Source organism: Shewanella sp. KT0246 (assembly GCF_019654955.1).
In the GTDB taxonomy this organism is placed as follows: domain Bacteria; phylum Pseudomonadota; class Gammaproteobacteria; order Enterobacterales; family Shewanellaceae; genus Shewanella; species Shewanella goraebulensis.
The window spans coordinates 1-57,671 of record NZ_BPEV01000029.1 but is presented as its reverse complement, the minus strand read 5'-3'; the positions used below and the strand labels follow the sequence as shown (position 1 = coordinate 57,671).

54 protein-coding genes (1 of these 54 running past the window's edge) are annotated in these 57,671 nt (G+C 40.1%); 19 read left to right on the top strand and 35 right to left on the bottom strand.

Annotation, left to right across the window (positions count from 1 at the left end; all coding sequences use genetic code 11):
* From prc to K5Q58_RS14850, 4 genes are all read right to left on the bottom strand, one after another.
* Positions 1-1,730, bottom strand: partial view of a carboxy terminal-processing peptidase gene (gene prc / locus K5Q58_RS14865; protein WP_220754700.1) — the 5' portion only. The gene continues 385 nt to the left of window position 1, outside the view; 1,730 of the gene's 2,115 nt are visible here — the first part of the coding sequence; the start codon lies at positions 1,728-1,730; the stop codon falls past the left edge of the window.
* A 22-nt stretch (positions 1,731-1,752) separates the two neighbouring features.
* On the bottom strand, positions 1,753-2,388 hold the full coding sequence (proQ, locus tag K5Q58_RS14860) for an RNA chaperone ProQ (RefSeq protein WP_220754699.1): 636 nt from the start codon (positions 2,386-2,388) through the stop codon (positions 1,753-1,755).
* Positions 2,389-2,657: 269 nt separating this feature from the next.
* Positions 2,658-3,116 carry a GAF domain-containing protein gene (locus K5Q58_RS14855; protein ID WP_220754698.1) on the bottom strand — a complete coding sequence of 153 codons (459 nt, stop codon included), beginning with the start codon at positions 3,114-3,116 and terminating at the stop codon, positions 2,658-2,660.
* A gap of 20 nt (positions 3,117-3,136) precedes the next feature.
* Positions 3,137-3,430, bottom strand: coding sequence for a YebG family protein (locus K5Q58_RS14850; protein ID WP_220754697.1), 294 nt, complete (start codon positions 3,428-3,430; stop codon positions 3,137-3,139).
* A 229-nt stretch (positions 3,431-3,659) separates the two neighbouring features.
* Here K5Q58_RS14850 and K5Q58_RS14845 point away from each other — a divergent pair, with 229 nt between their 5' ends.
* From K5Q58_RS14845 to K5Q58_RS14835, 3 genes are all read left to right on the top strand, one after another.
* Positions 3,660-4,289: a paraquat-inducible protein A gene (locus K5Q58_RS14845; protein ID WP_220754696.1), complete on the top strand. Its 630-nt coding sequence runs from the start codon at positions 3,660-3,662 to the stop codon at positions 4,287-4,289.
* A 106-nt stretch (positions 4,290-4,395) separates the two neighbouring features.
* Complete coding sequence (locus tag K5Q58_RS14840; RefSeq protein WP_259651353.1) at positions 4,396-4,986, top strand: paraquat-inducible protein A; 591 nt, start codon at positions 4,396-4,398, stop codon at positions 4,984-4,986.
* Complete coding sequence (locus K5Q58_RS14835; protein WP_220754694.1) at positions 4,973-7,612, top strand: MlaD family protein; 2,640 nt, start codon at positions 4,973-4,975, stop codon at positions 7,610-7,612. Before K5Q58_RS14840 ends, K5Q58_RS14835 begins: the two co-directional genes overlap by 14 nt.
* 104 nt (positions 7,613-7,716) lie before the next feature.
* Here the strand turns inward: K5Q58_RS14835 and K5Q58_RS14830 are convergent, their stop codons facing one another.
* Positions 7,717-8,943: a nucleoside recognition domain-containing protein gene (locus tag K5Q58_RS14830; protein ID WP_220754693.1), complete on the bottom strand. Its 1,227-nt coding sequence runs from the start codon at positions 8,941-8,943 to the stop codon at positions 7,717-7,719.
* Positions 8,944-9,078: 135 nt separating this feature from the next.
* On the opposite strand from K5Q58_RS14830, the gene rsmF reads away from it, so the two are divergent.
* Entirely contained in the window at positions 9,079-10,530 is a 1,452-nt protein-coding gene (gene rsmF / locus K5Q58_RS14825) for a 16S rRNA (cytosine(1407)-C(5))-methyltransferase RsmF (protein ID WP_220754692.1), read from the top strand.
* A 375-nt stretch (positions 10,531-10,905) separates the two neighbouring features.
* Here rsmF and K5Q58_RS14820 read toward each other — a convergent pair whose 3' ends face one another.
* From K5Q58_RS14820 to apbC, 8 genes are all read right to left on the bottom strand, one after another.
* The gene (locus K5Q58_RS14820; protein ID WP_220754691.1) at positions 10,906-11,694 is read right to left on the bottom strand and encodes a TatD family hydrolase; all 789 of its coding nucleotides are present in this window, start codon (positions 11,692-11,694) and stop codon (positions 10,906-10,908) included.
* 44 nt (positions 11,695-11,738) lie between these two features.
* Positions 11,739-12,065 carry a PilZ domain-containing protein gene (locus K5Q58_RS14815; RefSeq protein WP_220754690.1) on the bottom strand — a complete coding sequence of 109 codons (327 nt, stop codon included), beginning with the start codon at positions 12,063-12,065 and terminating at the stop codon, positions 11,739-11,741.
* 12 nt (positions 12,066-12,077) lie between these two features.
* A complete protein-coding gene (holB, locus tag K5Q58_RS14810) occupies positions 12,078-13,037 on the bottom strand; it encodes a DNA polymerase III subunit delta' (RefSeq protein ID WP_220754689.1) in 960 nt (319 codons plus the stop codon).
* A gap of 35 nt (positions 13,038-13,072) precedes the next feature.
* Positions 13,073-13,702 carry a dTMP kinase gene (tmk, locus tag K5Q58_RS14805; RefSeq protein WP_220754688.1) on the bottom strand — a complete coding sequence of 210 codons (630 nt, stop codon included), beginning with the start codon at positions 13,700-13,702 and terminating at the stop codon, positions 13,073-13,075.
* Positions 13,699-14,709, bottom strand: coding sequence for an endolytic transglycosylase MltG (mltG, locus tag K5Q58_RS14800; RefSeq protein WP_220754687.1), 1,011 nt, complete (start codon positions 14,707-14,709; stop codon positions 13,699-13,701). Before mltG ends, tmk begins: the two co-directional genes overlap by 4 nt.
* Before the next feature lie 18 nt (positions 14,710-14,727).
* Positions 14,728-15,573 carry an aminodeoxychorismate lyase gene (gene pabC / locus K5Q58_RS14795; protein ID WP_220754686.1) on the bottom strand — a complete coding sequence of 282 codons (846 nt, stop codon included), beginning with the start codon at positions 15,571-15,573 and terminating at the stop codon, positions 14,728-14,730.
* Between the two features lie 265 nt (positions 15,574-15,838).
* The gene (udk, locus tag K5Q58_RS14790; protein ID WP_055024449.1) at positions 15,839-16,477 is read right to left on the bottom strand and encodes a uridine kinase; all 639 of its coding nucleotides are present in this window, start codon (positions 16,475-16,477) and stop codon (positions 15,839-15,841) included.
* 9 nt (positions 16,478-16,486) lie between these two features.
* Entirely contained in the window at positions 16,487-17,602 is a 1,116-nt protein-coding gene (gene apbC / locus K5Q58_RS14785) for an iron-sulfur cluster carrier protein ApbC (RefSeq protein WP_055024448.1), read from the bottom strand.
* A 155-nt stretch (positions 17,603-17,757) separates the two neighbouring features.
* Here apbC and metG point away from each other — a divergent pair, with 155 nt between their 5' ends.
* Positions 17,758-19,800, top strand: coding sequence for a methionine--tRNA ligase (gene metG, locus K5Q58_RS14780; RefSeq protein WP_220754685.1), 2,043 nt, complete (start codon positions 17,758-17,760; stop codon positions 19,798-19,800).
* A gap of 76 nt (positions 19,801-19,876) precedes the next feature.
* Here the strand turns inward: metG and K5Q58_RS14775 are convergent, their stop codons facing one another.
* Both K5Q58_RS14775 and K5Q58_RS14770 read right to left on the bottom strand, forming a co-directional pair.
* Positions 19,877-21,835, bottom strand: a complete 1,959-nt coding sequence (locus tag K5Q58_RS14775) for a monovalent cation:proton antiporter-2 (CPA2) family protein (protein ID WP_220754684.1) — start codon at positions 21,833-21,835, stop codon at positions 19,877-19,879.
* Positions 21,836-21,947: 112 nt separating this feature from the next.
* Complete coding sequence (locus K5Q58_RS14770; protein WP_220754683.1) at positions 21,948-22,715, bottom strand: Nif3-like dinuclear metal center hexameric protein; 768 nt, start codon at positions 22,713-22,715, stop codon at positions 21,948-21,950.
* 197 nt (positions 22,716-22,912) lie between these two features.
* Between K5Q58_RS14770 and K5Q58_RS14765 the strand changes: the two genes are divergently transcribed.
* On the top strand, positions 22,913-23,293 hold the full coding sequence (locus K5Q58_RS14765) for a hypothetical protein (RefSeq protein ID WP_220754682.1): 381 nt from the start codon (positions 22,913-22,915) through the stop codon (positions 23,291-23,293).
* Between the two features lie 95 nt (positions 23,294-23,388).
* On the opposite strand, the gene K5Q58_RS14760 is transcribed toward K5Q58_RS14765, so the two are convergent.
* Positions 23,389-23,880 carry a glycine zipper 2TM domain-containing protein gene (locus K5Q58_RS14760; protein ID WP_220754681.1) on the bottom strand — a complete coding sequence of 164 codons (492 nt, stop codon included), beginning with the start codon at positions 23,878-23,880 and terminating at the stop codon, positions 23,389-23,391.
* A 53-nt stretch (positions 23,881-23,933) separates the two neighbouring features.
* On the opposite strand from K5Q58_RS14760, the gene aat reads away from it, so the two are divergent.
* The 3 genes from aat (at position 23,934) to infA (ending at position 25,646) form a co-directional block, all read left to right on the top strand.
* Positions 23,934-24,641 (top strand): leucyl/phenylalanyl-tRNA--protein transferase, encoded by a 708-nt coding sequence (gene aat / locus K5Q58_RS14755; RefSeq protein ID WP_220754680.1) that lies wholly within the window; start codon positions 23,934-23,936, stop codon positions 24,639-24,641.
* Positions 24,631-25,344: an arginyltransferase gene (locus K5Q58_RS14750; protein WP_220754679.1), complete on the top strand. Its 714-nt coding sequence runs from the start codon at positions 24,631-24,633 to the stop codon at positions 25,342-25,344. Before aat ends, K5Q58_RS14750 begins: the two co-directional genes overlap by 11 nt.
* An 83-nt stretch (positions 25,345-25,427) precedes the next feature.
* The gene (gene infA / locus K5Q58_RS14745) at positions 25,428-25,646 is read left to right on the top strand and encodes a translation initiation factor IF-1 (protein WP_011496276.1); all 219 of its coding nucleotides are present in this window, start codon (positions 25,428-25,430) and stop codon (positions 25,644-25,646) included.
* A 145-nt stretch (positions 25,647-25,791) separates the two neighbouring features.
* Here the strand turns inward: infA and clpA are convergent, their stop codons facing one another.
* Together clpA and clpS are read right to left on the bottom strand one after the other, a co-directional pair.
* Positions 25,792-28,050, bottom strand: a complete 2,259-nt coding sequence (clpA, locus tag K5Q58_RS14740) for an ATP-dependent Clp protease ATP-binding subunit ClpA (protein WP_220754678.1) — start codon at positions 28,048-28,050, stop codon at positions 25,792-25,794.
* 60 nt (positions 28,051-28,110) lie between these two features.
* On the bottom strand, positions 28,111-28,419 hold the full coding sequence (clpS, locus tag K5Q58_RS14735) for an ATP-dependent Clp protease adapter ClpS (protein ID WP_102528713.1): 309 nt from the start codon (positions 28,417-28,419) through the stop codon (positions 28,111-28,113).
* A 195-nt stretch (positions 28,420-28,614) separates the two neighbouring features.
* On the opposite strand from clpS, the gene cspD reads away from it, so the two are divergent.
* Positions 28,615-28,821 (top strand): cold shock domain-containing protein CspD, encoded by a 207-nt coding sequence (cspD, locus tag K5Q58_RS14730; RefSeq protein WP_055024439.1) that lies wholly within the window; start codon positions 28,615-28,617, stop codon positions 28,819-28,821.
* Positions 28,822-29,058: 237 nt separating this feature from the next.
* Here the strand turns inward: cspD and K5Q58_RS14725 are convergent, their stop codons facing one another.
* Positions 29,059-31,284, bottom strand: coding sequence for an NADP-dependent isocitrate dehydrogenase (locus K5Q58_RS14725; protein WP_220754677.1), 2,226 nt, complete (start codon positions 31,282-31,284; stop codon positions 29,059-29,061).
* A 284-nt stretch (positions 31,285-31,568) separates the two neighbouring features.
* Here K5Q58_RS14725 and K5Q58_RS14720 point away from each other — a divergent pair, with 284 nt between their 5' ends.
* The 6 genes from K5Q58_RS14720 (at position 31,569) to K5Q58_RS14695 (ending at position 37,347) form a co-directional block, all read left to right on the top strand.
* Complete coding sequence (locus K5Q58_RS14720) at positions 31,569-32,228, top strand: rRNA large subunit pseudouridine synthase E (RefSeq protein ID WP_220754676.1); 660 nt, start codon at positions 31,569-31,571, stop codon at positions 32,226-32,228.
* 91 nt (positions 32,229-32,319) lie between these two features.
* The gene (locus K5Q58_RS14715) at positions 32,320-32,799 is read left to right on the top strand and encodes an NUDIX hydrolase (protein ID WP_220754675.1); all 480 of its coding nucleotides are present in this window, start codon (positions 32,320-32,322) and stop codon (positions 32,797-32,799) included.
* A gap of 180 nt (positions 32,800-32,979) precedes the next feature.
* The gene (gene mnmA, locus K5Q58_RS14710) at positions 32,980-34,098 is read left to right on the top strand and encodes a tRNA 2-thiouridine(34) synthase MnmA (protein ID WP_220754674.1); all 1,119 of its coding nucleotides are present in this window, start codon (positions 32,980-32,982) and stop codon (positions 34,096-34,098) included.
* A 3-nt stretch (positions 34,099-34,101) separates the two neighbouring features.
* Positions 34,102-34,722 (top strand): high frequency lysogenization protein HflD, encoded by a 621-nt coding sequence (hflD, locus tag K5Q58_RS14705; RefSeq protein WP_220754673.1) that lies wholly within the window; start codon positions 34,102-34,104, stop codon positions 34,720-34,722.
* A gap of 40 nt (positions 34,723-34,762) precedes the next feature.
* A complete protein-coding gene (purB, locus tag K5Q58_RS14700) occupies positions 34,763-36,133 on the top strand; it encodes an adenylosuccinate lyase (protein WP_220754672.1) in 1,371 nt (456 codons plus the stop codon).
* An 83-nt stretch (positions 36,134-36,216) separates the two neighbouring features.
* Positions 36,217-37,347, top strand: coding sequence for a cupin domain-containing protein (locus K5Q58_RS14695; protein ID WP_220754702.1), 1,131 nt, complete (start codon positions 36,217-36,219; stop codon positions 37,345-37,347).
* 146 nt (positions 37,348-37,493) lie between these two features.
* Here the strand turns inward: K5Q58_RS14695 and lpxM are convergent, their stop codons facing one another.
* The 4 genes from lpxM to pheS all read right to left on the bottom strand — a co-directional run bounded on the left by lpxM (position 37,494) and on the right by pheS (position 42,304).
* Positions 37,494-38,429, bottom strand: coding sequence for a lauroyl-Kdo(2)-lipid IV(A) myristoyltransferase (lpxM, locus tag K5Q58_RS14690; RefSeq protein WP_220754671.1), 936 nt, complete (start codon positions 38,427-38,429; stop codon positions 37,494-37,496).
* A 184-nt stretch (positions 38,430-38,613) separates the two neighbouring features.
* Entirely contained in the window at positions 38,614-38,913 is a 300-nt protein-coding gene (ihfA, locus tag K5Q58_RS14685) for an integration host factor subunit alpha (protein WP_055024430.1), read from the bottom strand.
* Between the two features lie 4 nt (positions 38,914-38,917).
* Complete coding sequence (gene pheT, locus K5Q58_RS14680; protein ID WP_220754670.1) at positions 38,918-41,305, bottom strand: phenylalanine--tRNA ligase subunit beta; 2,388 nt, start codon at positions 41,303-41,305, stop codon at positions 38,918-38,920.
* Between the two features lie 15 nt (positions 41,306-41,320).
* A complete protein-coding gene (gene pheS, locus K5Q58_RS14675; protein ID WP_220754669.1) occupies positions 41,321-42,304 on the bottom strand; it encodes a phenylalanine--tRNA ligase subunit alpha in 984 nt (327 codons plus the stop codon).
* Between the two features lie 391 nt (positions 42,305-42,695).
* On the opposite strand from pheS, the gene K5Q58_RS14670 reads away from it, so the two are divergent.
* Positions 42,696-44,204, top strand: coding sequence for a methyl-accepting chemotaxis protein (locus K5Q58_RS14670; protein WP_220754668.1), 1,509 nt, complete (start codon positions 42,696-42,698; stop codon positions 44,202-44,204).
* 118 nt (positions 44,205-44,322) lie between these two features.
* Here K5Q58_RS14670 and K5Q58_RS14665 read toward each other — a convergent pair whose 3' ends face one another.
* The 10 genes from K5Q58_RS14665 to yceD form a co-directional block, all read right to left on the bottom strand.
* Positions 44,323-45,195: an NAD(P)-dependent oxidoreductase gene (locus K5Q58_RS14665; protein WP_220754667.1), complete on the bottom strand. Its 873-nt coding sequence runs from the start codon at positions 45,193-45,195 to the stop codon at positions 44,323-44,325.
* A 65-nt stretch (positions 45,196-45,260) separates the two neighbouring features.
* Positions 45,261-45,746, bottom strand: coding sequence for an acyl-CoA thioesterase (locus tag K5Q58_RS14660; protein WP_220754666.1), 486 nt, complete (start codon positions 45,744-45,746; stop codon positions 45,261-45,263).
* Between the two features lie 249 nt (positions 45,747-45,995).
* Complete coding sequence (gene fabF, locus K5Q58_RS14655; RefSeq protein ID WP_220754665.1) at positions 45,996-47,240, bottom strand: beta-ketoacyl-ACP synthase II; 1,245 nt, start codon at positions 47,238-47,240, stop codon at positions 45,996-45,998.
* A 212-nt stretch (positions 47,241-47,452) separates the two neighbouring features.
* A complete protein-coding gene (gene acpP / locus K5Q58_RS14650) occupies positions 47,453-47,686 on the bottom strand; it encodes an acyl carrier protein (RefSeq protein ID WP_011496723.1) in 234 nt (77 codons plus the stop codon).
* Positions 47,687-47,846: 160 nt separating this feature from the next.
* Positions 47,847-48,593 carry a 3-oxoacyl-ACP reductase FabG gene (gene fabG, locus K5Q58_RS14645; RefSeq protein WP_220754664.1) on the bottom strand — a complete coding sequence of 249 codons (747 nt, stop codon included), beginning with the start codon at positions 48,591-48,593 and terminating at the stop codon, positions 47,847-47,849.
* 9 nt (positions 48,594-48,602) lie between these two features.
* Positions 48,603-49,529 (bottom strand): ACP S-malonyltransferase, encoded by a 927-nt coding sequence (gene fabD / locus K5Q58_RS14640; RefSeq protein WP_220754663.1) that lies wholly within the window; start codon positions 49,527-49,529, stop codon positions 48,603-48,605.
* A 201-nt stretch (positions 49,530-49,730) separates the two neighbouring features.
* Positions 49,731-50,690 carry a beta-ketoacyl-ACP synthase III gene (locus K5Q58_RS14635; RefSeq protein ID WP_220754662.1) on the bottom strand — a complete coding sequence of 320 codons (960 nt, stop codon included), beginning with the start codon at positions 50,688-50,690 and terminating at the stop codon, positions 49,731-49,733.
* Between the two features lie 9 nt (positions 50,691-50,699).
* Positions 50,700-51,728 (bottom strand): phosphate acyltransferase PlsX, encoded by a 1,029-nt coding sequence (gene plsX, locus K5Q58_RS14630; protein WP_220754661.1) that lies wholly within the window; start codon positions 51,726-51,728, stop codon positions 50,700-50,702.
* Positions 51,729-51,743: 15 nt separating this feature from the next.
* Positions 51,744-51,914, bottom strand: coding sequence for a 50S ribosomal protein L32 (gene rpmF / locus K5Q58_RS14625; RefSeq protein WP_011496728.1), 171 nt, complete (start codon positions 51,912-51,914; stop codon positions 51,744-51,746).
* Between the two features lie 17 nt (positions 51,915-51,931).
* The gene (gene yceD, locus K5Q58_RS14620) at positions 51,932-52,456 is read right to left on the bottom strand and encodes a 23S rRNA accumulation protein YceD (protein ID WP_220754660.1); all 525 of its coding nucleotides are present in this window, start codon (positions 52,454-52,456) and stop codon (positions 51,932-51,934) included.
* Between the two features lie 240 nt (positions 52,457-52,696).
* Here yceD and K5Q58_RS14615 point away from each other — a divergent pair, with 240 nt between their 5' ends.
* Positions 52,697-53,311: a nucleoside triphosphate pyrophosphatase gene (locus K5Q58_RS14615; protein ID WP_220754659.1), complete on the top strand. Its 615-nt coding sequence runs from the start codon at positions 52,697-52,699 to the stop codon at positions 53,309-53,311.
* Between the two features lie 1,116 nt (positions 53,312-54,427).
* On the top strand, positions 54,428-55,651 hold the full coding sequence (locus tag K5Q58_RS14610) for a hypothetical protein (RefSeq protein ID WP_220754658.1): 1,224 nt from the start codon (positions 54,428-54,430) through the stop codon (positions 55,649-55,651).
* A gap of 108 nt (positions 55,652-55,759) precedes the next feature.
* Here the strand turns inward: K5Q58_RS14610 and K5Q58_RS14605 are convergent, their stop codons facing one another.
* Both K5Q58_RS14605 and rluC read right to left on the bottom strand, forming a co-directional pair.
* Positions 55,760-56,416 (bottom strand): HAD family hydrolase, encoded by a 657-nt coding sequence (locus tag K5Q58_RS14605; protein WP_220754657.1) that lies wholly within the window; start codon positions 56,414-56,416, stop codon positions 55,760-55,762.
* The gene (rluC, locus tag K5Q58_RS14600) at positions 56,413-57,369 is read right to left on the bottom strand and encodes a 23S rRNA pseudouridine(955/2504/2580) synthase RluC (protein WP_220754656.1); all 957 of its coding nucleotides are present in this window, start codon (positions 57,367-57,369) and stop codon (positions 56,413-56,415) included. Before rluC ends, K5Q58_RS14605 begins: the two co-directional genes overlap by 4 nt.
* Positions 57,370-57,671: the final 302 nt, after the last annotated feature.

Here is a 57,671-nt window from a genome sequence, read left to right as displayed (position 1 = left end):
GTATCAAGTTTGGTGATCAGCTCTGGATAGATATTGCCAAGTGTTCCGTATTGCGCAACTGGCACTTTATCCCAAGGTAAAGCATTTTTCTCTTCAGATTCACCATATTCGCCCGGCTCTAAGGCACTTGGGAATTTAATGTCTGGTGTTACACCTTTAAGTTGAGTACTGCCACCATTAATACGATAGAATTTTGCGATAGTGTATTGAACATGACCAATTGGTTTTTCATACATATCGTAAATGCGGCCAAGGCTCTTGTGTTGTTGCACAGTACCTTTACCAAAACTTGCTTCACCAACAATTAGTGCACGATCATAGTCTTGGAGAGCTGCGGCAAAAATCTCTGAAGCTGAAGCGCTATAGCGATCGACCATTACTGTTAATGGTCCGCTGTATGCACTTTTTCCGTCATTATCACGATTTTGAGTCACACGGCCATTAGCATCACGAATTTGTACCACTGGGCCCATATCAATAAACAAACCAGTTAATAAAGTCGCTTCGGTTAATGCGCCACCGCCATTACCACGTAAATCGATGATAATACCTTCAACTTTATCTTCTTTAAGTTTGGCAATTTCTTTCTCTACATCAACTGATAAGTTCATGTAGAAGCCAGGAATTTGAATAACCCCCACTTTTCGGTTTGCAAATTCGCCTTCTGAAGGCTCAATTACTTTTGATGTCGCTGCGCGGTCTTCTAAACGAATTTTGTCACGAATAATGGTGACTTCGAATGTTTTAGCATTTGCGCCGCCTTTTTTAGGCAGAATTTCTAAGTTAACTTCACTGCCTTTAGGCCCTTTGATTAACTCAACAACATCATCTAAACGCCAACCAATAACATCAACTATTTCGCCGTCTTTTTGACCAACACCAATAATTTTATCTTCTGGAGACAGCTTTTCACTGCTTGCTGCAGGGCCTCCAGCAACTAAACTTTTAATAACTGTGTAGTCATCGTCCATTTGCAATACCGCACCAATGCCTTCAAGACTTAGGTTCATTTCCATTTGGAAACGCTCTGCATTACGAGGAGATAAATAACTTGTATGAGGTTCTACTGTACGAGCAAAGGCGTTCATCACACCTTGGAATACATCTTCGCTGTGAGTTTGGCTTAAACGCTTAATGGCATTGTTATAACGCTTACCTAATATTTCGACTGTTTCTTCCCAGTCTTTATCGGCAAGTTTGAGGTTCAATGCATCGTATTTAACACGTTGTCGCCACAACTCATTTAATTCTGCTTCATCTTTAGGCCACGCCGCTTCTTCACGATCAAATTCGTAGGCATCATCCGCTTCAGTGAAGTCAAATTCTTTATCTAATAAAGTCAATGCGTAGGCAAAGCGTTCATAACGACGTTTTTGCAATAAAGAAAACATATTAAAGGCAGGTTCGATATTGCCAGTTTTGACCATATCGTCAAACAGATGCTGATATTGTTTAAAGCTATCAACATCTGCTTGAGTAAGCACGTTACGTCTGAAATCTAACTGTTGTAGATATCGGTCGTAAATCAACTCAGAAAAAGCATCATCAAGCTCAAAGCGATGGTAGTGAGAACGAGTGAATAAATTCGTTACCCTCTTACTCGCAACCTTGTGTTGAGGCTCTTGCTCAAGTTTAGGTAACTCGTTGATTTGAATAGTTGGTGAAATTGCCCAAGCCGAAAAACCGACAAATAAAGTGGCAATCGACGCAGCCAAAGTGAGTTTTCGCATCAACAAGTTACTCCTTAAATGATCACGATAATAAAATATGCTCTGCACGTACTTTAACGACTAAACCAGAATCAAGCTGTACATGGACATCTTCTTTCTTGATATCAGTGATAACGCCAGCAACAGGATTTTGTCCTAACTTGACACTAACACGTTGTTTTTGTTTAAGCTCGTCAAATTTTGCAGCAACATAATTAACTTTTGGTGCAGCAGGCTTTTTAGCCTTCGCAGGACGGTCTTTCTTAACAGGAGCTGCTTTTGAAGAAGGTGCTTTTTTAGCTGTCTTCTTAGGGTTTGCTTTAGCTGCTTGCGCTTGACGCTTAGCTTTGGCTTTTTCTTGACCTTCTTTTAAGGTCTGCTGAGCATGATCGATATGCTCTTGTTCAAGTTCACCACAGTCTTGGCCATCAAGATCAATACGTTGAACACCGGTTTTAACACCTTTAAGGTAACGCCAGCTACTTGTATAACGTCTAAGTGCAACACGTAATTGTGTTTTACTTACTTTAGAATCTTCAGCCAACCTTTCAGCTAAATCTTGAAACAACCCAATTTTTAATGGCTTAGTTTCACCTTCTGCTATAAAGCATAAAGGAAATGTTTCATATAAATACGCTAAAACTGCGTTGGTGTCGGTCAACTTGTCTGTTGATTCCATTTTTACTTCCACGTTATATAAGGGGACTGGTTTATAGCTATCTTAGCTAGTTACAGTCGTTTATCTTTCGTTAAACAGAGTCTTGCTTAACGTTCAAATTAGCATTTCCTACATGATTGCTAAAGCAATTGAAACATGCCTTAACAAATTAACTTACTTACCTGCATATTTACAGTAAATAAATTTTGAACATAGTAATGCGTGCAGCTCAGTATTATAAAGCTCGTGTCAGCGATTGCGACCTGCAATTTGGCTTATTTGGTCGCAAATTAAGCAAATAAGCAAGATTCGAAGCTTTTAACTAAGTTTTCTAGGCCTTTTTGATCATCTTTATCAAAACGATTCAAAGAAGGACTATCAATATCTAACACTGCGATCACATCTTTACCATGATGCACAGGTACTACAATTTCAGAATTACTGGCTGCATCACATGCAATATGACCTTCAAATTGATGTACATCTTCAACAAGTTGAGTTTGATCTAATGCCGCAGCTGTACCGCAAACACCTTTTCCAATAATAATACGAGTACAGGCCACTTTACCTTGAAATGGACCCAGCACTAATTGGTCATTACGTTTAATGTAAAAGCCAACCCAATTAATATCGTCTAAATTATCATTCAACAACGCTGAAAAGTTTGCCATACCTGCAATAAGGTCGTCTTCGCCATCCATTAAAGCCAGTACTTGTCGATTTAAGGTGTCATATAATTCAGCTTTCATTCTACTTCCTAACAATTATTTTATTCTGCTGCCGCTTTTTTAGTGGCTTTTTTTGTCGCAGGTTTTGCCGCTGCCGGTTTTGCCTTTACGACGCCTTTGAGTAAATTTGCGAGTTCATCTTTATTAGACGCAAGATAAAATGCAAGTTTCTCAACACTATTTTCGTCAATTTTTAACTCAGCGCTAGTAATAAAAGGAACTAAGTTATCTGCAATGTCGAGCATTTTGTCATAGGCATCGGCTTCTTTTTTAGATGTGAACGTCATCTTTTCCACCCCTTCTCTGACCACGACAAACTTTGTAATTACCGCCATGATTAACCTCTTACTGTTTTTATATACAGTGCATAGAGTGTCATAGAACTAACTTCTGATGCAAGTATTCTGATTATTCTGGTATTATCTCATTTCATTGTAACTCGAATCCGGACAGATAAACTCAGATTGAGCTCATATTTAAGGCAATATAGCCGTTAAAACATGTCTCAAATTGCATCAGGAGTTAGCTGCTCACATTTACTAAATGGATGGTTTTAGTTTTTATATGCCAAAAAGTTTAGATCAAGACACCATTATATTGTGCCGTTCTTGTGATTTAGCTGTACAACGTCGTGCTCTGCCCTCTAATGTTCGGGCATTATGTCCTCGTTGTCACACGGCACTTTACGACGTACCCTATTGCTCGGTTAATGGCATGCTTGCTTTATGTATTGCCGCTATACTTTTTTATATCCCAGCCAACTTTCTACCTGTTTTAGAAATTCATTTTTTAGGCAGTATTAGGGCAACGACCGTTTATGAGAGTGCTGTTGCGGTTTGGGTACAAGGTTATTGGATTGTGGCAGTTGCAGTTATTGCTGCAGCAGTGATTGCCCCTGGGCTATTAATCTTGTCGATATTGTTACAAATCATAATTGTTAAGCGCCGCCTGCATTCTGACTTTTGGCAACAAACCTATCGCAGATTACTAAAAAACCATGGGCTACTTTCACAACTATCAATGCTAGAAATTTATGTAATTTCATTCTTAGTGGCTGCATTTAATTTATCGGATTTTTCAGATATTTATCTAGGCATGGGCACATTTTGTTTTGGAATGCTATTTCTGGTGATTTTATTTTTACAGCGTGAATACAATTTAGAACATATGTGGAGAATGGTTCATGAAGAATAATTCGACACAAACGACTGAAAGCAATTTAGCTGAAACTCATCTGACAGAGAACCTTTTGCCCAAAGAGCATGCTTTTAACACTGCTAAGCAAGGCAAAGAAATTGGCATGACACTTTGTGGTACCTGTCGTAATATTAATGCCATTTCAGATGCACGATGCAGTCGCTGTTACTCAAAAATACAACCCAGAAATGAACAAAGTTTACAGCAGAGTTGGGCGTTACTCATCACTGCTGCCATATTATTAATACCTGCCAATATTTATCCCATCACAATGCTGACTAACCAAGGCAAAGTGACATATGACACTATTTTTACTGGTATTGTACATCTGGTGCATTCAGATATGATCCCAATTGCTATTATTGTGTTTACAGCCAGTATATTAGTGCCTTGGTTAAAGATTGCGGGCTTAGCCATTTACTTAACCGCAATAAGTTTCAATTTACCTATTTCTAAAAAGAAGCTCATGGTTGGTTTCCATATCATCGAGTGGATTGGACGATGGTCTATGCTTGATTTATTCGTTATTGCGCTAACTGTTGCTGTAGTGAATATGGGACAACTTCTTGATGCAAAACCTGCACCTGCCGCTACAGCGTTCGCGCTAGTCATACTATTGACTCAATTAGCTGCAAAGGTACTTGATACACGTTTACTTTGGGATCGCTTGGAAAAAAACAATGACACGAATTGAATCACCAAAAGTCGTTAAAAAGAAACTCTTCTCACCTATTTGGTTACTGCCTATTGTGGCACTTGCTCTAGGCGCTTGGCTTGGAGTTAAAAGTATCAAAGAATCAGGAATCGAAATACAAGTTCATTTCCCAAGTGCTATTGGCATCGATATCGGAAAAACCCTTGTCAAATACCAAGGATTAACAGTTGGTAAAGTAACAGATATTAGCCTTGATAAAGATTTATCAGGGGTGAATGTTAAAATCGTCATGGATTATCGTTCGGACCCGTTCCTTAATAAAAACACGCTCTTTTGGTTAGTCACACCTAAAGCCAGCATTACTGGAATTGAAGGTTTAGATACGTTATTTTCAGGAAATTACATTGCGATTGAGCCTGGAGACGGTAGTTCTACTTCTGAATTTATTGCTTCAACCGAAGCGCCTTCAATGATCCCAAATGAAGAAGAAGGTATTGTTGTAAAACTGACCACCCCGACTTTAGGCTCTCTTGATGTGGGCTCATTGGTTTTTTATCGCCAAGTCCCTGTTGGTAAAGTTGTTAATTATCGCTTAATCGATAGCAACACTATTATTATCAGCACCTTTATCGAGCAGCAATATGCACACCTAGTTAACCAGGATTCACAATTTTGGAATGTCTCAGGTCTTAAAATCGATGCGTCACTATCGGGAATCAAAGTTAACACAGAGAGTCTCGCGTCTTTACTAGCAGGAGGTATCAGCTTTAATTCTGATACTAAAGCTGCCAAGGCCGTTACAGGAGACAACTACGTTTTATATCCAGATGAAGAAAGTGCTGTCAAAGGTGTTGAATTTGTTTTAACAGCCGATAATGCAGATGATATAAGTCAAGGCTCAGCCATCGTATATCGCGGTATCGAAGTAGGTAAAATTCACCAAACTAAACTTACCGAAAACGGGGTTAAATTTTTAGCCAAGTTTGATAGTCAATATCAACAGCTACTTAATGCTGATAGCCAGTTTTGGGTAGCCGGCGCAGAAATATCAATGGACGGTGTAAAGCATGCAAGTCGCTTATTAACGGGTAGCGTGGTTAATGTCTTACCTGGAGTTGCTGAAACCACTTTACCGGCTCAATTCACATTACAAAATCAAGCTCCTGACCTCCTTAGCGGTGATAAGCTTCATATCAAACTTACTACAGAAGAACATAGCGGATTAACAGAAGGCGCTGAAGTAAGATACAAACAAATGCCAATTGGTGAAGTAACTCAAGTGACCTTCTCTCATGATTTTAGTGGTGTTGAGTATAGAGTTGAAATATTGCCCGAATTTCAAAGTCTATTAACCACTGACAGCCACTTTGTTTCTGAGTCTGCTCTAACTATAGATGCGTCATTAGATGGCGTTACTGTCACAACTCGTGATTTAAATACCATTGTCGCGGGTGCTGTATCTCTGGTCAGAGGAAAAACCAAAGCATCAGTTAGACCTAATAGCCAATATGCACTTTATAACTCCACTGAGCATGCCCTTGAGTCTATAAATCAACATAAACTAACCACAATGTCACTTGAGAGTATTGATGGTGCAGGTTTATCTGCAGGCTCACCGGTTTATTACAAAAAAATGCAAATTGGCTCCGTTAAAGCAGTCGACTGGGAAAGCAAAACTGATCAATTTTCAATTACTTTATCTATCCAACATAAATTTAACCAACTAGTCCGTGACAATAGCGTTTTTTGGCGTAATGACGCAGCGACCATTGATGCAAGTTTATCTGGAGTTGAAGTCAATATTGCCCCGCTTGAAGGCGCACTAAAAGGCAGCATCAGCCTAGGCTTACTCAATGAAGATCAAATAGGCAATCAACAGCGTTTGTATGACTCAAAAGAATTAGCCCTTAAACAAGCTAAAACCATTACCCTTATCTTACCGGCAGAGGCTAAAGTGGCTTCTAAAGCCGCTATTCGATATCAAGGTCATCAAATCGGTGTTGTTCAACAAGTAAAGCTCAATCAGGATCTTGATAGCTTGACGGCATCGGCTTACCTCTACGGTGAATATGCGGATCATTTTACACAAACTGATACTGAGTTCTTTGTTGTTGATGCTCAAATATCATTAGCAGGGATTAAAGCACCAGAAACCTTAATCACAGGTCCATATATTGGTGTATTACCAGGTAAGCAAACTGAAGCAACTGATTCATTTGAAGCGCATTTATCAGCAAGATATGATGCAGACATAGACGAAGACGCAGTCACGCTAATTTTAGAAGACAAGCAATTAGGTTCAATTAAAGTGGGCACACCGATATTTTTCAGGGGGATATCTATTGGCCAAGTTGATGGTTACTCGTTATCAGATAGCGGCAATAAAGTCTTAATGTACTCCCACATTGAAAAGCAATACACGCACCTTGTTAATAAATCGAGCCGATTCTGGGATGCATCTGGCATCAAATTGGAAGTAGGTATTTTCTCTGGTGCGCAAATCGAAACAGGCTCTTTAGAAACCTTACTATCAGGTGGTATTTCGGTAGTTACTGAAGATGTGACAACTGATGTGAACGCTTTGTCATCAGGTGCTAGCTTTAGTCTTTATAATAAGATGAAAGAAGAATGGCGCAGATGGCAACCTGAGCAAGTTAAACAATAAGTAAAAAGTTAGGTAATCACTAATCTATTAAATCAATAAAGAGAATCAGTGAATAAAAAAGTCGGCTTATGCCGACTTTTTTATTGTTACGGATAATTAAAGATTCAACCATAAAACCAGTAACACACTCCAATAGCAGCCATAATACCACCGACATCGGCAGCTAAACCACACCCTAAAGCATGACGACTATTTCTAATGCCAACCGAACCAAAATACACCGCTAAGACATAGAATGTAGTCTCGGTACTACCCTGAAAGATTGCAGATAAACGTCCAGCGAATGAATCAACGCCGTGATGGTCCATTGTTTCAAGCATCATAGCTCTGGCGCCTGAGCCGCTAAACGGCTTCATCAAGGCTGTAGGCATAGCTTCAACAAACCGATTATCAAAGCCAAATAACAACACTAGATTAGATAAGCCCTGCAAAGCGTAATCTAACGCACCTGATGCCCTTAATAGTCCAATAGCCAATAGCATTGCAAGCAAATATGGAATAAGCATTATGGCTTGCGAAAACCCGCCTTTAGCGCCTTCAACAAATTCGTCGTATATTGCTACCTTTCGATAACCTGCAGTCAGAATAAAGCTCAAAATGAGCACCATTAATATACCATTGCCTAAGGTTGTCGATAAAGTGCCAATAGCCTCTGCTGATAATGTCATCAAATAAAAAACGCTGGCAATTAATACGCTAATTAACGTCGCGCCATAAGCAAGAACAACACCATTGAATAAGGAAATTCGCTGCACAATAGCAACAATCGTCAGGCCCACTAATGTTGATGCGACTGTGGCAAGTAGAATAGGCAAAAAGACATCAGCAGGTGCAGCAGCGCCCTGTTGAGCCCGATACAAAAACACAGTGACAGGAACTAAAGTAACAGAAGAAGTATTGAGTACTAAGAATAAAATTTGCGCATTAGTCGCTACAGTTTTTTCTGGATTAAGACTTTGAAGATCTTGCATCGCCTTTAAGCCCAATGGCGTCGCGGCGTTATCGAGGCCGAGCATATTAGCAGTTAAATTCATCGACATACTACCGTATGCAGGATGCCCACTTGGCACATCAGGCATTAGCTTTGATAACAAAGGTTCAAATAAACGAGCGAAAACACCTACAACACCGGCCTTTTCCCCCACCTGCATTAACCCCATCCACAGCGCTAACACGCCAATAAGACCAATAGAAATTTCAGCCGCGAGTTTTGCGCTGCTAAATACGGCATTGACCGAATCACTTAAGACTTCAACATGACCATTAAACAACTGCACAACGATAGCTATCGCAGCTGTAAGGAAAAAGAATAACCACACTCTATTCAGCACTTAATACTCCATCATTATCGACCGACGCTGATCGCGTTTTTGTTTAGCTTTTGTAGTACGGGAAACCTAAGCTTTATTAATGCATGATATAATCTATTTCATTATTACACAGTTGTTTTATAGAAATTTTTTACTATGGCTCAAATTAACCCTGATTACCTGACACACATTGCGGCAGAACTTCCTGAACATCTTGATATGGATGAGTTTATCTCAGCCTGTCAACGTCCATTAAGAAAATCAATTCGCGTAAATACACTAAAAATATCGGTGGCAGATTTTAAACTAATCATGCAATCCAAAGGTTGGGAGTTTGAGCCTATCCCATGGTGCAATGAAGGTTTTTGGGTTATCCATGATGAAAAGCAACAACCAGGAAATAGTGTTGAGCATATTCAGGGACTGTTCTACATTCAGGAAGCCAGCTCAATGCTGCCTCCAGAAGCATTATTCGATGATTTTAATACTACAGATATAGACAACCAGTCAATTGTATTAGATGTTGCCTCAGCGCCAGGTTCAAAAACCACTCAACTTGCTGCATTAATGCAAAACCAAGGCTTATTAATTGCCAACGAATACTCAGCAAGCCGCGTAAAAATTTTACATGCCAATGTCCAGCGCATGGGCATTCGCCAAACAGCATTAACCCATTTTGATGGTAAGGTATTTGGTGAATACCTCTATGAGAAGTTTGATGCGATTTTACTTGATGCCCCTTGTGGTGGCGAAGGCACTGTGCGAAAAGATGTTAATGCACTAAAAAACTGGCAACTGGATGATGTTACCGACATTGCTGAAACGCAAAAGCAGTTGATTGAATCTGCTTTCTTAGCGCTAAAACCTGGTGGTTCACTGGTTTACTCAACCTGTACGTTAAGTCAGATTGAAAACCAACAAATATGTCATTTTATTCAGCAACAATATCCTGACTCAGTAGAATTTTTACCACTAAACCATTTATTCAAAAATGCAGAAAAAGCCTGTACACCAGAGGGATTCTTGCATGTTTGGCCGCAGATATTTGATAGTGAAGGGTTCTTTGTCGCTAAAATTAGAAAGACTGTGTCGGTTCCAAGATTAAAAAAATGCCCTAAACAGCAGCGAAACTTTCCTTTTGTCTCAGCTAAAGCGAAACAAACTGAAGAAATCGCTGAGTATTTAGCTAAGTCATTTAATATTCACTTACCGCAGCAATTTGATGTGATGACCCGTGATGATGAATACTGGTTATTCCCAGCCCAATTTAGTCAATTTATTGGATTAATGCGTTTTCAGCGTATTGGGTTCAAACTCGCAGACGTGCTCAAAAAAGGCTTTAAAGTTAAACATGAAGCCATCATTGCCTTAAGTGACTTTGTTAGTAACCAAGATAGAGTTATTGAGTTAAATCGTTCGCAAGCAGTTGAATTTTTAATGGGCCGTGATATTCCAACCAGTGATATTGAGGGATTAGATACCACACCCGCAGGTGAAATGATCGTTAGCTTTCATCACAAACCACTTGGCGTAGTAAAGCACTTGGGACATCGTCTTAAAAATAATTTACCAAGGGAATTGGTTAAAGATAAAATTGAAACGATTTAATTGTTGAAATAATAAAGCAGTTAAAAGTAACGAGTCAGATATTATCTGAATAGTTTAATTGACTCTAATTCAATTAATTTACTGTATTTTTCAGTCAGTATTGTATCTAACAAAAGCTATTTATTCGTTTAACAACCAATTTTAGTGTATTAATTGTGCAAATTTTAAATAGGCAACTATAATTTGTGCAGACGATTTATTTTCGAGAATAAAGTAGTTTTAAAGCTTTATTCTCGTTCATGTTTACTGAGAATAGCCTCTCAACAGTAGCGCAGGGCTCTTTTTAATAAGAGCCATTCCCCTAGACCCAGAACAATTGGATAGTTTTGGGTCTTTTTTTGTCTTATCAAAAGGAATAAACGACTTTATACGTCACTAGCGACCAATCAGTTTGGCTGCATCTGTGAATAGATTAAAGAAGTTCTCAGATGTGTAATCCGCTAAATCTTGATACTTTTCACCGCGAAGCTCAGCAACAAATTCCGCTACATCACGGACGTAAGCAGGTTGATTTTCTTTACCACGATGAGGAACTGGCGCTAAATAAGGCGAGTCAGTTTCTACCAGTAATCTATCTTGAGGCACTTGACGAATAACGCTACGCAGTTCACCAGCATTCTTAAATGTCACAATACCGGATACAGAAATATAAAAACCCAAATCAATTGCGGCTTTAGCCATTTCCCAGTTTTCAGTGAAGCAATGCAGTACACCACCTACTTTGTCAGCATTGCCCGCTTTTAACATGGCAATGGTATCTTCACGTGCATCACGAGTGTGGACGATTAGGGGTTTATTCACCTCAACAGCTAATGAAATTTGCTGTTCAAAGCACTGCTGTTGAAGGTTTTTCGTTTCTGGGGCATAAAAATAATCTAGCCCAGTTTCACCAATAGCAACCACTTTACGGTCGGTAGCGAACTGTTTAATTTCATCGACATTTAGGCCATCTTGGACATCAAGCGGGTGAACACCAGAGGAAAGGAATACATTATCAAATTGCGCCATCTTTTCACGCATAGATTCGAAACCTTGCTGGCGCACATTGACGCACAGCAGGTAATCTACACCGCGGGATTTAGCACCATCAACAATGGCTTGCAAACTAGATTGGTCAGGTGCCGCTTTTAAACGGTCTAAGTGGCAATGTGAATCAATTAACATGAGAATTCTATCAAAAGCTAAAATAAGCCAGCAAGAATACCTAGCTACATAGTACAGGTCAAATCACTTGAAGAAAGTTCACTTGAGAGTAATTTTTCAATGTGATGCTTATGACTTTCCGGATCAGTTTTAATTTTTACCCCAATCCCAGCAGGTCGACCACCTGAAGCCCCTAATGGGTTAATCCAAACTACCACGCCTTTAAAGTCGGTCATTTGCATAGTGCCGGGTAACTTGTACGAAATCGACAGCTCTTGTCCCAAAAAATGGCTTTCGGTTGTCGAGATAAATAAACCCGCAGGTTTAATAAACGGCATATAAGCTCTGTACAATTGGTGCAGAGTATCAAAATTTACAACAAGATCGGTCATAATCTCAGTCTATTATTTAAGATGAATAAGTTGTCTAAATTCGAGTATATAATCCTGACATAAAGCAGGTGCATTGATACTCGCCATAGTTGCTAGTCGTTGGCACATTTGTGCCACTTTCGAAGACAAACCAATAATGTTACTCACAGCTAATGCATCTAGCTCTTTACTTTTTAACACATATTGTCTTAAGTACAAATATAAAACATTAAGTGCATCAACAATTTGATGCTCAGAAACTTTATTTAAACTGCCGCTCAAGTGGCCTGATTTAATACTTAACGCCCAATCTGTTCGAAACTGTATCAGCTGCTGATAGTGATTACTGCCAAGGCTCTCAGCTAACTTTAAAGGCCCGCCTATCATACTCAAACACCAAGTGACATCATGTGGCTTTTCGCCAGCACTTACAGAAGGCAGCAACTGATTCGCTTGTAACCATTGATAAACTTGCTTTCTGTCGGGACCATGAAAAGCCACTTGCTGGCAACGACTTTTAATTGTCGCAAGTAATCTAGAAGGCACATCAGTCTGCAAAATGATTAAGATATTATTGCCTGGTTCTTCTAAGGTTTTAAGTAATGCATTGGCTGACGCTAAATTAAACTGCTCACAATTAAAAATAATAGCAACTCGTTGGCCACCTTGCTGAGCCGTTACGGTAAGCTTTTGACATAAATCACGGATCTGGTCGACCTTAATCTGTGTTCCATCAGCTTTAATTTGATGACAATCAGGGTGAGTGCCGGCCTTAAAAAGTAAGCAACTCTTACAATGCCCACACGCACCCACTGGTGTTAATGCAGTGCACATAGCCGCTTCAGCCATCTCATTTGCTAAAATATGTCCACCTAGCCCCTGATCAATACTGACCAGTTGCGCATGGGCACTATGCCCACAGCTCCGCTCTTTAACAAAGCGCTCAAATGGTGCATCTAACCAAGGTAGCTGTTGTAAACTGAATGCTTGCATTATCTGCTTGCCTTATTAAACATTCTTGACATGTTTTAGCTTAACCTAGCTGTTAATTCACGAGTGATTTGCGCATGAACTTGCTCAATCGTCTGACTAGCATCAATCACAATGATGGTGTCATCTTCAGCCGCAAAAGATAGAAATGTTGTTCTAGCTCGTTCAAAAAATTCAATTTTTTGAATTTCAATTCTGTCTAATTCTCCACGACTGGCAGCTCTTGCAAGGCCTAATTGTGGGTCAATATCCAAGTACAGAGTCAAATCAGGCTTAAAGCCTTTCAAGGTAATATCACTAATTGATTTAACTAAAGGCATAAGCCCTCGACCACCGCCTTGGTAAGCTAATGAAGATAAATTATGACGGTCACCTAATACCCAAGTCCCTTTGGCTAACGCTGGTTTAATCACATTAGCAATTAGCTGCGCTCTTGCAGCATAAAAAAGTAAACATTCAGCTTCATCACAAAGAGGATCCGTTTCATCAGCAACTTTGACTAAATCCCGCATTTTTTCAGCAAGCGGTGTACCGCCAGGCTCACGAGTACATACAGGTTCTTGATGGCTATGCTGAGTGATGATTTTTTTTACCAGTTCAATCGCGCTAGATTTACCTGCGCCTTCTAGTCCTTCAATAACGATAAACTTTGCTTGCTCTTGGGTCATTTTCTATTTCTCTGGTATTCGTTTACTGCGCGGTTATGCTGCGCTAGCGTCTCTGAAAACACGTGGCTGCCATCATTACGTGAGACAAAATATAAATAGTTTACATCTGCAGGTTTTGCCGCAGCAAAAATCGCTGCTTTACTTGGCGCAGCAATGGGCGTTGGCGGTAAACCGTTAATGCGGTAGGTATTAAATGCAGTATGTTCACGTAAATCACTGCGGGTAATATTGCCCTTATATCGCTCTCCCATACCGTAAATGACGGTAGGATCGGTCTGTAAACGCATCCCCAGTTTCAAGCGATTATTAAATACAGCGGCAACCCAATCTCTTTCAGATGGTTTACCCGTTTCCTTTTCAATAATCGACGCTATGGTCAGTAATTCATACGGCGTTTTTAATTTAAGATCTGGGTCTCGTTCATTCCAAGCTGCTGCAAGTGTTTTTTGCATCATTTGGTAACTACGCTCTAAAATCGACTCAAGTGAATCACTTGCTTGGTATTGGTAAGTCTCTGGGAAAAACTTGCCTTCAGGTAGCCCAGAGTCATCACCATTTTTGACCAAAATACGATTAAACACATCTTCATCAAAACTCAAGTGCGGTAAATCAACCAACGACTCATGCCACTCTTTAATTGTCTTACCCTCAATTAAGGTGACTGAAAAAGTCATTTCATCGCCACGATTAAGCTTGGTAAGTAAACTGTCGATGCTATCACCTGGAGTGATTTGATATAGCCCAGTTCGAATATGTGCATATTCAGGATTAATTTTAACAAGGTATTTGAGTTTCCAACTATCAGAAATAATCTGTTTAGATTCTAACTCTGCCCCAAGTTTGGTGACATTCATGCCTTGTGCGATTGTCAATTCAGTGGGTTCATCAATTGTTAACACCTGATTTGGGTAAGCAATAATTTGCTGGTAGCCCCAAAAGCCAATGACACAAGCGACTGTTGTTAATGTCATTAACGATGTAAGAATAATTGTAATGGTTTTTTTCATATTTTTTTAATAAAAACCTTAGTATAAAAGTTTAAGCTGAGTTAATAAGTTATGGGTCATTCCCCAAGGTTTATAGTGATGCTTAGAGCTTAAATTGGCATTAATCGTGCCTAAATTTATGTGATTGATATTCACCATACCTAATAAACTATTACTGATAAATACATGGTCTGCATTTTGTAAGTCACTTAAGGTCACTGTTTGCGCCAATACTTCAATATTGTTCTTTAATAACGCATCAATTATTTGTTCACGCATAACACCTGAAACGCCACTATGCGACATGGTAGGAGTGATAACTTGATTACCTTTGACTATGAAGACATTGGCCATGGAGGATTCTATAACATGGTCATCAGTGTCTAACACTAGCCAATCATCGACCCCTTGCGGAAGCGCTTGTTGCTTTATCAAGACCTGCTCAAGACGGTTGAGGTGCTTCATTCCCGCTAATAATGGCTGCTTAGCTAATGCCACTGGAGAAAGCGCTAAAGCAATACCATTGGTTTGCCACTGGGCATATATTGCAGGTAATTCATGTAATGAAATGACTTCACAAACTTCTGGTGATTCAGGAGCTGTATAACCTCGACCGCCAACACCTCGGCTTAACAGTAGTTTAATGCAGCCATGTGTGAGTGTTTGAGCATGGAGGCTTAGTCGATGAATTAATGAGGTTGTATCTTGAATATTAAAACCTAAACGATGACAAGCTTGCTGCAATCTATCTAAATGCTCATTCAAAAATAAAATCTGACCTTGAGCAACGCGCATAGTCGCAAACGCACCATCGCCATAGGCAAGCCCTCTATCAAGCGCTTGAACCGTATTTTCAGATTGTCCATTCACAAATACCGAAACCATGATTTCCCTGTCTTAAGGTGTTGTAAAACTTGTCTATTATTTTAGCCAGACTTATCTAATTTAACTAACTATTTATACTAATAAGTTAAGTTCAATAATCGCTGCGATTAGCAAGCATTGCAAAATAGCGATTTAAAGATAATGGCAAGAGTGAATGTAAGAGCTGGAAACACTGATACCAGAGTGGTCTCAGTTAAGAATTAGGCTCCACAGTAATGAAGCCTTTATCTAGCAAATCTGAGATCACATCCTTGTTATCTTAAGATTATCTTGCTAACAGATGTTGGATCCTTGCTTTGAGGATATCTGTTGCAATACGGTTTTTACCACCGCGAGGGACAATAATATCAGCGTGCTGCTTTGACGGTTCAATGAACTGTAAGAACATTGGACGAACAGTAGCTTTATACTGAGCAATCACTGATTCCATAGTACGCCCGCGCTCAGCTACATCACGAGTCAAACGACGTAAGAAACAAATATCCAGCGGTGTATCCATGAATACACTCGCATCCATAAGTTCACGTAATTTAGGATCAGTTAACAGTAAAATACCTTCTAAGATAATGACCTTTTTAGGCTGCATATCCAGAGTCTTACTCATGCGAGTATGCTCTTTGTAGCTATAACAAGGAATATTTACCTGCTCACCCTTCTTTAATTGCTTAAGGTGTTCAGCTAATAGTTGATGATCCAGTGCTTTAGGATGATCATAATTCGTTTTAACACGGTCTTCCATTGTCATATGACTTTGGTCACGGTAATAAGCGTCTTCATTAATCACACCGATTTGATCGGTGCCCAGGTCGCGCTTTAGTTCTTCAAAAATCGTTTGGGCAATTAAACTTTTGCCTGATGCTGAAGCACCTGCGATACCAATAATGACACATTGCTGAGAATTCATTACTTAACCTTACTCGTCGTCTGAAATACTGATTGAAACTGTGTTTTTGTTTTGCTGCTTGGCAAGTTGAGCACCCACTTTACGGGCAATTTCACGATAAATAGCAGCAACTTCTGAATCTGGCTTACTGGCAACCGCAGGGTTACCTTCATCCATTGACTCACGAATATTAATATTAAGCGGCAATGCGCCCAATAATGGCACTTCATAACGTTCTGCAATCTTACTGCCGCCATGGGTACCAAAAGGATGTTCTTTATGACCACATTCAGGACATAAATGAAAACTCATGTTTTCGATGATACCTAAAACTGGAATATCCACTTTTTGGAACATGGTGATGCCTTTTTTAGCATCTTCAAGTGCGATATCTTGTGGCGTTGTAACAACAACCGTGCCACTGACTGGAAACTTTTGTGACAGTGTTAATTGTATGTCACCAGTTCCTGGTGGCAAATCAATCACTAAATAATCTAATTCTGGCCACTGAGTTTCAGTTAATAACTGGTTCAATGCACCTGCTGCCATTGGACCGCGCCAAACAGCGGCTTCACCATCGCCTAGCATAAAGCCAATTGATTGAGCTGAAATGCCATGTGCAGAAGCTGCAGTCATCATTTTGCCATCTGGTGATGTAGGTTTAAAACCTTGAAGCCCCAACATCATTGGGATTGATGGGCCATAAATATCAGCATCTAAAATACCGACTTCAGCGCCTTCTGCTTTTAATGCCAACGCAAGGTTGACAGCTGTTGTAGATTTACCGACACCACCTTTACCAGAAGCCACAGCAATCACTTGCTTGATATTTGGAATAGGTTCTACTGAAGCAATGGCTGAAAATACGCGAGGCTGGAAATCAATTTCGCATTCGACTTCGTCGATGGCGTCTAACACGGCGAGCTTTTTTGTCACATCCATAACCGTATCGCGATATTGCGTCATACAAGGGTAAGGATATACCAAGCCAAGAAGCAGTCGTTTGCCTTCTATCGCAAGCTTATTAACACAACCTGCAGACACTAACCCTTCGGCTAAATATGGATCTTGATATGCATCTAAAATACTCAATACTGGACCAAGAAGGTCATCACTTAATTGATAATCTGTATGCGAAGTAGACAAAAGCAGAACTCCCAGCGAAAAATTTGCCCAAGTGTACCAGAATTAGAGAAAAATGAGCGCTAATTTAGCCGTTTTTGTTGTTGTTTGATGAAATAATCACTTTGATCGGTTAGTATCTTGACCATATATTTAGTGTAATCGATTGTTGAGACAAAATGACAAATTCACAACGTAAAATCCTGGTGACAAGTGCCCTCCCATATGCCAATGGTCCTATCCATTTAGGTCATATGCTTGAGTATATTCAAACTGATATTTGGTCTCGTTACCAAAAGCTTCGTGGACATGAATGTCACTATATTTGTGCTGATGATGCCCATGGCACACCAATCATGCTCAAAGCTCAACAAATGGGTATAACCCCAGAAGAAATGATTGCTCAAGTACAAAAAGAACATGAACAAGATTTCGCGGATTTTAATATTCAATTTGATAACTTTCATAGTACTCACAGTGATGAAAACCGTGAACTAGCCAGTGATATCTATTTAAAATTACGCGATGGCGGTTACATTAAGACCAAAACTATCTCGCAATTATATGATCCTGAAAAAGAAATGTTTTTACCGGATCGTTTCGTTAAAGGCACCTGCCCTAAATGTAAAAGCGAAGATCAATACGGTGATAACTGTGACAACTGCGGTGCAACTTACAGCACAACAGATTTAATCAATCCTTACTCTGTTGTATCAGGTGCAACCCCAGTCATGAAAGACAGTGAACACTTCTTTTTTGACCTACCTGCATTTGAAACAATGCTAGGTGAGTGGTTATCTTCAGGCTCACTGCAACCTGAAATTGCTAACAAATTAAGAGAATGGTTCGATCAAGGTTTACAACAGTGGGATATCTCACGTGATGCGCCTTATTTCGGTTTCGAAATCCCTGACCAACCAGGTAAATTTTTCTATGTATGGTTAGATGCACCTATCGGTTACATGGGCTCGTTTAAAAACTTATGTGATAAACGTGACGACCTTGATTTCGATGAATTTTGGAAAAAAGATTCTACAACAGAGCTTTATCACTTTATTGGTAAAGACATTGTTAACTTCCACGGCTTATTCTGGCCAGCCATGCTAGACGGTGCAGGAGTACGTAAACCTACAAGTGTATTCGCTCATGGTTACGTCACAGTCAATGGCGCCAAAATGTCTAAATCAAAAGGCACGTTCATCAAAGCACGTACTTATTTAGATAACCTAGATCCTGAATACTTGCGTTATTACTATGCCGCTAAGTTAAACAGTCGTGTTGATGACTTAGATTTAAATCTTGAAGACTTTGCACAGCGCGTTAACTCAGATTTAGTTGGTAAATTAGTTAACCTTGCATCACGTACCGCCGGCTTCATTAGCAAACGTTTTGAGGGTAAATTAGCTAAAATTAACGACAGCACGTTAATTGACACTTTCTTAGCGAAACAAGACACCATTGCAGAACTATACGAAACACGTGAGTTCGGTAAAGCCATGCGTGAAATTATGGCTCTAGCTGATTTGGCTAATGCCTATGTCGCCGATGCTGCGCCTTGGCAATTAATTAAAGATGAAGCTAAGCAAGAAGAAGCTCATCAAGTATGCAGTAATGCGCTTAACTTGTTCCGCATTCTAGTAACTTACCTTAAACCTGTGCTACCTCAACTTGCACTGAAAGTTGAAAGCTTCCTACAATTGACTCTCACTTGGGACAATTTAAGCCAAGATTTAGCGGGGCATGAGATTGCGAAGTTCAAAGCATTAATGCAGCGCATTGAGATGAAAAGCATTGAAGCAATTATCGAAGCATCAACTGAAAACCTGCAAGTAGCTGAAATAGCCGCACCTAAAGTTGAAGAAGTCCAAACAGAGCTTGAAAAAGAGCCTTTGGCACCTGAAATCACTTTTGATGATTTTGCTAAAATTGATTTACGTATAGCATTAATTGCTAAAGCTGAACATATCGAAAAAGCCAACAAGCTGCTTCGTTTAGAGCTAGATTTAGGCGGAAAAACCAAACAAGTATTTGCCGGCATTAAATCTGCTTATGCGCCTGAAGACTTAATTGGCAAGCACACCGTTATGGTCGCTAACCTTGCACCGCGTAAAATGAAGTTTGGTGAGTCAGAAGGAATGGTATTAGCCGCTGGCCCTGGTGGTAAAGATATCTGGATTTTAGAACCACATGCTGGCGCAAAGCCTGGAATGCGAGTCATGTAATTGGTGAAATCACCATTACATTATTAATAAAAAAGCCGTCATATGACGGCTTTTTTAGGTCTTAAATAAGTCTTTATTAAGACATCAACTTACTCTCTGAGTGAGTGATTTCGTTATCATGAGTTTGACCACACTCATCTTTGTCAGGATCACATGGGGTTTCTTGAGCGAAGCGTTGGCTTTTATAAGCTTCTGTATCTGCTTCAATCGCTTGTCTTAAGCGCTCTTCATATTCAATAAATAAATTAATGAAATCACCGCCAAACTTTTCGCCATCAGAGCGGCCCTGCCACTCATTATAAAGTACTTCAGCAGCTTCACTTTCAACTCGCATATAAGTGTGCTTTTGCTTTCCAACAAGTTCCTCTGAGAAACCCATGGCTTTCATTGATTCAGCGCCAACCTTAAGGGCTGAGCGGAAAGTTTCAGACTCTACATAGTCAGCCCCAGCTTGGCGGAGTAAATGTCCGTGCCCACGGTCGAACGCGCGACTAATGACTTTTAACTTAGGGTATTTGTGTTTGAGATGTTTAACTAGCTCAACACTACTTTGAGGGTTGTCTATCGCCACAACAAATACAGATGCAGTTGCAACACCAGCTGTTTCCAATAAATCCGGACGTGTCGCATCACCATAATAAGCTTTCGTATTAATTTTGCGTAGGTTATCAACTTGAGTTGCTTGGTGATCAAGAACCACCGTTTTAACGCCATTGGACAACAAAAGCCGATTAACAATCTGCCCAAAACGGCCAATACCCGCGATGATAACTGTCCCCTGATCATCCACTTCATCTTGCTCACGATCATTTGAAGTTTGCTGGTATTTAGGCAATATGACTTTCTCATAAAAAATGAATAAACCTGGGGTCAAGAACATCGATAATGCCACCACTATCGAGAGCGGCTGAGCAACTTCGGCAGAAATGACATGATTTTGTTGGCTAAAACTCAATAATACAAACCCAAACTCGCCAGCCTGAGCCAAACTTAAGGTGTATAGCCATCTATCACTGCCTTTAATCTTAAACATAAAGCTTAATAGCAATAAAACCAATGCTTTAACTATCATTACTGCAGCTGTCATTCCTAAAATCACACTTAGGTAATCCCACAGGATTTCAAAATCAATCCCAGCACCTACAGTGATAAAGAATAGCCCCAACAATAAACCTTTGAATGGACCAATGTGGGTTTCTAACTCATGCTTAAATTCGCTATTTGCTAGCACTACGCCAGCTAAAAAAGTACCTAATGCTGGAGAAACACCGACTAAACTCATTAATGTCGCAATACTAATAACCAGTAGTAATGCTGCGGCAGTAGATATTTCTCGGACACCTGAATCTGCAATAAACCTAAACACAGGCCGACTTAAATAATGGCCACCAAACACTACAAGTCCTATCGATAGGACTAACACCAAAGCGTATAAACCGCCATGTAAATCAGCAACCAAGGACAGCTCTTCATGATGCTCTGCAGCAACGGCAACAGACGCTTGTGCTGCCTCCACTAATTCTGGCAGTGCTAACAGCGGTATTAATGCCAACATGGGGATCACGGCGATATCTTGAAACAGTAATACGCCAAAAGCATTTTTGCCCGCTGTTGTTTTGGTAAGCCCCTTCTCATTCAAGGTTTGCAGCACAATCGCAGTAGAGGATAATGAAAAGATTAAGCCAATAGTTAGGGCCACAGTCCACTGCATTTCAAACATCAATGCAATAGCCATCACTATCCCTGCCGAAAGCCCAACCTGCAAGCCGCCCATCCCAATTAAACGATGTCTCATTGACCAGAGCATTTTAGGCTCAAGCTCTAAACCAACGAGAAACAACATCATCACAACACCAAATTCGGCAAAATGCTGAATAGTATTAGTTTCGCTGCCCACAAGCCCTACAATAGGACCAATAACAACGCCAGCAATCAAATACCCAAGCACTGAACCTAACCCCATTCTCTGGGCTATTGGAACTGCGATAACCGCTGCGGAAAGATAAATAAATGCTTGAAGAAAATACTCTGTCATGATGCGCTTCCCTATTAGCTAATGATAGCTATGGCCAAATGATAACTTTTAGCTACTAATAATTATGAGCTGATGACAACGATAAATTAATGTAGTTATGACTTAGTGATAACTACACAGGATTCACAATGTCGATAAAGTGATGTTTTACACCAAACTCCTGAGCCAGATGCTCACCTAATGCTTGAATACCAAATTGTTCAGTAGCGTGATGGCCTGCCGCAAAATAATGGATGTTTTGTTCCATAGCGCAATGGTAAGTGCGCTCAGACACTTCACCACTTATAAATGCATCTACGCCTAATAATGCCGCGTGATCAATATAATCTTGCGCTCCACCTGTACACCAAGCTAATGATGAAATGAGTTTTTGCTTATCACCTATATGAAGCGGCTCTTTATTAAGTTTATCTGATAACAAAGCACACATTTGATCTGCAGTTAATGGCTTAGGTAACTTCCCTTGCCATAGCAAACTCTGGGGAATGTCAGCACAGACTTCAACGTCATTTAAACCCAGTTTATTAGCAAGTTCAGCATTATTACCTAATGTAAGATGCGCATCTAATGGTAAATGATAGCCGAATAAATTAATGTCGTGGGTCATTAAAGCTTTAATTCGATTGTATTTCATTCCTGTTATGACTTCAGGTTCACTTTTCCAAAAAAAACCATGGTGCACTAAAATTGCATCGGCATTTAACGCCGCGGCTTGTTCAATTAATGCTTGGCATGCAGTAACGCCTGTTACGATGGTTTTAATCTGTTCTGTGCCCTGCACTTGAAGACCATTTGGTGCATAGTCTTTAAATTGGTTTACATTAAGAAAATCATTTAGATATTTAGATAATTGTTGGCGAGATACAGACGTTAATGACATAAAACTAATCCTAAAAATTTTGATATTAACAGTGTAACGCAGTCCAATACTTATTGAAAAACCCTTGTTAAGATTGATTATTTGCTAGGCTATTTTTGCTTTAATTGGACTTTTGGGTGCATTAAACACTAAAATTAGGCTTAAGGGATGTTGAAAACATTAAATAAACTATTCATTAAAGAAAAATAGGTCTCAAAATGTCTAACTTGACTAAAGAAGCGCTTATCGCCGAATTAAAAGCTGCTCTTGAAAAGCAAACTTCAAAAACTGTTGAAATTGAACAGAAAGGCAGTTGGTATAAAATTGATGGCGGCAAGTCTTTACGCTTTAGCGATCTTGAGCAAATGCACCTTGAAGCTACTCAAGGCAAACCAGCAGATAAAGCTCCTGCGGCTAAAAAGGAAGTTGCTAAAAAAGACGTTGCGAAAAAGCCTGCTGCAATACCTGCAGCCAAGAAGGCCGTAGCTAAAAAGTCAGTTGCTAAGAAAGCGAATGCTTCAGGTGGTAAAACACCGAAAGAATTATGGCGTGAAAAATTAGCAAATGCGGGTAAGAATACTCTGCCACGCGGTTTCTAATATTCGCTAAATCTATAAAAACTAAAAAGGAGCCTCTGGCTCCTTTTTTATTATCGCATTTGTTTACTTGTTAAAGCTTTTAGCGCAAGAGCAAACTACATTGCAATATCAACTCTGACATAACCTTTAAGGTAAACCACTCTGACTTCATCGCCAGCAACAAATGTCATACCAGGATCTAAGTCTTGAATGACCATCACTTGGGTTCCATCATCTAAATTTATCATCATTTCAATCAGCTGATATTCGAGAGTTCGAGTTGAATTACCATATCGATTTGCCGCAGCACCACCTAGTAAAGCTCCCAATACTGTTGCGACATCTTGACCAGAACCGCCACCAAATTGGTGACCTACAACACCGCCGATTAATGCCCCGCCAAAGGTTTTCCAACCAAGATTACGATCTTCAACTAATTGAGTTTCAGTGACATGTTTGATGGACTCGACTTGACCGTATACAACCTTCTCAACTGGGACGGCTTGATTTCTGTCATAAGCTGCCAAGGTAGAAGTGCTAACAATGGACATAAATAACGCAAAAAGCGCACTAAATCTTATCGCTGAGCTGTTTGTGAGTTTCAACATAGACAAAATTCCGCTAACGTAGGCATTAAGGTTTAGTCAATAATATACTTAATTTGAACTCACTGTCTTATTTAAATCATCTTCCGCATTTTCCAGATCCCAAACAAGCACTCGATGATCCTAATGGGTTACTTGCAGTCGGAGGTGACTTATCGCCACATCGTTTAGTTGAAGCATACTATCAAGGGATTTTTCCTTGGTTTAATGATGACGACCCTATTCTATGGTGGTCGCCTGACCCTAGAGCTATTTTTACGCCAAAAGCTCAGCCACTTAATAAAAGCATGAAAAAATATCTACGTAAGACACAGTGGCGTTATACCATTAATCATGCCTTTGCTGATGTTATCAGAGCATGTTCAGAGCCTAGACTCACCCAACAAGAGACTTGGATTTCAACTAATATTCAAGAAGCTTACATTCAGCTCCATTTATTGGGCAAAGCTCATTCAATCGAAGTTTGGGATGGTAATCAGCTTATTGGTGGTTTGTACGGTATTGCTGTTGGGAGTGTGTTTTGTGGTGAGTCTATGTTCCATCGTCAAACTAACGCATCAAAAGCTGCTTTTGCCATACTCAACCAGCATATCGTCAAACACGGTTTTAAATTGATCGATGCACAAATTATGAATCCACACTTAGAAAACTTGGGGGCTCAAGCATGTCCTCGAGAAGATTTTTTATCTTCTTTGAAGCAATTACGTAATCAAGTTATCGATAATAAGGCTTGGGTAGCACAAGAGGTTTGTTTTGAGTTCTAGAAGTATCAGTGTGGGTATTAGCCACCCTTTTGATTGTAACTACATCGAAGGGTTAAAAGAGCAGCTGCTTATCATTCAAGAGTCTCAACTTGATAGTGCATTGTTTGAGCAATTGCTCGGCATGGGTTTTAGACGTAACGGCAACTCGATATATAAACCACGTTGCCCTAGTTGCTCTGCGTGCCAATCCATTCGAGTTGTCGTGCCAGAATTTAAAATATCTAAAAGGCAAAAGCGTACACTTAAAAATAATCAAGATTTACATTGGAAAGTGACCCATGAGGTCACAGATGCCCATTACACATTATACGAAAAATACATCATTGGTCGTCATTCAGATGGACCTATGTATCCACCCAGTGAAAATCAATATAAGGATTTTTTATTGTGTGACTGGCTAAAACCCACGTATATCGAAGTGTACCAAGAAGATAAATTAATTGGGGTCGCCGTCACTGACGTTATGAATAGCAGCCTATCTGCGATTTACAGCTACTTTGACCCCGACTACGCTAAACGCTCACTTGGGGTTTATATGATCTTATTACAATGTGAATTAGCCCAGCAGCTAGGCAAGCAATTTCTGTATTTAGGTTATCAAATTGATGAAAACAGAAAAATGAATTACAAACGTTTATATCGCCCTTATCAAATATTAACGGCAAATGGATGGCAACATATTGAAAAAGAACCCACGCTATAGTGTTTCAATCCTTTACAGTAAGCGCTTTTTGGGGCATGATACGGCGAATTTTTTATATTTGAAGGCATAAAGGTAACCAATTAATGGCGAAAGAAGACAACATTGAAATGCAGGGCACAATCCTTGAGACCTTGCCAAATACAATGTTCCGCGTTGAACTTGAAAATGGTCATGTTGTGATTGCACACATTTCTGGCAAGATGCGCAAAAACTACATCCGTATTTTAACGGGTGATAAAGTTACGGTTCAGTTGACTCCTTACGATTTAAGTAAAGGTCGTATCGTCTTCCGCGCACGTTAATACTGCCTCATCTATTTAAAAACCCGGCTTAAATGTCGGGTTTTTTATTGGCTATAGATTAACGTTAATACAAAAATGGCTATCTGATTTCAGATAGCCATTTTTATTAAACGATTAACACGTCAACACTAAACCAATGTGCAAATTACGACACCTTTTCTTCGCATTCGCAGTTAATGACAATTTCATTGTCCTTAACATCCACTTTGGCAGTACCGCCCGCTTCCAATTTACCAAACAGTATTTCATCGGCTAAAGGTCGTTTAATCAACTCAGTGACAACTCGTCCCATAGGTCGTGCGCCCATGTTTTTGTCGTAGCCTTTTTCAGCAAGTAGCGTACGCGCTTCATCAGTCACTTCCAATGTCACCCGTTTCTCGTCAAGTTGTGCTTGTAGTTCAATTAAGAACTTATCAACTACTTTGGCAATAATGGTCATATCTAAATGATTAAACCAAATAATTGAATCTAAACGATTACGAAACTCTGGCGTGAATACCTTATTAATTTCAGACATAGCATTAAGACTATTATCTTGCTGCTTAAACCCAATTGAAGTGCGAATGGTTTCTTGCACACCGGCATTGGTTGTCATCACTAAGGTGACATTTCTGAAATCAGCTTTACGGCCATTATTATCAGTTAAGGTTCCGTGATCCATGACTTGTAATAGCAAATTGTAGACATCCGGATGGGCTTTTTCAATTTCATCCAATAACACCACACAATGAGGGTTTTTAATCACAGCATCTGTTAACAAACCACCTTGCTCATAACCCACATAACCTGGAGGCGAACCGATTAGGCGTGAAACCGCGTGACGTTCCATGTACTCTGACATATCGAATCGAATTAACTTCATGTTTAAACAAGAAGCTAATTGGTTAGTCACTTCAGTTTTACCCACACCAGTAGGTCCAGCAAACAAGAAACTACCTACTGGCTTTTTCTCAGCGCCTAAACCACTTCGAGATAATCGAATGGCTGAACTAAGCCCCTCAATCGCCTTGTCTTGGCCAAACACCAACATTTTAAGGTTACGCTCAAGGTTTTTAAGTAAATCCTTATCAGTAGACGATACGGACTTTTCAGGAATACGAGCGATCTTAGCGATTATCGCTTCAATTTCTGGCTGACCAATGGTTTTCTTACGTTTGCTTTGCGGCAACATCACCATACGAGCGCCCGCTTCATCGATTACATCAATGGCTTTATCAGGCAAGTGACGGTCATTGATGTGTTTTGCCGATAAACTCGCAGCTGAACTTATGGCAGCTTGAGTGTATCGCACGCCGTGGTGTTCTTCGTATTTGGACTTAAGCCCTAATAGAATTTTAGTGGTCTCGGCAACCGATGGTTCGTTAATATCTATTTTCTGGAAACGTCTTGCTAGGGCGCGATCTTTTTCAAAAATACTTTGGTATTCTTGAAAGGTCGTCGACCCCATACAGCGTAGCGTACCGTTAGACAGTAATGGTTTTAGCAAATTTGATGCATCCATAACGCCACCGGACGCGGCACCTGCGCCAATAATGGTATGAATTTCATCGATGAACAAAATTGCGTGTTCATTCTTACCCAGCTCTTTAAGTAAGCCTTTAAAGCGTTTCTCAAAATCCCCGCGGTATTTTGTGCCCGCAAGTAATGAGCCTAAATCTAATGAGTAAACCGTTGCATCTTTGATTACATCAGGTACTTGATCGTTAACGATACGATAAGCTAGGCCTTCTGCGATGGCAGTTTTACCAACACCTGCTTCCCCCACCAATAGCGGGTTATTTTTACGACGACGACATAAGGTTTGAATCGCACGTTCTACTTCGTCATCACGTCCTATTAATGGATCGATCACACCATCTTTAGACATTTGATTTAAGTCAGTAGCAAATTGCGACAAAAGACTCCTGTCTTCAGCAGACTCGCTGCCTTCTTCTGATGCTTCTGGATTATTAATTTCACTATCGTCGTCATCTTTCGGTAAACCATGTGAAATGTAATTCACCACATCTAAACGGGTGATTTCGCAACGACGTAGTAAGTAAACTGCTTGGGATTCTTGTTCACTAAAAATAGCCACGAGTACATTGGCACCAGTGACTTCATTACGCCCTGAAGATTGCACATGGAATACTGCACGTTGCAGCACACGTTGAAAACCTAATGTTGGCTGGGTTTCACGTTCTTCAGTGCTTTCGGCGATTAATGGGGTTGTTTGTTGAATGAAGTTAGATACTTCCTCGTGAAGACGAGTAATATCCGCGCCACAAGCCAATAGTGCTTCTTTGGCCGATGGGTTATTGATTAATGCTAATAATAAATGTTCTACCGTCATATATTCATGACGTGAATCTCTAGCTTGTTGAAAAGCTAGGTTCAAGGTGACTTCGAGATCTTTGTTTAGCATAAGCACCCCCTAAAAATACTCATAAACTGCAGAGTTACCAATGGAAAATCAAATCGTTCATCATGCAGTTTCTAATGAACACAGTAATGGATGTTGATTTTCTTTGGCAAATTGATTTACTTGTAACACTTTCGTTTCGGCAATGCCAAACGAATAAACACCGCATATTCCTTTACCTTGGTGATGGATAGCCAACATAATATCGGTGGCTTGTTGTTCATCCTTATTAAAAAAGCGTTGTAACACTTCTATCACGAAATCCATCGGAGTGTAATCATCGTTATTTAACACGACTTTGTACATTGAAGGTGGTTGTAGCTCCGATTCAACACGTTCTTCTGTGTGCTCTACGCTGCCTAATCTACCCATGAGTTAATACTAGCCTCTAGTTTGGTACAAGACCAATTGATATTATTAAATTAATTAAATGTTGTCATTTTGTTAATTTTTACTTGACATCTTTTCGTACAAATTTCATTCTGTTCTGAGGCGGCAATAGAGACCGCTGATAAAAATAAGTTTTACTATCTTACTGGTAAGTAGACAACAGAAGGAAGTGGAAGTATGGCAAGCGGAACTGTTAAATGGTTCAACAACGCCAAAGGATTCGGGTTTATTTGCCCAGATCAGGGTGGCGAAGATGTATTTGCGCATTATTCAACAATCGAAATGGAAGGTTATAGAACGCTTAAAGCGGGCCAACCTGTAGATTTCGAAACTGAGCAGGGCCCAAAAGGGATGCATGCTTCAGCCATTTCACCTACTAAATAGTAGCTGAAACTATAAAACAAAAAGGCAGAGATTTTAATCTCTGCCTTTTTTATTTAATAATTTTATTGCATATCACAGCTCGTTCGCTTAAAAAACACCCAAAAAGATTTCTTAAACACAAACTTTCTTACAAAATTAACGAGTCCAACAGCCAACACACTTAAATTTTTTGCACAAAAAAGCAGAAACTTTCGTTTCTGCTTTTGCTATTTAAGCGAATTAACACCTATTATTGTATTAAGCCGTAATGAAAGAGTTCAACAATGCACTCGGACGCATTGCCGCTTCTGCTTTTGCTGCATCTAAACGGAAATAACCACCTAAATCAACAGCTGGACCTTGTGAATCATTTAACTCAGCAACAATTGCAGCTTCGTTTGTAGTTAATGATTCAGCTAACCCTGCAAATTCAGCAGCTAATTCAGCATCAGTTGTTTGAACTGATAATGCTTGAGCCCAGTACATAGCAAGATAGAAATGGCTGCCACGGTTATCAAGTTCACCTACACGACGTGAAGGAGACTTGTTGCTATCCAAAAATTGACCAATAGCCGTATCAAGTGTATCTGCCAATACTTGTGCTTTAGCGTTGTTCTCAGTTTGGCTTAAGTGCTCTAAAGACGCCGCTAACGCTAAAAACTCACCCAGTGAATCCCAACGTAAGTGCCCTTCTTTCTCAACCTGCTGAACGTGCTTAGGTGCACTACCACCTGCGCCAGTTTCAAATAAACCACCGCCATTCATCAGTGGCACAATCGACAACATTTTAGCACTGGTGCCTAATTCAAGAATTGGGAATAAATCAGTTAAGTAATCACGTAATACGTTACCAGTTACTGAAATCGTATCTAGCCCATCATGAACGCGCGCAAGTGTTGCTCGAGTTGCCTCAACTGGCGCTAAGATTTGTAAATCAAGACCTGCTGTATCGTGATCTTTTAAGTACAGTTCTACTTTTGCGATAAGCTGAGCATCGTGGGCACGATTGCTATCTAACCAGAAAATTGCAGGTGTATTGCTTAAACGAGAGCGTTTAACAGCTAATTTCACCCAGTCACGAATTGGCGCATCTTTAACTTGGCACATTCTGAAAATATCGCCGACTTCAACGTTGTGGCTCATTAGCACGTCACCCGCACTGTTGATAACCTTAACAACACCCGCAGCTGCAACTTCAAACGTTTTATCGTGGCTACCGTACTCTTCTGCTTTTTGTGCCATTAGACCGACGTTTGGAACACTGCCCATTGTCGTTGGGTTAAATGCGCCATTGGCCTTACAAAATGCAATAGTTTCTTGGTAAACACCGGCGTAACAACGATCTGGGATCATTGCTTTTGTGTCTTTTAGTTGACCGTCTGGTCCCCACATTTTGCCTGAAGAACGAATAGCAGCAGGCATAGAAGCATCAATAATGATATCACTTGGTACATGCAGATTAGTAATACCTTTATCAGAATCAACCATCGCTAGTGCTGGACGCTTTGCGTAAACAGCAGCAATATCAGCTTCAACTTCAGCGCGTTTTGCTTGTGGTAGCGATGCGATTTTAGCGTAAACATCACCAAAACCATTGTTTACATCAACACCTAACTCATCAAACAATGCTTGATGCTTAGTGAATACGTCTTTAAAGAACACTTTAACAGCGTGACCGAATAAAATCGGGTCAGACACTTTCATCATGGTCGCTTTTAAGTGAAGCGATAATAAAACATCTTCAGATTTAGCGGCTTCGATTTCACGCTCATAAAAAGCTTGCAATGCTTTGTTACTCATCACTGCAGTATCGATGATTTCACCTGCGAGCAAAGGCAGGTTTTTCTTAAGCACAGCTTCTTGACCGTCAACTTGCGTTAGTACAATACTCACTGTGTCCGCGGCAGTTAACGTTACTGACTGCTCGCTTCCGTAAAAATCACCTTCTTGCATATGAGCAACATGAGATTGTGAGTCACTTGCCCATTTACCCATTGAATGCGGATTTTTCTTAGCGTAGTTTTTAACTGAAGTCGGTGCGCGGCGATCTGAGTTACCTTCACGTAATACCGGGTTTACCGCACTACCTTTAATCTTGTCATAACGGCTTTGAGTATCACGTTCAGCATCGGTTGTAGGCTCATCCGGATAATTCGGAATGTCATAACCTTTAGCTTGAAGCTCAGCAATACACGCTTTCAATTGTGGAATTGACGCACTGATATTAGGTAACTTAATAATATTGGCTTCAGGAGTCCCAGCCATCACACCTAATTCAGTTAATGCATCAGAGATTTTTTGTTCTGCAGTTAACTTTTCAGGAAAGTTTGCAATGACACGGCCTGATAAAGATATATCTCGGGTCTCAACTTTAACACCTGCAGCGTTGGTAAATGTGCGGATGATAGGGAGTAATGAAAGCGTGGCTAATGCTGGCGCTTCATCAGTTTCAGTATAAATGATCGTTGGAGAGTTATCTTTCATGCTTTTTCCTACATTATTGAAATAAAGAGTTTTTATAAATTATTATTGTAATAAGTAACTACCTAAAATAGCTTCAATCTTGTTGTCGAAGTCTATTTATATACGGCACAAATCCATATGAAAATAGAAAAATAAACTGTGGCTGTGGTAACAAAAGTGGGCACAGATCACATTTTTTAGGCCAACATCATAGATCATTATCTCGCAGATTCAAATTCCACTAAGGCCCAATGCCAAGTAAACTATGCAAAATAACTTAATTTCGCCCTTAAATAGGCTTATCTATGCCAGCAAATGACAAAGCAAAACGATTTAGTACCAAACCGGCATTTGCCCGAACAGCTAAAAAGTCTACCAACAATACCAGAAAACCCGTTAAACGCACCGTAAAAAAAACGGTTGAAAATCCAATAATAGTGTTATTTAACAAACCTTTTGATGTTCTTTGTCAATTTACTGATGAGTCAGGAAGGCAAACATTAAAAGATTTTATTCCAGTAAAAGATGTTTACGCTGCAGGTAGGCTTGATAGGGACAGTGAAGGATTATTGTTGCTAACTAATGACGGTAAGCTACAAGCCCAAATAACTCAGCCCAAAAAGAAAACATATAAGACTTATTGGGCTCAAGTTGAAGGCGAGCCAAGCGAGCAAGCAATAAAAGAGCTATGCCAAGGTGTTGAATTAAAAGATGGAATGACCTTACCTGCTAAAGTGACGGTCATGAGTGAACCTAAAGTTTGGGAACGAATACCACCGGTTAGGGAAAGAAAATCAATTCCGACAACTTGGTTAGAAATTCAAATTTGTGAAGGTCGTAATAGGCAGGTTAGAAGAATGACAGCCCACATTGGCCACCCTACTTTAAGATTAATTCGCTATAAAATAGGTCAATGGAGTTTAGATGATATCGATAATGGGCAATATAAAACGATTGCCCAGTAATTTTCATATTAAATAAACTGACTAATGAAGTGGACCCAATGTGCTTCAGCGTGTTTAGGATTAGTGTTCACAACTAATATAGGATAATTCAATGACTCAGCAACGCTACAAACCTAATACGACTGTGGCCTGTGTGATCCATTGCCAACAAAAGTTTTTATTCGTCGAAGAAATCATTGAAGGTGAAGTTCGTTTCAATCAACCTGCTGGTCATATTGAGGCTCTAGAATCAATTCCACAGGCTTGTAAACGAGAAGTTAATGAAGAGACTGGGTTAGATATTGAATTGGCAGGCTTGATTGGTATCTATCAATTCAGCGCAGATGAGCAATTGGCTTTTGTGCGGTTTACCTTCGCAGCAGAGACTGAAAACTTGATAGATTGCCAGCCTTTAGATGAAGCGATTAAGGCTTGTCACTGGCTTACATTAGATGAAATAAAGTCCCGTAAACATCAACTTAGAAGCCCTTTGGTGATAAAATGCATCGAGGACTATTTACATAAAGGTCACAGCCCATTATCACTGATTGATAGTGACCTTCAGATGATAGCCGACAACAACAATGCGTGATAGAATATGCGCCGCACATTTTTGAGATTTTCGTGATGTTTTTCATCGATTTTTAAGGTCAGTTGTAAAGGTCGATTTTTACATTTATTTATGATGGCAAATACCTAGCGACTTGAAAAACGCTATTGTCGACCACATGATCATCTCTTGTATCCGTAAATTCACTGGTTTTTAGGTTTTATGACATCAATCAATCCCAATTCAAATGCTAAAAAAGTCATCGTAGGCATGTCCGGCGGTGTAGATTCTTCAGTTTCGGCTTATCTGCTCATGCAGCAAGGCTATCAGGTTGAAGGATTATTTATGAAGAACTGGGAAGAAGATGATACGGATGAATATTGTCTTGCAGCTGAAGATTTAAAAGACGCACAAGCCGTCTGTGACAAACTCGGCATCAAATTGCACACGGTTAACTTCGCATCAGAGTATTGGGACAATGTGTTTGAACATTTCCTTGAAGAATACAAAGCGGGTCGTACACCGAACCCTGACATCATGTGCAACAAAGAAATCAAATTCAAAGCATTTTTAGAATTCGCTGATGAAATTCTAGATGCTGACTACATTGCTATGGGCCATTACGTTCGTCGCCGCGACAACGAAGATGGCACCACTCAAATGCTTCGTGGTATAGATGCTAATAAAGACCAAAGCTATTTTCTTTATACGTTAAGCGACAAACAAGTTGCTAAAAGCTTATTCCCTGTTGGCGAATTAGAAAAGTTCCAAGTTCGCGATATTGCCAAAGAAATGGGTCTTATCACCCACGACAAGAAAGACAGCACAGGTATTTGCTTTATTGGTGAACGTAAATTCACTGACTTCTTAGGCACATACTTGCCAGCACAACCTGGTGATATTGAAACAGCTGAAGGTGAAGTGATCGGTTCTCACCAAGGTTTGATGTATCACACCCTTGGCCAACGTAAAGGGCTTGGCATTGGTGGCTTAAAAAATAGCAATGACAACCCTTGGTATGTAGTTGAGAAAGATTTATTACGTAATGTTCTTATTGTTGCTCAAGGCGGTAATCACCCTCGCCTGATGTCACATGGCATGCTTGTGAGTCAATTGCACTGGGTTGACCGCAAAGGCCCTATTTCGCCAGCAACCATTACCGTTAAAACTCGTTACCGTCAGCAAGATGTGAAATGTACTGTTACGACTGAGGGCGAAGATAACATTAAAGTGATGTTTGATGAGCCAGTTGCAGCGGTAACGCCAGGTCAATCAGCGGTATTCTATGATGGTGAGGTCTGTTTAGGCGGCGGCATTATCGATACGTTAATTAGAGGATAGAGCGTGAGCCAAGTATTATTTGAACGCACAATGGCGTTTGCAGGTATTTTACAAGCTATTGCTCAAGTTCAACACCTCGCCCGTCATGGTGAGTCAGACGAGACAGCCATGGCGGCAAGTTTGAACACCATCATGGTGACAGATCCAGAATCAATTTCTGATATCTATAAAGATAAACAAGCGCTCAATAAAGGCTACCAGCTAATTGAAAATCAATTAGGCGACGGTAATAGCAAAGACGTTGAAACAACACGTTATTTGGTTGGCATGCTCGCACTAGAACGTAAATTAGCACGTTCTGCCAACGGCCTTGGCATGCTAGCTGAGCGTATTAACCAAGTTCACCGACAACTGCACCATTTTGCCATTACTGATGAGCAAATCGTTGCGAGCTTAGCAAGCATCTATAGCGATGTGATCAGTGAGCTTGGCCCTAAATTACAAATTTCTGGTAATCCAGCTTGCTTGCAACAACCGCAAGTACAACAAAAAATCCGTGCTTTACTTCTATCAGCTATGCGCAGTGCTGTTTTATGGCGTCAATTAGGTGGCAAACGTCGTCATCTGGTTTTTGCTCGTAAAGCCATTGTGGATACTGCTATTAGCAGCCGTAAAAATAATTAATCGTATCACCCTACAACAAAAGTTCATCAAGGAGCTTCAAATGGATCTTTCTGCACTGACTGCTATCTCTCCGATAGACGGTCGTTATGGTAGCAAAACCACCTCTTTACGAGGTATTTTCAGCGAATTCGGTTTAACTAAATACCGTGTTCAAGTTGAAATTAACTGGTTAAAACTACTTTCAAGCTGCCCAGAGATTGAAGAAGTTCCGCCATTCAGTGAAGAAGCATTAATCTTACTGGATAGCATCAAGGATAACTTCAGCGAAGAAGACGCATTGCGCGTTAAAACAATTGAAAGAACCACCAACCACGACGTTAAAGCGGTTGAGTATTTCATTAAAGAACAAATTGCCGATAACGCTGAATTAGTCGCTATCGACGAATTTGTTCACTTCGCGTGTACTTCAGAAGACATCAATAACTTATCTCATGCGTTAATGCTAAAAGAAGCACGTGAGTTAGTCTTGGCACCACAGTGTCTTGAAATTGTTGATGCAATTAAAAAATTAGCGACTGAAAACAAATCAGTTCCGTTAATGTCACGTACTCACGGACAACCAGCTTCACCTACTACATTAGGTAAAGAGATGGCTAACGTTGCTGTACGTCTAGAGCGTCAACTAAACCAAATCAACGCAGTTGAAATCATGGGTAAAATCAATGGTGCTGTAGGTAACTACAACGCACACATCTCTGCTTACCCAGAAGTTAACTGGCATGAACTGTCACAGCGTTTCGTTACAAGCTTAGGCATCAACTGGAACCCTTACACAACTCAAATCGAACCGCATGATTACATTGCTGAACTATTTGATGCTGTAGCACGATTTAACACCATTCTTATCGATTTCGATCGTGACATTTGGGGTTACATTGCAATGGGTCACTTTAAGCAACGTACTATTGCTGGCGAAATTGGTTCTTCAACCATGCCGCATAAAGTTAACCCTATCGATTTTGAAAACTCAGAAGGTAACTTAGGTATTGCTAATGCGCTTATGCAGCATTTGGCCGCTAAATTGCCAGTTTCAAGATGGCAACGTGATTTAACGGATTCAACCGTATTGCGTAACCTAGGTGTTGGTATGGCTCATTCATTAATAGCTTATCAAGCAACAATGAAAGGCATCAGCAAGCTAGAAGTTAACGAAGCAAACCTATTAGCTGAATTAGACAAAAACTGGGAAGTACTGGCTGAGCCTGTACAAACGGTTATGCGTCGCTATGGCATCGAAAAACCATACGAAAAGTTAAAAGAATTAACCCGTGGTAAGCGTATTGATGGTGAGCAACTTGCTTTATTCATCGATGGCTTAGAGCTACCAGACAGCGTTAAAGCTGAACTTAAAACAATGACACCAGCTAACTATATCGGCCGTGCTGAAGCATTCGTTGACGAGTTAAAATAATCCTCCAAATAAGCACTTAAGGTGACTTATTAGATGAATAAGGAATGGCGACACCTCGTAAGAGCTGTCGCCTTTTTAATACTATGTATACATTAAATTTCGATACAGCTGACTTCACCCGTGAATATTGGCAAAAGAAGCCCATTGTTATTAAAAATGCCTTTAATGACTTTGAAGATCCCATTTCAGCAGATGAACTTGCAGGTTTAGCAATGGAAGAAGATATATCTTCGCGCATTGTTCAAACACAAGCGCAGGGCTGGAATGTAGTTCAAGGACCATTTGAAGATTATGATGAATATGGTGAAGATGGCTGGCAGTTATTGGTTCAAGCCGTTAATCATTGGTATCCAGAGTCTCAACCATTAGTCGAGGCGTTTCGCTTTTTACCCGACTGGCGTTTTGATGACTTGATGGTGTCATTCGCAACACCTAAAGGCGGCGTCGGGCCACATATCGATAACTACGATGTATTCATTATTCAAGGTGAAGGTAAGCGACGCTGGCAGGTTGGCAATACTGGCAACCACCAACAACGTGGTGGTGATAAAAACAGCCCATTAGTCGATGACTTTGAACCTATTATTGACGTGGTATTAACCAAAGGTGATGTACTTTATATTCCGCCTGGTTACCCACATTGCGGTGAAACGTTAACACTTGCTTTAAGTTACTCAATTGGTTTTAGAGCGCCGAGTCAGCAAGAGTTGCTGACCGAAATGGCAGATTCATTAATTGATAATAATCTTGGTAAGCAGCGATTTACCTCAACTGAAGAAGTAGCAAATAAAGGCTTCGTGAGTGAGCAACAACAGCAAGGAATGATGAATTTACTAACTCAACTTGCCCAAGACCCAAATCAATATCAAACCATGCTGGGTAAATTGTTAAGTCAAAACCGTTTTGAGTTAGACCTTAACCCATTTGAGCAACCAATTTCGGCTAATGATGTTACTGAAGCCATTGAAGATGGCGCTAGCATTCAACGCATTGGTGGCTTAAAAGTCCTCAAGTTAGAAGCTGATAAGCAAGCACAATTATACATCAATGGTGAAGTGGTAACAGTAGCAGGTATCGATGCTGACATTGTAGCAATTATTGCTAATGAGCACTTTATCGACCAAGACTCTTTATTGAAATGGAGTCAACAACCCGCTCTAGTGAAGTTAGTCGCTCAGTTAATCAACCAAGGTTGGTTTTACTTTTCTGAATAGCATTTAAAGTTATAAATAGCATTTAAAGTTATAAATAGTATTTAAAGTTATAAATCGAGTCATTAAAAATGGCTGAAATCCAGTTATAAAAAAGGCACTAAAGAATCTACGTTAGTGCCTTTTTTATCTGTACTTATAACAAAAAATTAATAAAGGTCGGTTTCGCCTATCGGACGAGTTTTTAAAAACTTCAAAAACCACATGTACTGTTCAGGGTAAGCGTTAATCACCTGTTCAACCATATGATTTAGCGCGATAGCTTCATTGTCTTTGCCTTGCATGTCTTCTGGATTCACCGCTGGCATCACGGTTAAATTAAATTGGCGAGCTTGTTTGTCATAGCCAATTTTGACCGGCAACACTTGCGCCTTTCCTGCTTGAGCTAAGCGCCCTACCACTGGCAAAGTGGCTTTAACGGTGCCTAGTAGCGGTGCAAAAACACTTTGCTCGCGGCCTAAATCTTCGTCAGGTAGATAAAAGAAACTATTATCTTGTCTTAATTCACTGATTAGAGCGCGTATACCTGCCTCTCGCATGTAAACCCGACCGTTTTGACTACTACGTAGACGATTACTAAACCAGTTAAATAAACCGTTTCTGTGAGCTTTTGCCATCGTAACCATGGGGAGCTCAATGTTAAGCCTAATACCTGCATAATCAATCGGCCACACATGGGGCATAATAAAGATGATAGGCTGACCAGCTTGTCTTGCTGAGTTAACATGCTCAAAACCATCAATCGTTACCCTGCGTTTGATATGCGCATTCGAGCGAAGCAACAATTCAGCTTGTGACATTAACGTCAATACAAACATATCGACATTGTCTTTAATCAAAGCATCAATTTCAGCAGCAGATTTTTCAGGAAAACAGGTGCGTATATTAATGCGAGCAACATTTATTGGCTTTTTAGCTATCAGCATCACAAGCCTTGCCAATAGTCGAGAAAGTGGGTCTCGGATCAAGGCAGGCATTAAACCAAATATAAACAAGATGACAATGGCAAGCCATGTGCCCCAGTACTTGGGATGCAATAAAGAAAGAGTAAATCGACGGTCGAAATGTTTTGCTTGTCTAGCCAAAAGAAACCTCAAAAAATTACATCAATGCTATGAAATATAAAGAGCGGAACCAAACACGTATAATAACAATTTTCTAGTACTGACAACACGATAATTTTATATCATCTACTTAACTCACACTGGCTTATCCGTCTTAGAAAACAAAAAAGCCACTCAAACGAGTGGCTTTTTTAATCAAGCGAAACTATTTCTTAGCCGAGTTTGATTCTTCAACTCGAGTTTTCAACTTTTGTCCTGGACGGAAAGTCACAACACGTCGAGCTGAAATTGGAATATCTTCACCAGTTTTTGGGTTCCTTCCCGGTCTTTGATTCTTGTCGCGCAGATCAAAGTTTCCAAAGCCAGATAACTTGACCTGCTCACCACTTTCGAGTGCTTCTCTAATTTCTTCAAAGAAAGACTCAACCATCTCTTTGGCAACACGTTTATTAATGCCCAGCGTTTCAAAAAGATGTTCTGCCATTTCGGCTTTGGTAAGTGCCATACTTTTAGTCCCTCAACGATGCGTTGAACTCGGTCTTAAGTGCAGACACAACTGAATCAACAGTTTCAGTTATATCCTTTTCTTCAAGCGTACGAGTAATGTCTTGTAATGTAAGTGCTATTGCAAGGCTCTTTTTGCCTGCTTCAACACCTTTACCTCGGTATACGTCGAACAAGTTTAAGCCAACCAACTGATTTTCGCCAACTTTTCTTATCAAATTCATAACATTAGTTGCAGAAACTTCTTCTTCAACAACAACAGCAATATCACGTCGATTTGCAGGAAACTTAGATACAGTCTGGGCTAGCGGCAAACTGGCATGCAGTAAAGCGTCCAGTTCTAACTCAAAAATAATTGTTTTACCATTTAGTCCAAAAGGCTTTTCCAAACTAGGATGGACAGCACCAATGATACCAATGACCTGATTATTTCTTAGTATTTCAGCACATTGCCCCGGATGAAGAGCAGAATGTGTTGCACTTCTAAAAGTAAATTCAGAAGTCGAAACTGTCAAGCCGATAATTGATTCTAAATCACCTTTTAAATCAAAGAAGTCGACAGTTTTAGAATCCATAGACCAATGTTCATCATTTTGAACACCAGAAATCACCGCACCAATCATGGCTTCTTGTCTAACACCAGAATCTGCTTTTGCATCAGGTACAAAGCGTAAACCCGTCTCAAATAAACGCACACGACCTTGCTGACGGCTTTGGTTATAACCTACTGAGGTCAACAATCCAGTGAACATAGAAAGGCGCATAGCAGACATTTCAACCGAAATTGGGTTCGGCAAAATCATTGCTGGTGCATCTGGGTGAACAAGATTTTGTTGCTTAGGGTCAACAAAGCTATAAGTCACAGCTTCTTGGAAACCGCGAGCAACTAGCACATTACGTACTTTACGTAATGAAATATCCGCTTCTTTATGATCAGACATGGTTAACGAGGCTACAGGTGCAATATTCGGGATATTGTTATATCCGTAAATACGCGCAACTTCTTCGATTAAGTCTTCTTCAATGGCCATATCGAAACGGTAAGTTGCCGTCACAACAGTCCAAGTTTCCGCATTAGCTGTCACAGTAAAGCCTAAACGCTCAAGAATTTCAGTCACATCAGCTGCAGGAATATGGTGACCTAAAATTTTATCAAGCTTGCTACGACGTAGTGTTAACTCAACTGGCTTAGGTAAATTAGCTTCAGTAACCGCTTCTTCAACAGGACCAGCCTCGCCACCACAAATATCTAATACTAGACGTGTTGCTCGGTCCATGACCTTGTGTTGTAGTTCAGGGTCAACACCACGCTCAAAACGATGTGAAGCGTCTGTATGAAGACCTAAACGGCGTGATTTACCCATAATCGCAAGCGGAGCAAAAAATGCACACTCTAAAAGGATATCTTGAGTCTTAGTCGTTACGCCGGTTTTTTCGCCGCCAAACACACCTGCTAAGGCAATTGAGCCACTGTCATCTGCGATAACTAAAGTGTCATTAGGTACTGTCACTTCATTACCGTCTAATAATGTCAGCTTTTCAGCGCCATCACTTAAACGTACTTGAATCGCACCAGACAATGTTGCTAAGTCAAACGCATGCATTGGTTGACCGTATTCAATTAATACATAATTGGTAATATCAACAATTGGGTCAATTGAGCGAATACCACTACGACGCAATTTTTCTTGCATCCATAATGGAGTCGCAGCAGCTAAATCTACGTTTTTAACCACACGGCCTAAGTAACGAGGACAAGCTTGTGAATCAATCACATTGATTGCAACTTTATCTTCGATGGTCGCTGTAACCGCATCCCAAGTTGGCTCTGTTACTGCTTCACGATTTAATACGCCGACTTCGCGGGCAAGACCAGCCATACCAAGGCAGTCTGCGCGGTTTGCAGTTAAATCAACATCAATGATGGCATCATTAAGGTCTAGGTATTCGCGAACGTCTTTACCGATTGGCGCATCCGTTGGTAATTCGATAATGCCATCGCTTTCGATGTCGATACCTAATTCACCGTATGAACACAACATACCAAATGATGGTTGACCACGTAATTTGGCTTTTTTGATTTTAAAATCACCAGGAAGCACTGCGCCAACCATAGCAACAGCAACTTTTAAACCTAAACGGCAATTTGGTGCGCCACAAACGATGTCGATTAACTCTTCTTCACCGACATTAATTTTGGTAACACGCAGTTTGTCAGCATCAGGGTGCTGACCACACTCAACAACTTCACCGACAACAACACCACTAAATGCGGCAGCTACTGGGTCAACGCCATCTACTTCAAGACCGGCCATTGTAATTTGGTGTGATAACTCGTCACGGCTTACTGATGGGTTAACCCACTCACGAAGCCAAGATTCACTGAATTTCATCTTTATATCGCTCCGTTATTTGAATTGCTTAAGAAAACGTAAATCGTTTTCGAAGAAGGCACGTAGGTCATTTACGCCGTAACGCAGCATTGTTAAACGCTCAACACCCATACCGAAAGCAAAACCAGAGTATTTTTCAGGGTCGATACCGACACTGCGAAGTACGTTAGGATGCACCATACCGCAACCTAATACTTCTAACCATTTACCGTTCTTACCCATTACGTCGACTTCAGCTGAAGGCTCAGTAAACGGGAAGTAAGACGGACGGAAACGCACTTCTAAATCTTCTTCGAAGAAGTTACGTAAGAAGTCATGCAAAATGCCTTTTAATTCAGCAAAGTTAACTTTTTCATCAACTAGCAGACCTTCCACTTGGTGGAACATCGGCGTATGAGTTTGATCGTAATCGTTACGGTAAACACGGCCTGGAGAGATAATACGTAAAGGCGGCTTTTCGTGTTCCATTGTACGAATTTGAACACCTGAAGTTTGCGTACGGAGCATTACTTTCGGGTTGAAATAGAAAGTGTCATGATCAGCACGAGCAGGATGATGCTCAGAAATGTTCAATGCATCGAAGTTATGAAAATCATCTTCAATTTCAGGACCGTTTTTAACAGAGAATCCTAACTCACCAAAGAAAGTTTCAATACGTTCGATAGTACGTGTCACTGGGTGAAGTCCACCCAATTCAATGGTACGACCTGGTAAGGTAACATCGATTTGCTCAGCGATAAGTTGCGCTTCTAACTCTGCAGCCTTTAAGCCTTCAATGCGCTCAGAAAGTTCTTTCTGTACCGCTTGTTTAGCTTGGTTGACTGCTTGTCCAAAAGCAGGTTTCTCTGCTGGACTTAAGCTACCCATCAATTTCATCATGTCAGTGATCTTACCTTTCTTACCAAGGTAATCGACACGGATATCATCCAATGCCTTTAGATCACTGGCCTTACCAATTACTTCTAAGGCTTGTTCTACGATCTCAGTTAACTGCTGCATTATATCTTCCACTGCATTCTTGCATATCAAATGCGTTTGGGCGCCCAAGGTACGGACGACATATTTAGTCTAAGTTTTAATGTTAAATTAAACCTAAAGCATGGGGTTAAAACAAAAGATGAGATTTTACGTGACCTAGGCTTATTTGGCTAGCATTTATTGTAATTAAAGCCAGTAAACTCCTGCATTATCATGAGTTAGCTTCTAATGGTCTTGTTTCATTTAAACTTGAAAAAAACTTATATCGTAAATTGTAATTTTTTCTATTAATAAATATCTCAATACTTGTGAAAAATAGCCTTCTTCATTTTAAATTTATTGAAAGTCAAACTAAAGTTTATGTCGTTACATCCGATACAATTGTATTGCGTAATAAAATTAAGAGGTAAGCATGAAAGAAGTAAAGTTCAGGTGGGTAGATCAATTTTTGATTAAGTTATCAATCAAAGCAAAGTTCACCATCTTGGCAATTGTTCCAATAGCTCTAATTTTATTACTTACTTTTACACTTATTAATAGTTTTCAAACTACCTTAGCTAAAGCTGAAATTGACGAGGCGGTATCGTTAAATAACACATACAATCACGCTGTTGATGTAGCACTAAATCTACTTGATGAAGATAAGCATCAAGCCTTTTTATCCGATTTAGATGGCTCAAGCCGTGCGGTTAATATTGATACTCTTACTCGCCAAGAGCAGCAAATTGCACGCCAGGGCGGCGGGTCAATTGAAACCAGTACTGGGTTTACCGTATTTAGTGAAGTTAATGCACACGATATTGTCATTACAACCCAAATTAAACATCAAACTATCGAAGAAAAAACAAGTGATGATAACAACTTAGCTTATTTATTAATGACAATAATCATCATCATCATTTTTCTATTTTCTTACTATATTTCAACCTTTATCGGCGGAGCGCTCTACACAACCGTGATGGCACTTAGAAGAGCTACGGACGGTGATTTAACCAGTCGATTAAACTTTTTTGAAGTCCCTGATGAGTTCAGTTTACTTGCCATCAGCGTTGATGAACTTGTTGATAGACAACATAAACTTGTTTTACAAATGACACAGGCGACAGAGCAAATCAGGCAAGTCGTTCACGGGTTTAGAACCACGGCAGAAGATGGCCAAGCCGTTGCAGTGAATCAACGTCAGCATTTAGACTCGCTAGCTACCGCGATGGAAGAAATGACTGCTGCGGTAAAAGAAGTAGCTCGTAATGCCGAGCAATCTTCATCTGAAACTCAAGAAGCAAACAATCAAGTGACTGCTGGTTCAAATGACATCGAAACCACGGTTCAAGCCATTGATTTACTTTCAACTGAAATCGCTGGCGCGTCTGATGCGGTCAACGAACTCAATGACAATGCCAGTAAAATTGATGCTGTGGTAACGACCATTAATGCTATTTCTGAACAAACTAACCTATTGGCGCTCAATGCCGCTATTGAGGCAGCGCGCGCTGGTGAACAAGGTCGCGGCTTTGCTGTTGTTGCTGATGAAGTGAGAACCCTTGCAGGGCGCACTCAGTCCGCCACAGTAGAAATTAAAACCATGATTGAAGCGTTACAATCTGGAACACAAAACCTGACTCAGGTGATGTCGCGAACTGTTGATCAAGCTGAAGAAGGTAAAAAACATGTACTGCAAACCGGAGAGGATTTAGCAAGTATTGCTCATCACAGTGGGAAGGTGTTCGAGATGAGTGTGTTAATTGCAACGTCAGCAGAAGAACAGTCTGCTGTGGCGAATGAAATAGCCTCTAATTTAATGGAAATTAGAAACCAATCTCATAATGTTGAAGAAGCGGCTAATCTATCGGTGTCAGGCTGTAATGAACTTAACAGTACTGCTGAAGAATTAGATAAATTGATGATTGGACTCAAAATTTAATTTACTATTTCTAACAGATAAAATTAACTACAATCTATAAAAAGCTCGTCACTATTGGTGACGAGCTTTTTTTATTCTAAAACCTAAAATGCAAACATTAAAGTGACAACTTGTTACGTTATCGGTTCTTTTCTAAACGCGCTAATAAGCTAGACGTATCCCAACGATTACCTTTCATCGCCTGCACCTCAGAGTAGAATTGATCCACTAACGCTGTAACAGGTAAATGACTGCCATTTCGGCGCCCTTCTTCCAGTGCAATGCCTAAATCTTTTCGCATCCAATCAATGGCAAATCCAAAATCATATTCACCCTGCCACATTGTTTGGTATCGGTTTTCCATTTGCCAGCTTTGCGCAGCACCTTTACTAATAACTTCAACTACTTTTAAACCATCAAGTCCAGCACTTTTAGCAAAATGTAAGCCCTCAGCAAGCCCTTGTACCACACCTGCAATACAAATCTGATTTACCATTTTCGTTAACTGGCCTGCACCTACTTCACCCAGCAATTCGGCACAGCGACTGTACGATTCAATAACTGGCTTAACTTGATTAAATACAGACTCTTTACCCCCCATCATCACAGTAAGTACGCCATTTTCAGCACCCGCTTGGCCGCCAGAAACTGGAGCATCAAGAAATTCAATATTTTTATCAGCCAATATCGCTGCCACTTCACGGGCAACATCTGCTGATGCCGTGGTATGGTCCACTAAAATAGCGCCAGATTTAATACCGTTAATAACACCATTTTCACCAAGGACCACTTGCCTTAAATCATCGTCATTACCAACACAGGTAAAGACAATATCTTGGTCTTTTGCAGCCAATGCAGGAGTTAGTGCAAATTCACCTTGGTAATCATGTGTCCATTGTTTAGCTTTTGCAGTGGTGCGATTATAAACCGTAACTTGATGGCCCTGCTTAACAAGATGTCCCGCCATCGGGTACCCCATAACGCCAAGGCCAATAAATGCTACTTTCGCCATAATATCCTTCTTATTATTCTAATGAGTGAATGCTATTAACTATGTGAGTTTCTAGTATCTAAAACTTAAAGTGCAGGTTTTACATGGGCTTCCATTTCAGCACCAATGCGCTTACGCATATCCATTAATCTGAGTGCCGAATCTCTTAAACGAATATCATCTTCATTTTGAGGGATCCATTCAGGCACGGAAGTCGGTTTACCATCATCGTCTACTGCAACCATAATCACAATACAATGGGTGGTTAAATGACGATCAGGTTCTTTAGGATCGCCAGCTTTTACATCAATGCCTAAATGCATTGAAGAAGTGCCGGTATAAATGACTTTGGCACTCACCTCAACAATATTGCCTACATGGATAGGTTTAACAAAGCGAATACCACCCGCATAAACGGTAATACAGTATTTTCCACTCCAGCCGGCTGCACCTGCATAGGCGGCTAAATCAATCCATTTCATTACAGCGCCACCATGGACTTTTCCGCCAAAGTTTACATCAGCAGGTTCTGCTAAAAATCGTAAGGTGATCTCTCTATCTACTCCGGCCATAACGCCTCCTAAATTGTTGCACTCGCAACAGTTTACGATACTTTGCTGCTTAAATGGATAAATTCATCTTGTTTGATTTAATTAATATCTTGGACTGAATATTCGCTAAACAAATCACCTATTTTATAGCGTTGATTTCATATTCTTCATTCTAACTTTCATTAAGCAACATCTTGATATATATGAGGCAAAAAAAAACAGCCACCTTAGTGACTGCTTTATCATCAAGCACCTATAAAGCTTTACGATTTACGCATCGCCTTTTTTAAATAAAAGCGATCCGTTAGTCCCGCCAAAACCAAATGAATTACACAAAGCATAATCAAATGTATGCTCTTTTGCTTTATGGGCAACAAAATCTAAATCGCAGCCTTCATCAGGGTTATCTAAATTGATTGTTGGCGGCACAATTTGATCACGTAAAGCCAAAATGGTCACGATCGCTTCAACCGAACCTGCAGCACCTAATAAATGGCCGGTCATAGACTTAGTTGAACTCACTAATAAGTCATATGCATGTGGGCCAAATACTGATTTGACTGCAGCAGCTTCCGCTTTATCGCCAGCAGGAGTTGATGTGCCATGAGCATTAATATAACCCACTTTCTCATTAGCAATTTGCGCATCATTGATTGCGTTGACCATTGCAGCGGCTGCGCCTGCACCATCAGCTGGAGGCGAAGTCATGTGGAATGCATCGCCACTCATGCCAAACCCAACTAACTCAGCATAAATTTTTGCGCCGCGGGCTTTAGCGTGCTCATATTCTTCCATCACCATGACACCAGCGCCATCACCAATCACAAAACCGTCACGGTCTCTATCCCAAGGACGACTGGCCGCTTGTGGTTCTTCATTACGAGTTGATAACGCTTTAGCTGAGCCAAAGCCAGCCACAGCAAGCGGAGAAGTCACATCTTCAGCGCCACCTGCCACCATCACATCGGCATCGCCATAAGCGATAGTACGAGCGGCAAAACCAATGTTATGCACACCTGTCGTACAGGCCGTTGTGACTGCAAAGTTAGGGCCTGTCATGCCATATTTAATTGATAAATGGCCAGAAATCATATTAATAATGGTGCTTGGTACAAAGAATGGAGACACTTTACGCGGGCCACCTTTTAACAAAGCTGCATGATTTTGCTCAATTAAAGGCATGCCGCCCATGCCTGCACCAATCGCAGTACCGACGCGAGAAGGATTTTCTTGTTCCATATCCAAACCAGCATCATTCATCGCTTGGATACCTGCAGCCATGCCGTATTGGATAAACAAATCCATTTTACGAGCATCTTTACGTGATAAGTACTGCTCAACGTCAAAATCTTTAACAGAGCCACTGAAGCGAGTGCCAAAATCAGTTGCATCAAATTTGGTAATGGGTTCAATACCACTTTTACCTGCTAATAAAGATTGCCAAGAAGAATCGACATCGTTACCCACTGGAGTAACTAGTCCTAGGCCTGTAATCACGACACGACGTTTAGACACAGTAGTCACCTTTGAAATAATTAGGCATAAGCCAACAATAAACAGTATGGGTTAATCCATCATCAATGACTTTGTACTGGGTACATTTAGCATTGAGCAGATAAGAAGCGAGCTGAAGGATTAACACTTTGGAAATAAGTCTAGTCGAATAGTATCGACTTCAGAAACAAAAACAGGCGGCATAAATGCCACCTGTTTTTGTGAATCTGGGATTACTGATTTTTTGAAACGTAATCGATCGCTGCTTGAACAGTAGTGATCTTTTCAGCTTCTTCATCAGGGATCTCGGTATCAAACTCTTCTTCTAGAGCCATAACCAATTCAACAGTGTCCAGAGAATCTGCACCTAAATCGTCTACGAATGATGCAGCTGATTTAACGTCTTCTTCCTTAACGCCAAGTTGCTCAATGATGATTTTCTTTACACGTTCTTCGATGTTGCTCATTAGTTTTCTTTCCTATTCAAATTACACACTTGCGTAAGATTGCGAGTAGTTTATTCGATCCAGCTGACAATGCAAGCTTAGTTTTCGTGGTCTAACCACGAAAATTATCATACTTTGATATCAATCCAGATTCAATAAAAGTCGTTGCCCTTACAGGCGATTAAACCATGTACATTCCACCATTTACATGCAGGGTCTCACCTGTAATGTAAGCAGCAGAATCAGATGCTAAAAATAATACTGCGTTAGCAATCTCTTGTGCTTGCCCTAAACGCTCCATTGGCACTTGAGACATGATAGCTTGCTGTTGTTCTTCATTTAGCTCATCTGTCATGTCAGTTTGAATGAAACCTGGTGCAATAGCATTCACTGTTATTTGACGAGATGCAACCTCTCTTGCAAGAGATTTTGTAAATCCAATCAAACCAGCTTTAGCAGCTGAGTAATTAACTTGCCCTGCATTGCCCATGGTTCCTACAACTGAACCAATATTGATGATACGTCCATTACGTTTTTTCATCATAGAGCGCATAACAGGTTTTGATAACCTAAATAGCGACGTTAAGTTAGTATCAAGAATATCTTGCCACTCATCGTCTTTCATACGCATTAATAAATTATCACGTGTGATACCCGCGCTATTGACAAGAATATCAACATCACCGGCTTTTTCTTTGATCTGGGCGAATAATTGCGCAACTGATTCTTTGTCAGTGACGTTTAATACTAAACCGTGACCTTTATCACCAAGGTATTCTTGGATTGCAGCAGCACCTTTTTCGCTCGTTGCAGTACCAATAACTACAGCGCCGGCTTCGACTAAGGTTTCAGTAATAGCACGGCCAATACCGCGACTTGCGCCAGTCACTAAAGCAACTTTGCCAGTTAAATTAAAGCTAATGCTCATGAAAATTCCTTATTGGATTAAAGCAGATAAAGAAGCCGCGTTATTTACCGCCTGCCCCTTTAATGATTTATTAATTCTTTTTGTTAAGCCAGTTAACACTTTCCCTGGGCCCATTTCCACTAAATCTGTAATACCTTTTTCGGCCATTAATTCAACTGATTCGCTCCAACGAACTGGGCAGTAAAGCTGACGAACTAAGGCATCTTTAATATCGCTTCCAGAGGTCGGTGTCGCAACATCAACGTTATTAATAACTGTGATATTTGGTTCATTAAATGTCAGCTGTGCAAGTGCATCAGCTAATTTATCAGCAGCAGGTTTCATTAACGCGCAATGAGACGGCACACTGACAGGCAAGGCAACGGCCATTTTAGCTCCAGCAGCTTTACATGCTGCTGCTGCTCTTTCTACTGCTTCTTTTTCGCCAGCAATAACCACTTGACCAGGACTGTTAAAATTAACAGGGCTAACAACTGCACCATTTGCTGATTCTTCACAAGCTTTGGCAATAGCATCGTTATCCAGACCAATAATCGCAAACATAGCACCTGTTCCTGCTGGTACAGCTTGTTGCATTAACTGACCACGAAGCTCTACTAATTTTACTGCATCAGCAAAATTAATTACTCCTGCACACACTAGTGCAGAGTATTCACCTAAGCTATGTCCTGCAAGCAAGCTAGGCTTAGCTGCGCCGCTTGCTTCATAAGCACGGAAAATTGCAACACTTGCTGTTAATAATGCAGGTTGTGTTTTATCAGTTTCATTAAGGTTTTCTGCTGGCCCATCTTGAGTCAACGCCCATAAATCGTAACCTAATACTTCACTTGCCTCGGCAAACGTATCTGTTACAACTGGGAATTCAGCAGCTAAATCAGCTAACATGCCAACAGCTTGAGAACCTTGTCCAGGAAAAACAAAAGCCATATTTTCCATTGTATTTATTACCTTTATTCGTTCATGAAAAATGAAATATTCGTCATATTTTAAAGCATTGCATACCAAAACTTTAACGATAGAGAACAGTTAGTTAATGAGTGCTCTGTTCATAAACTAAAAATATCTTACTGACGTTTTAACAATAAATCTAGAATCTTACTGGTGCGCTAAGGCTAAAAGCGAACAAGCGCACTAATACTAAAAACGCACAAGTGCGCTGCCCCAAGCAAAACCGCCGCCAAATGCTTCTAATAAAATCAGTTGGCCGCGTTGAATTCTGCCATCTCTTACCGCTTCATCTAATGCAATAGGCACAGATGCAGCAGAAGTATTACCATGCTTCGCCAGCGTTAAAACCACTTTGTCTAAACTCATATTGAGCTTCTTAGCTGTGGCTTTAATTATTCTAAAGTTAGCTTGATGCGGCACTAACCAGTCAATTTCTGATTTATCAATATTATTAATTCGTAATGTTTCAGTTACCACGTGAGAAAGCTGAGTGACAGCAAATTTAAAGACGTCATTACCTTTCATCGTCATAAAGCTAACCGCTTCTGATGACTCATTTGCTCGCGGTGGGAATGAACACTTCAATAAATCGCCTTGACGACCATCTGCGTATATATGGGTAGAAATAATACCTGGTTGTTCACTAGCACCAATAACTGCAGCGCCAGCGCCGTCACCAAATAATATCACTGTGGTACGGTCATCAGGGTCACACAGGCGTGATAACACGTCAGCGCCAATTACCAATACTTTTTTAGCGGCACCCGTTTTAACAAACTGGTCAGCGACTGATAAGGCATAAACAAAACCTGAACACGCCGCAGCGATATCGAAAGCAGGAATCGTATGAATACCGAGTAATTTTTGAATTTCGCATGCTGCAGCTGGAAATGCATTACTGGCGCTTGTGGTACCGCAGACAATCATGTCTAACTCACTGGCTTCAATACCTGCCATTTTTAATGCTTTTAATGCAGCTTGATAACCCATTGTTGTAACAGTTTCATCTTCAGCAGCAATGCGACGTTCAGAAATACCTGTACGCTCCACAATCCACTGATCTGAAGTGTCGACCATTTTTTCTAGATCGAGGTTACTACGAACTTGCACCGGCAGATAACTACCAGTTCCGAGAATTTTTGTATGCATATAATGAGATCAGCTATTGATGTCTAAAAGAATCGTCTCCAAACGATCTTTAATCATTTCCGGAAGACGACGTTTTGCTTCTGTAGCAGCTAAATTGATTGCTTGTAAGTAAGCGGCTTCATCAGCGTTTCCATGACTCTTTACTACTATTCCGCGCAATCCTATCAGACTTGCGCCATTGTAGTGGTCGGGGTTCATCTTGCTGAGTACTGATTGTATACGTGGAGCGAGGAGTTTAGACAACATCCGCACGAACAAACCTTGCGTTAGTCCACGTTTTAATTGGTGAACTAATAACTTGGCAATGCCTTCAGATGTTTTTAATGTGATATTGCCAACAAAGCCGTCACATACAATGACATCAACACTTCCAGTGAATATCTCATCACCTTCTACAAAGCCTGTGTAATTGACTTGTTCAGTATCCATTAAATACTGCGCAGCTTGTTGAACTTGATCGTTACCCTTCACATCTTCAATACCGACGTTTAGTAAGGCAACTTTAGGTTTGGCGCGTTTATGGACGGCTTCGCATAACACTGAGCCCATAACTGCAAACTGAAACAAGGTTTCAGAGTCACAGGATACGTTGGCGCCAAGATCCAATAAATAAACAGGTTTACCTGTGACTGCAGGTAAACAACTCACTAAAGCGGGCCTATCAACGCCAGGAAGCGTTTTTAGTAAAATCTTAGCCAATGCCATTAATGCACCAGTATTACCGGCACTAACGCAAGCTTGGGCTTTACCATCTTTAACTAACTCTAGCGCCAAACGCATTGAGCTTTGTTTACGCGAGCGAATAGCTTGGATAGGTCTATCACACATAGTGATAACTTCAGTGGTATGAATAATTTGAATTCGTGCACGAACAGCACTGTCAATTTCAACTAAATGGGGATCTATTTCAGCTTGGTTGCCGACTAGAATAATGGATAGTTGGGAATTGAATTTCAGTGCCTGCAAGGCTGCAGGCACTGTGACGAGGGGGCCATTATCGCCCCCCATCACATCTAACGCGAGCGTCAGATCCGTCATAAGATTAGCAACAAATTACTTGTTGATAACCTTTTTACCGCGGTAGAAACCATCAGCAGTCACGTTGTGACGTAGATGTAATTCACCGCTAGTAGCGTCTACAGATAATTGAGCAGTGCTCAATGCATCGTGTGAACGGCGCATGCCGCGCTTTGAACGTGATTTTTTATTCTGTTGTACAGCCATTTGACTTGTCTCCTAGATTACTTGCTCTTCAGTTTTTCTAACACTGCAAACGGATTTGGACGCTCCTCTTGAGAGGGCTCGATTTCGCCTACAGCTATGTCACTTGTTCCTAGGTTGCAATCAGCATTCTGATGCATAGGAATAATTGGCATAGCGATTATCAATTCATCTTCGATCAACTGATGCAGACGAACTTCACCAATTTCATTGCACTCAATCGGCTCATACGCATCCGGGAGCTCATCGATTTCTTCTTGTGTCTTACAAAGACCAAAGGAGAAGTCGACCGTAACCTCTGTGGTATATGGTGTCATGCAACGTTGACATAGCAGAGTGAGCTCCGTCACAGCCTTCCCGCGAAGGTAGACTATCCCCTGAATATCGACGCCACATTCTAACGACACTGTCACATCGGAACAATCGCCAGCACATAACTCGTTTAATCGCTTATTCTGTTTGCCGGGCACAACACCTTCATAACGAAGGCCGCTGGCTGCAGTTCGAATAGGATCAATTGATACTGGTATCTTTACTGTTTGCATAAGGCGCGCATATTATAGTTTGAAAACGCTAGAGTCAAAGGAAATTTATCCAAATTGAGGTTAATTGCTTAACTAAACAAAATGAACAATTTACTAAAACGCCAACATTAAAATTGATCGAAGCGAAATATTACCTGTCACAGCCTGCGATCACAAGCACGATCCGGCTAAATTTACTGCATTTGAACGCAATTTTGACTTATTATAGTCGTAATTATCTAAATATATGAAAGACGTAACATGAATAGCAAAATCATCTTGGCTTCTACCTCGGTTTATCGCAAAGAAATTCTTCAAAAGTTACAACTGCCCTTCGAGTGTATATCGCCAAATATAGACGAAAGCCCCTATGAAAATGAAACAGCACAAGCATTAGTGTTAAGACTTGCAGAAGCTAAAGCCTTTGCAGGGACTGAATTATACAATTCTATAAATAAAAATGATCAAAATGAAAGCTCATCAGTACTTGTTATTGGTTCTGATCAAGTGGCTGTAATAGATGGTCAAATTATTGGTAAACCTCACACTACTGAAAAAGCTATAAAGCAATTACAACAAGCATCAGGTAAAGCAATTACCTTTTATACAGGTCTTAGTGTAATAAATAGTCATACTAAGCAGGTATTCAGTTTAATCGAACCATTTACCGTGCACTTCAGAGAATTGACTCTTGCAGAAATTACGCGTTATGTTGAACTAGAACAACCTTTATACTGTGCTGGCAGCTTTAAAGCTGAAGGACTAGGAATCGCTCTGTTTGAAAAGCTTGAAGGCGATGACCCTAACACCTTGATTGGCTTACCACTGATTAAGCTTATTCAGTTACTTAAAAAACATGATATTCAAGTATTGTAAAAGTGACGTTTTTTAATAAAAAATATATGAACCTTTATTAAGGATAATCAAAGGTTCAATTTAAAATCGGTAATTTTTGAATGACTATTATCGGGCTCATCAGAGTTCAGCGTCTTGATCATTGAATAACTCACCTCCACCTCTTATAACCGATAAAATTAAAATGATTATTGAAGACTAAGAAGCAAGGAGTATAAACAACAAAATAAAAAGTGATTAATGCTAATAAAATTGAAAGCCTGCAATAGAAATTCACAAACTCACATAGAGACAATTAAAATAAGTTAATCAATAAATATTACAGACTAAAATAACCAACAAAAAATAAAATACCAAGTACACTCTACCTTTCAATATAATGTTCAACTTTCAATACAAAACCTTACATTTCATATAAACCACCTCCCTAGTTCGACAACATATTTACATTGTTATAGATTAAAAACAAACCTAAAAAGTTAATGAAACGATAAATTAATGTATCCCACTCTAATTAGCAATTTAGCATCACTTTGTAATAAAAATAAATCACCAACATGGAGAGGGAGCAGTAAAACGAACAATAACATTAACTTAGCCAAGAACACAGTAAGGCGACCAAACAACTTAAGATTCAGCTAAACCAATGTTTAGTTCGCAAAATAACTTAAATATACATTTAGATCACATTGCAACTAATATCATTTATCATGTAAGAATAAAATTGACATTCATCACATACTAATTCTTTGCAAACATTTACATTCCTCACCGAAGCAATCACGGAATTACTAATAATAGATAATAGGATTAGTAATTAATAAAAATTAAATCTGCAATATCAGAGGTGTTAACTAAAACATCGATATTGCACAAATGATTTTCCCACACTGCTTTATTACATCTAAATCAATTTAGATACTCAAACATTTTAAAGCCAAGTGTATTTAATCGTTTTTATTAACGGATGAATTAGTAAATTATTCGTTTCACCTAATTTTTTACAAGATATTCATTTAAATGGACGTCATGAAAGCTATTAAGGTAAATACTATTTATCCCATCCACCGCTTTAAACTGTAGATTGAAATAAAAATAATATTAAATGCTAAGCGCTAGCTAGCAAGGAACATAATGATGAACAAACAATTCAAATTAAGCCTTATTTGTGCTTCAATTTTGGCCTTAACTGCGTGTAATGATGATGACACAGTTACGATTGATCCCAATCCTGATTTAGAAGTTCAAATAGCTGAGCTAACAGAACAGAATCAACAGTTAGACGAGGCTAATAAAGACTTAACTGAAGCGAACTTAACCCTTGCTGATGCCAATGAAGAATTGGATGGCAAAGCTGCTAGTTTTGTCAGTACCTTCCAAGAACAATGTGCCAACATCGGTGTGAATTTCGAATATGAAAATCCAAACCCAGATTCGCCATATGTCAATAATGGTAAATCACCAGAAGCGAGTTTAATTGGTGTATTTGGCATGCCTGAAATCCCTTTTGAGCATAACGAAGGTTCGACATGTACTTCATGTCACACCGATGGCCACGATAGCGGTAAGGCTTGTGATACTTGTCATAGTTTTGCAGCTGAACCTGTTGAGCCAACAGATCCTGTTGAGCCTGTTGACCCTACTGATCCAGGCGCACCTGACATGCCTACTCATCCAGCTGATGGAAATTGGGATAGCTACACAGGCGCATCGAATGTAGGCACTTTCTATTACAATGCTGATGGTGCTTCATTTGTAAACGCTGCATTCTTAGAAACTCGTATGGGTAAACAAAATACCTTCTACGAGTGGAAAGAAGCTGCTGAAGGTGAAGGAGTCGCAACTCTTAAAACGGCCTGTGGTCTAGAAAATCGTGAGTTTATTACTCATGAATACCCTGAAGATGGCAAATCTTACACCTTAAATAGCTACTCTAACTTCAAAGGTGCATCTACTTTCACTACTTTCCGTATGGAAGAAGGCACTCCTATAGCAAGTTCTGCTACATTTGGCCCAGGTATGAGTTTAGAGGATGATGGTGAGTATTACATCGACTTGTTTATTACTAAGAATAATACTTGTAAAAACTTAATCACTAATGGACGCGGTGAAGTACATTACTATGAATACGATACGCGCTCTAATGTGAAAAAAGGCTCACCAGATATGGGCCCACGTAACGCAGGTGCTCGTATTCAAGTCACAGCTGATTTGCATAAGTCCGTACTAAAAAGCTTTGATTGGTTCACACCAGTTTACGGTGCAGATGGCCAATCATTCGACCCACAAGCTGTTGATTGGGATACTGTAGGTTCTTGTGATCTTAAACTTAAAGTACAAGTAATTTATCCACTAGGTTAATTTCTGCTTTAGTTCTATACACAAAAAAGCCGATGAGTAAATCATCGGCTTTTTATTTATTCATAAGTCACTTAAGCAACCATCTACCTAAAGTATGAATACAATAAGCTAAAGGTACTGCAATATGTCAGTTGGCTTATTTGCTGTAGCTGTCGGATTTTGACTCAATAATTCTTCCAAACTATGGGCGCCATAGGTTACTGCAATACTGCTCACACCGGCATTATTAGCCATTGCAATATCTAACTTAGAATCGCCAACCATTACCGCTTGCTCTGGCGCAATATTGAGCTCTTCAAGTAATGAGGTAATCATTGAAGGATGTGGTTTAGACTCAGCTTCATCAGCAGAGCGTGTCGCCATAAAGTATTGCCCTAAACCAGTTTCAGCTAACATGCGATCAAGACCAGCTCTTCGCTTACCAGTTGCAATTGCTAGCGTGTGCCCTGCTGCTTGAATTTCAGTTAATACTGTTTCGATGCCATCAAATAAAGGGCTAGGAGTAACATTTATATTGAGATAGTAATTTTTATACGCTTCAAGTAAATCATCATATTGATCAGCGTTATTTGGAAACAAATTTTCCATGGCTGGTAATATTGATAATCCGATGATATCGCGCACTTGCTGATCAGTCGGCACCGGCAAACTCAAATCTGAAGCCACACACTGCATACAATCGACAATTTTGCCGATTGAATCCATTAACGTGCCGTCCCAGTCAAAAATTACTAATTGATACTGATTGGTAGTGTTTAGAATCATGCGCGTTTTAACTTTTCTAAGGTCGATAACAAGATATCATCTAAAGGTGCTTTAACCGTTTTAACTTCATCATTTTCAGGATGGATAAACTTAAGCTCTGCAGCGTGCAAGAATAAACGATTTAGCCCTTTTTCTCGCATTGAGTCATCAAACTTTTTCTCACTGTACTTATCGTCACACGCAATCGCATGACCAGCATATTGACAATGAACACGAATTTGATGGGTACGCCCTGTAACAGGGCTTGCCTTGACTAAAGTACAGCCATGATAACGCTGCATAATTTTATAACGGGTTTCTGAAGGCTTGCCTTCAGGATTAACCCTGACAATACGTTCACCTGATTTCAAAGTGATTTTTAATAACGGTGCTTTAATCACTTTATCTTTAGCTTGCCAATCACCACGCACTAATGCCATGTAATCTTTTTGCATGGTCTTTTTTCGGAGTTGGTCATGCAAATGTTTAAGTGCACTGCGCTTTTTAGCAATTAAAAGTACGCCGGAAGTATCTTTATCTAAACGATGCACTAATTCTAAAAATTTTTGTTGCGGTCGTAATGAACGAAGGCCTTCAATCACACCAAAGTCGACACCACTGCCACCATGTACAGCAATTCCAGCAGGTTTATTCAATACGATAAGGTGATTATCTTCATGAATAATACGTGCTTCGAGTTGCGTTACTTTCGACAGTTTTGCCGAAGGCGCTGTACGGTGATCTTTTTCAGCCATTCTTACTGGCGGAATACGCACTACATCATCAATTTGTAATTTGTACTCAGGTTTTATCCTTTTCTTATTTACACGCACCTCACCTTTGCGCACGATTCTGTAAATCATGCTTTTAGGAACACCTTTTAATTTGGTGAGGAGAAAATTATCGATGCGTTGCTCAAAATGATCTTCATCAATGGTGACCAATTGAACTTTTGTGGGAGTTTCTGTATTCATGATGCGCCTATAGTAATTACGGCGCACATTGTACCCTAAGTTTTCCCTTGATGGGACAATAAGAATTCGTTGTTTTGATTGCTGTATAAATTGTTTATTGCTATATTTGCGCAGTGATTGAGGATAAACAGTGAATAAAATGTTCACAACCTCAATTTATTAAGGTGTTTTTTCAGTAGAATTCATGAGCACGGCAGGTCGCAAATCATTGATTTGCAAATTGTAAACATCACAAAGCAATAAGAATTGCTTTTACAGTTAAACCGTCTGTTTCATCATTATTTACAAAGTTTTCCTGAAAC

Bases quoted from the DNA above. Each gene is read 5' to 3' on its own strand.
- proQ (WP_220754699.1), bottom strand. From the start codon at position 2,388: ATGGAATCAACAGACAAGTTGACCGACACCAACGCAGTTTTAGCGTAT.
- K5Q58_RS14855 (WP_220754698.1), bottom strand. From the start codon at position 3,116: ATGAAAGCTGAATTATATGACACCTTAAATCGACAAGTACTGGCTTTA.
- K5Q58_RS14850 (WP_220754697.1), bottom strand. From the start codon at position 3,430: ATGGCGGTAATTACAAAGTTTGTCGTGGTCAGAGAAGGGGTGGAAAAG.
- K5Q58_RS14845 (WP_220754696.1), top strand. From the start codon at position 3,660: ATGCCAAAAAGTTTAGATCAAGACACCATTATATTGTGCCGTTCTTGT.
- K5Q58_RS14840 (WP_259651353.1), top strand. From the start codon at position 4,396: ATGACACTTTGTGGTACCTGTCGTAATATTAATGCCATTTCAGATGCA.
- K5Q58_RS14835 (WP_220754694.1), top strand. From the start codon at position 4,973: ATGACACGAATTGAATCACCAAAAGTCGTTAAAAAGAAACTCTTCTCA.
- rsmF (WP_220754692.1), top strand. From the start codon at position 9,079: ATGGCTCAAATTAACCCTGATTACCTGACACACATTGCGGCAGAACTT.
- K5Q58_RS14820 (WP_220754691.1), bottom strand. From the start codon at position 11,694: ATGTTAATTGATTCACATTGCCACTTAGACCGTTTAAAAGCGGCACCT.
- K5Q58_RS14815 (WP_220754690.1), bottom strand. From the start codon at position 12,065: ATGACCGATCTTGTTGTAAATTTTGATACTCTGCACCAATTGTACAGA.
- holB (WP_220754689.1), bottom strand. From the start codon at position 13,037: ATGCAAGCATTCAGTTTACAACAGCTACCTTGGTTAGATGCACCATTT.
- tmk (WP_220754688.1), bottom strand. From the start codon at position 13,702: ATGACCCAAGAGCAAGCAAAGTTTATCGTTATTGAAGGACTAGAAGGC.
- mltG (WP_220754687.1), bottom strand. From the start codon at position 14,709: ATGAAAAAAACCATTACAATTATTCTTACATCGTTAATGACATTAACA.
- pabC (WP_220754686.1), bottom strand. From the start codon at position 15,573: ATGGTTTCGGTATTTGTGAATGGACAATCTGAAAATACGGTTCAAGCG.
- udk (WP_055024449.1), bottom strand. From the start codon at position 16,477: ATGAATTCTCAGCAATGTGTCATTATTGGTATCGCAGGTGCTTCAGCA.
- metG (WP_220754685.1), top strand. From the start codon at position 17,758: ATGACAAATTCACAACGTAAAATCCTGGTGACAAGTGCCCTCCCATAT.
- K5Q58_RS14775 (WP_220754684.1), bottom strand. From the start codon at position 21,835: ATGACAGAGTATTTTCTTCAAGCATTTATTTATCTTTCCGCAGCGGTT.
- K5Q58_RS14770 (WP_220754683.1), bottom strand. From the start codon at position 22,715: ATGTCATTAACGTCTGTATCTCGCCAACAATTATCTAAATATCTAAAT.
- K5Q58_RS14765 (WP_220754682.1), top strand. From the start codon at position 22,913: ATGTCTAACTTGACTAAAGAAGCGCTTATCGCCGAATTAAAAGCTGCT.
- K5Q58_RS14760 (WP_220754681.1), bottom strand. From the start codon at position 23,880: ATGTTGAAACTCACAAACAGCTCAGCGATAAGATTTAGTGCGCTTTTT.
- infA (WP_011496276.1), top strand. From the start codon at position 25,428: ATGGCGAAAGAAGACAACATTGAAATGCAGGGCACAATCCTTGAGACC.
- clpA (WP_220754678.1), bottom strand. From the start codon at position 28,050: ATGCTAAACAAAGATCTCGAAGTCACCTTGAACCTAGCTTTTCAACAA.
- clpS (WP_102528713.1), bottom strand. From the start codon at position 28,419: ATGGGTAGATTAGGCAGCGTAGAGCACACAGAAGAACGTGTTGAATCG.
- cspD (WP_055024439.1), top strand. From the start codon at position 28,615: ATGGCAAGCGGAACTGTTAAATGGTTCAACAACGCCAAAGGATTCGGG.
- K5Q58_RS14725 (WP_220754677.1), bottom strand. From the start codon at position 31,284: ATGAAAGATAACTCTCCAACGATCATTTATACTGAAACTGATGAAGCG.
- K5Q58_RS14720 (WP_220754676.1), top strand. From the start codon at position 31,569: ATGCCAGCAAATGACAAAGCAAAACGATTTAGTACCAAACCGGCATTT.
- K5Q58_RS14715 (WP_220754675.1), top strand. From the start codon at position 32,320: ATGACTCAGCAACGCTACAAACCTAATACGACTGTGGCCTGTGTGATC.
- mnmA (WP_220754674.1), top strand. From the start codon at position 32,980: ATGACATCAATCAATCCCAATTCAAATGCTAAAAAAGTCATCGTAGGC.
- purB (WP_220754672.1), top strand. From the start codon at position 34,763: ATGGATCTTTCTGCACTGACTGCTATCTCTCCGATAGACGGTCGTTAT.
- K5Q58_RS14695 (WP_220754702.1), top strand. From the start codon at position 36,217: ATGTATACATTAAATTTCGATACAGCTGACTTCACCCGTGAATATTGG.
- ihfA (WP_055024430.1), bottom strand. From the start codon at position 38,913: ATGGCACTTACCAAAGCCGAAATGGCAGAACATCTTTTTGAAACGCTG.
- pheT (WP_220754670.1), bottom strand. From the start codon at position 41,305: ATGAAATTCAGTGAATCTTGGCTTCGTGAGTGGGTTAACCCATCAGTA.
- pheS (WP_220754669.1), bottom strand. From the start codon at position 42,304: ATGCAGCAGTTAACTGAGATCGTAGAACAAGCCTTAGAAGTAATTGGT.
- K5Q58_RS14670 (WP_220754668.1), top strand. From the start codon at position 42,696: ATGAAAGAAGTAAAGTTCAGGTGGGTAGATCAATTTTTGATTAAGTTA.
- K5Q58_RS14665 (WP_220754667.1), bottom strand. From the start codon at position 45,195: ATGGCGAAAGTAGCATTTATTGGCCTTGGCGTTATGGGGTACCCGATG.
- K5Q58_RS14660 (WP_220754666.1), bottom strand. From the start codon at position 45,746: ATGGCCGGAGTAGATAGAGAGATCACCTTACGATTTTTAGCAGAACCT.
- acpP (WP_011496723.1), bottom strand. From the start codon at position 47,686: ATGAGCAACATCGAAGAACGTGTAAAGAAAATCATCATTGAGCAACTT.
- fabG (WP_220754664.1), bottom strand. From the start codon at position 48,593: ATGAGCATTAGCTTTAATTTAACTGGCAAAGTTGCTTTAGTGACTGGC.
- fabD (WP_220754663.1), bottom strand. From the start codon at position 49,529: ATGGAAAATATGGCTTTTGTTTTTCCTGGACAAGGTTCTCAAGCTGTT.
- K5Q58_RS14635 (WP_220754662.1), bottom strand. From the start codon at position 50,690: ATGCATACAAAAATTCTCGGAACTGGTAGTTATCTGCCGGTGCAAGTT.
- plsX (WP_220754661.1), bottom strand. From the start codon at position 51,728: ATGACGGATCTGACGCTCGCGTTAGATGTGATGGGGGGCGATAATGGC.
- rpmF (WP_011496728.1), bottom strand. From the start codon at position 51,914: ATGGCTGTACAACAGAATAAAAAATCACGTTCAAAGCGCGGCATGCGC.
- yceD (WP_220754660.1), bottom strand. From the start codon at position 52,456: ATGCAAACAGTAAAGATACCAGTATCAATTGATCCTATTCGAACTGCA.
- K5Q58_RS14615 (WP_220754659.1), top strand. From the start codon at position 52,697: ATGAATAGCAAAATCATCTTGGCTTCTACCTCGGTTTATCGCAAAGAA.
- K5Q58_RS14610 (WP_220754658.1), top strand. From the start codon at position 54,428: ATGAACAAACAATTCAAATTAAGCCTTATTTGTGCTTCAATTTTGGCC.
- K5Q58_RS14605 (WP_220754657.1), bottom strand. From the start codon at position 56,416: ATGATTCTAAACACTACCAATCAGTATCAATTAGTAATTTTTGACTGG.
- rluC (WP_220754656.1), bottom strand. From the start codon at position 57,369: ATGAATACAGAAACTCCCACAAAAGTTCAATTGGTCACCATTGATGAA.